General features: G+C 68.4%; 37 protein-coding genes, 1 tRNA gene and 1 pseudogene. 24 read left to right on the top strand and 15 right to left on the bottom strand.

Going from position 1 to position 42,791, the window contains the following annotated elements:
* Positions 1 to 306, bottom strand: a pseudogene (locus tag QHF83_RS43465) (alpha/beta hydrolase); the annotation flags it as partial.
* 355 nt (positions 307 to 661) lie between these two features.
* On the opposite strand from QHF83_RS43465, the gene QHF83_RS43460 reads away from it, so the two are divergent.
* Complete coding sequence (locus tag QHF83_RS43460) at positions 662 to 1,276, top strand: outer membrane beta-barrel protein (RefSeq protein WP_282423992.1); 615 nt, start codon at positions 662 to 664, stop codon at positions 1,274 to 1,276.
* Positions 1,277 to 1,486: 210 nt separating this feature from the next.
* Here QHF83_RS43460 and QHF83_RS43455 read toward each other — a convergent pair whose 3' ends face one another.
* Entirely contained in the window at positions 1,487 to 2,431 is a 945-nt protein-coding gene (locus QHF83_RS43455) for a DUF72 domain-containing protein (RefSeq protein WP_282423991.1), read from the bottom strand.
* Between the two features lie 429 nt (positions 2,432 to 2,860).
* Here QHF83_RS43455 and QHF83_RS43450 point away from each other — a divergent pair, with 429 nt between their 5' ends.
* From QHF83_RS43450 to QHF83_RS43415, 8 genes are all read left to right on the top strand, one after another.
* On the top strand, positions 2,861 to 3,343 hold the full coding sequence (locus QHF83_RS43450) for a hypothetical protein (RefSeq protein WP_282423990.1): 483 nt from the start codon (positions 2,861 to 2,863) through the stop codon (positions 3,341 to 3,343).
* Positions 3,344 to 3,402: 59 nt separating this feature from the next.
* Positions 3,403 to 4,575, top strand: coding sequence for a methyltransferase domain-containing protein (locus QHF83_RS43445; RefSeq protein WP_282423989.1), 1,173 nt, complete (start codon positions 3,403 to 3,405; stop codon positions 4,573 to 4,575).
* A 263-nt stretch (positions 4,576 to 4,838) separates the two neighbouring features.
* Positions 4,839 to 7,163: a SpoIIE family protein phosphatase gene (locus QHF83_RS43440; protein WP_282423988.1), complete on the top strand. Its 2,325-nt coding sequence runs from the start codon at positions 4,839 to 4,841 to the stop codon at positions 7,161 to 7,163.
* 22 nt (positions 7,164 to 7,185) lie between these two features.
* A complete protein-coding gene (locus QHF83_RS43435; RefSeq protein WP_136928627.1) occupies positions 7,186 to 8,103 on the top strand; it encodes a hypothetical protein in 918 nt (305 codons plus the stop codon).
* A 48-nt stretch (positions 8,104 to 8,151) separates the two neighbouring features.
* Positions 8,152 to 9,141: a SpoIIE family protein phosphatase gene (locus tag QHF83_RS43430; protein ID WP_282423987.1), complete on the top strand. Its 990-nt coding sequence runs from the start codon at positions 8,152 to 8,154 to the stop codon at positions 9,139 to 9,141.
* On the top strand, positions 9,138 to 9,644 hold the full coding sequence (locus tag QHF83_RS43425) for an ATP-binding protein (protein WP_272427080.1): 507 nt from the start codon (positions 9,138 to 9,140) through the stop codon (positions 9,642 to 9,644). Before QHF83_RS43430 ends, QHF83_RS43425 begins: the two co-directional genes overlap by 4 nt.
* Positions 9,641 to 10,048 (top strand): hypothetical protein, encoded by a 408-nt coding sequence (locus QHF83_RS43420; protein WP_136928624.1) that lies wholly within the window; start codon positions 9,641 to 9,643, stop codon positions 10,046 to 10,048. Before QHF83_RS43425 ends, QHF83_RS43420 begins: the two co-directional genes overlap by 4 nt.
* 176 nt (positions 10,049 to 10,224) lie before the next feature.
* Complete coding sequence (locus tag QHF83_RS43415; protein ID WP_348980516.1) at positions 10,225 to 11,787, top strand: ATP-binding protein; 1,563 nt, start codon at positions 10,225 to 10,227, stop codon at positions 11,785 to 11,787.
* 8 nt (positions 11,788 to 11,795) lie between these two features.
* On the opposite strand, the gene QHF83_RS43410 is transcribed toward QHF83_RS43415, so the two are convergent.
* Positions 11,796 to 11,869: transfer RNA gene (locus QHF83_RS43410), tRNA-Arg, on the bottom strand.
* A gap of 129 nt (positions 11,870 to 11,998) precedes the next feature.
* Between QHF83_RS43410 and QHF83_RS43405 the strand changes: the two genes are divergently transcribed.
* Complete coding sequence (locus QHF83_RS43405; RefSeq protein WP_282423985.1) at positions 11,999 to 13,573, top strand: L,D-transpeptidase; 1,575 nt, start codon at positions 11,999 to 12,001, stop codon at positions 13,571 to 13,573.
* 30 nt (positions 13,574 to 13,603) lie between these two features.
* Here the strand turns inward: QHF83_RS43405 and QHF83_RS43400 are convergent, their stop codons facing one another.
* Genes QHF83_RS43400 through QHF83_RS43385 form a run of 4 tightly spaced genes read right to left on the bottom strand, consistent with a single transcriptional unit; the run spans position 13,604 to position 16,231 of the window.
* On the bottom strand, positions 13,604 to 14,290 hold the full coding sequence (locus tag QHF83_RS43400) for a class I SAM-dependent methyltransferase (protein ID WP_282423984.1): 687 nt from the start codon (positions 14,288 to 14,290) through the stop codon (positions 13,604 to 13,606).
* Between the two features lie 37 nt (positions 14,291 to 14,327).
* On the bottom strand, positions 14,328 to 15,344 hold the full coding sequence (locus QHF83_RS43395) for a pyridoxal-phosphate dependent enzyme (protein WP_282423983.1): 1,017 nt from the start codon (positions 15,342 to 15,344) through the stop codon (positions 14,328 to 14,330).
* Positions 15,341 to 15,844, bottom strand: coding sequence for a biotin/lipoyl-containing protein (locus QHF83_RS43390; protein WP_282423982.1), 504 nt, complete (start codon positions 15,842 to 15,844; stop codon positions 15,341 to 15,343). Before QHF83_RS43390 ends, QHF83_RS43395 begins: the two co-directional genes overlap by 4 nt.
* A gap of 12 nt (positions 15,845 to 15,856) precedes the next feature.
* A complete protein-coding gene (locus QHF83_RS43385) occupies positions 15,857 to 16,231 on the bottom strand; it encodes a hypothetical protein (protein ID WP_282423981.1) in 375 nt (124 codons plus the stop codon).
* 112 nt (positions 16,232 to 16,343) lie between these two features.
* Here QHF83_RS43385 and hutH point away from each other — a divergent pair, with 112 nt between their 5' ends.
* The 3 genes from hutH to QHF83_RS43370 all read left to right on the top strand — a co-directional run bounded on the left by hutH (position 16,344) and on the right by QHF83_RS43370 (position 21,284).
* Positions 16,344 to 17,900: a histidine ammonia-lyase gene (gene hutH / locus QHF83_RS43380; RefSeq protein WP_282423980.1), complete on the top strand. Its 1,557-nt coding sequence runs from the start codon at positions 16,344 to 16,346 to the stop codon at positions 17,898 to 17,900.
* A gap of 94 nt (positions 17,901 to 17,994) precedes the next feature.
* Positions 17,995 to 18,303 carry a hypothetical protein gene (locus tag QHF83_RS43375; RefSeq protein ID WP_282423979.1) on the top strand — a complete coding sequence of 103 codons (309 nt, stop codon included), beginning with the start codon at positions 17,995 to 17,997 and terminating at the stop codon, positions 18,301 to 18,303.
* A 68-nt stretch (positions 18,304 to 18,371) separates the two neighbouring features.
* Positions 18,372 to 21,284 (top strand): protein kinase, encoded by a 2,913-nt coding sequence (locus tag QHF83_RS43370; protein ID WP_282423978.1) that lies wholly within the window; start codon positions 18,372 to 18,374, stop codon positions 21,282 to 21,284.
* Between the two features lie 156 nt (positions 21,285 to 21,440).
* Here the strand turns inward: QHF83_RS43370 and QHF83_RS43365 are convergent, their stop codons facing one another.
* Together QHF83_RS43365 and QHF83_RS43360 are read right to left on the bottom strand one after the other, a co-directional pair.
* Positions 21,441 to 21,971, bottom strand: a complete 531-nt coding sequence (locus QHF83_RS43365; RefSeq protein WP_282423977.1) for a hypothetical protein — start codon at positions 21,969 to 21,971, stop codon at positions 21,441 to 21,443.
* Positions 21,968 to 23,578: a hypothetical protein gene (locus QHF83_RS43360; protein WP_282423976.1), complete on the bottom strand. Its 1,611-nt coding sequence runs from the start codon at positions 23,576 to 23,578 to the stop codon at positions 21,968 to 21,970. Before QHF83_RS43360 ends, QHF83_RS43365 begins: the two co-directional genes overlap by 4 nt.
* A 121-nt stretch (positions 23,579 to 23,699) precedes the next feature.
* Between QHF83_RS43360 and QHF83_RS43355 the strand changes: the two genes are divergently transcribed.
* The 6 genes from QHF83_RS43355 (at position 23,700) to QHF83_RS43330 (ending at position 30,116) form a co-directional block, all read left to right on the top strand.
* Positions 23,700 to 24,317, top strand: a complete 618-nt coding sequence (locus QHF83_RS43355; protein WP_282423975.1) for a hypothetical protein — start codon at positions 23,700 to 23,702, stop codon at positions 24,315 to 24,317.
* Between the two features lie 61 nt (positions 24,318 to 24,378).
* Positions 24,379 to 25,788 (top strand): serine/threonine-protein kinase, encoded by a 1,410-nt coding sequence (locus QHF83_RS43350; protein ID WP_282423974.1) that lies wholly within the window; start codon positions 24,379 to 24,381, stop codon positions 25,786 to 25,788.
* 82 nt (positions 25,789 to 25,870) lie between these two features.
* Positions 25,871 to 28,051 (top strand): hypothetical protein, encoded by a 2,181-nt coding sequence (locus QHF83_RS43345; RefSeq protein WP_282423973.1) that lies wholly within the window; start codon positions 25,871 to 25,873, stop codon positions 28,049 to 28,051.
* Complete coding sequence (locus QHF83_RS43340; protein ID WP_282423972.1) at positions 28,048 to 28,680, top strand: hypothetical protein; 633 nt, start codon at positions 28,048 to 28,050, stop codon at positions 28,678 to 28,680. The genes QHF83_RS43345 and QHF83_RS43340 overlap by 4 nt, the downstream gene beginning before the upstream one ends.
* A gap of 404 nt (positions 28,681 to 29,084) precedes the next feature.
* A complete protein-coding gene (locus QHF83_RS43335) occupies positions 29,085 to 29,420 on the top strand; it encodes a helix-turn-helix transcriptional regulator (protein ID WP_272427055.1) in 336 nt (111 codons plus the stop codon).
* A 360-nt stretch (positions 29,421 to 29,780) separates the two neighbouring features.
* The gene (locus tag QHF83_RS43330) at positions 29,781 to 30,116 is read left to right on the top strand and encodes a helix-turn-helix transcriptional regulator (RefSeq protein WP_282423971.1); all 336 of its coding nucleotides are present in this window, start codon (positions 29,781 to 29,783) and stop codon (positions 30,114 to 30,116) included.
* Between the two features lie 106 nt (positions 30,117 to 30,222).
* On the opposite strand, the gene QHF83_RS43325 is transcribed toward QHF83_RS43330, so the two are convergent.
* Both QHF83_RS43325 and QHF83_RS43320 read right to left on the bottom strand, forming a co-directional pair.
* Positions 30,223 to 30,645: a hypothetical protein gene (locus tag QHF83_RS43325; RefSeq protein ID WP_282423970.1), complete on the bottom strand. Its 423-nt coding sequence runs from the start codon at positions 30,643 to 30,645 to the stop codon at positions 30,223 to 30,225.
* A 22-nt stretch (positions 30,646 to 30,667) separates the two neighbouring features.
* Positions 30,668 to 33,160, bottom strand: coding sequence for a U32 family peptidase (locus QHF83_RS43320; protein WP_282423969.1), 2,493 nt, complete (start codon positions 33,158 to 33,160; stop codon positions 30,668 to 30,670).
* 68 nt (positions 33,161 to 33,228) lie between these two features.
* Here QHF83_RS43320 and QHF83_RS43315 point away from each other — a divergent pair, with 68 nt between their 5' ends.
* The 5 genes from QHF83_RS43315 to QHF83_RS43295 all read left to right on the top strand — a co-directional run bounded on the left by QHF83_RS43315 (position 33,229) and on the right by QHF83_RS43295 (position 39,556).
* The gene (locus QHF83_RS43315; protein ID WP_282423968.1) at positions 33,229 to 33,492 is read left to right on the top strand and encodes a chorismate mutase; all 264 of its coding nucleotides are present in this window, start codon (positions 33,229 to 33,231) and stop codon (positions 33,490 to 33,492) included.
* A 46-nt stretch (positions 33,493 to 33,538) separates the two neighbouring features.
* Complete coding sequence (locus QHF83_RS43310; RefSeq protein ID WP_282423967.1) at positions 33,539 to 33,874, top strand: YciI family protein; 336 nt, start codon at positions 33,539 to 33,541, stop codon at positions 33,872 to 33,874.
* A 3-nt stretch (positions 33,875 to 33,877) separates the two neighbouring features.
* Complete coding sequence (locus QHF83_RS43305; protein ID WP_282423966.1) at positions 33,878 to 35,194, top strand: globin domain-containing protein; 1,317 nt, start codon at positions 33,878 to 33,880, stop codon at positions 35,192 to 35,194.
* 48 nt (positions 35,195 to 35,242) lie between these two features.
* Positions 35,243 to 38,200: a DEAD/DEAH box helicase gene (locus tag QHF83_RS43300; RefSeq protein ID WP_282423965.1), complete on the top strand. Its 2,958-nt coding sequence runs from the start codon at positions 35,243 to 35,245 to the stop codon at positions 38,198 to 38,200.
* A 120-nt stretch (positions 38,201 to 38,320) separates the two neighbouring features.
* Complete coding sequence (locus QHF83_RS43295; protein WP_282423964.1) at positions 38,321 to 39,556, top strand: hypothetical protein; 1,236 nt, start codon at positions 38,321 to 38,323, stop codon at positions 39,554 to 39,556.
* A gap of 36 nt (positions 39,557 to 39,592) precedes the next feature.
* On the opposite strand, the gene QHF83_RS43290 is transcribed toward QHF83_RS43295, so the two are convergent.
* The 4 genes from QHF83_RS43290 to QHF83_RS43275 form a co-directional block, all read right to left on the bottom strand.
* On the bottom strand, positions 39,593 to 40,339 hold the full coding sequence (locus QHF83_RS43290) for a hypothetical protein (protein ID WP_282423963.1): 747 nt from the start codon (positions 40,337 to 40,339) through the stop codon (positions 39,593 to 39,595).
* A gap of 12 nt (positions 40,340 to 40,351) precedes the next feature.
* A complete protein-coding gene (locus QHF83_RS43285; RefSeq protein ID WP_282423962.1) occupies positions 40,352 to 40,927 on the bottom strand; it encodes a hypothetical protein in 576 nt (191 codons plus the stop codon).
* A 122-nt stretch (positions 40,928 to 41,049) separates the two neighbouring features.
* On the bottom strand, positions 41,050 to 41,586 hold the full coding sequence (locus QHF83_RS43280) for a hypothetical protein (RefSeq protein ID WP_282423961.1): 537 nt from the start codon (positions 41,584 to 41,586) through the stop codon (positions 41,050 to 41,052).
* Positions 41,587 to 41,609: 23 nt separating this feature from the next.
* A partial coding sequence (locus QHF83_RS43275; protein ID WP_282423960.1) for a penicillin-insensitive murein endopeptidase occupies positions 41,610 to 42,791 on the bottom strand: 1,182 nt, incomplete at its 5' end.

Genomic DNA, 42,791 nt, shown 5'->3' with positions numbered 1-42,791 from the left:
GGGCTTCGGCGCGGCCTTCGCCGTCGTCGCCGGGGCCGGGGTCGCCGCCGGGGCGGGCGTCGCCGCGGGCGCGGGCGTCGCCGCTGCTGCCGGGGCTTCCGCGGGCGCGGCGGCTGCGTTCGTCGCGCCTGCCGCCTCCGTTCCCGCCGCCGACTCGGCCTTCTTCTCTTCCGGCGCGGCCTGCGCGGGCGCCTCGGCTTGCGGCTCCTCGGCGGCCTTCACGGGCTCCTGCGTCCCGGCACAACCTGCGATCATCGCGCTCGCGCCGAGCGCCGCGAGGGTTTCGTAGATGCTTTTTGCGTTCATCGTCTGCTCCTCGATGCTTGCACCGAAACCTACGGCTGCCACCCCCTCGCGGTTCCGCTGCCCTGGATCCGCGCCCCTCCCCGAGCCTTCGGCGTCGCTCCTCTACTCTCCGCCCGAAGGGCCCGCGGCGGCAACAAGAAAGGCTTGACAGCCCTCCGCGCTTGCCTTCGCCGGGTGACGCCGCGCTTCGCGTGGCTGCTGTCCGCTCTCACGGCATGCCTCGGGTCCGGACCGCCCGTCTGGACGTGCCGGGTCCGACCTGCACAGCCTTCATGGCCCGCAGCATGCACCGGGACACACGCAAGGCGAGACTCGTTCTCGGTAAGGACCTCGAGCATTTGCTGAGGAGGAAGCAATGACCACCGGACGAATCGTGGCGGCCCTCGTGGCTTTCGCCGCACTGGGAGCGCCGTCGTTGGCCCACGCGCAGAACACCCGGGCAGGCCTGCCTCCTGCCGATCAGCCCGCCATCCGCGGGATCCCGAGGCCGACGTCGTTCTCCGTGGAAGGCGGCGCCGGCATCGTCGGATTTCTGGGCGGCGTCGGCGCCCTCGGCCCAGGCTGGAACGTGCGCGTCACCGGCGCCATCAACGATCGCTGGGCGATCGAGGGCAACTACCTCGGCAGCACCAACACCCGCGCCGACACACGCACCCAGCTCGTGATGACGTCGCTCGACGCCGGCGTCCGTTACAACCTCGCCGACGCGGACCGCCTCCCGCTGCAGCCCTTCATCGTCGGCGGCATCGGCTACGCCGGTTTCGCGGGCGACTACGGCGACAATTTCACGCTCGTCGTCCCCGTCGGCGTGGGCGCGGACCGTATGCTCACCGAGAACATCAAGGTCGGCGCGCGCTTCAACTACCGCCCGGCCTTCTTCGACAACATGGGCTCGCCCATCACGCCGGTGAACGACGAGCCCGGCGCCGACACCTGGTCCCTGCTCGCCCAGATCGGCGGCGGCTTCTGAGAGGGTGCTGCCACAGCGTAGCGCCGGGGTTTCACCCCGGACCCGACCAGGGGCTCTTCGCCCCTGGACCCGAACCAGGGCACAGCCCTGGACCTCTGGTGCATCGACCGCGGTGCGGTCGATGCAAGAACACCCTCTGAGCAGTCCTGATCATTAAGGAGGAGAGGCGGACCCGCGGGGGGCCGCCTTCTTCCGATCGGGACGTACGACTCAGCGGCCTGCCACGAGCCGTCGTCCGAGCGCGCGCACCGTGAGCGGCGCTGATCCTTCCACCTTGTTGTTCACCAGCACCATGAGGCTCCGCCCCTCGCGGGCGCATCGGGCCGCGACTTGCGCGACGTCGGCGCGGGTCTCCTCGTCCGTGGCCACGATCTTGTCGAACGGCGCGCAGATCCGCCGCCGCTCCTCGTACCTCTCGCCGGGCCGTATGGACAACCGGCACACGACGAGCGGCGCCGTCAGGATCTTCGGCACCGCGAGTTGCCGGCCGATCGTGGGCATTCGTTCCCACAGCCCGAGCACGTGCGTCACCCCGTGCCGCGCGAGCACGTCGAGGTACGCCCTCGAAAGCAGCTCTGGGTTCCGGAGCTCCACGGCGTAACGAAACGACCGCGGCGCGGCTTCGAAGAACCGATCGAGCTGCTCGGCGAGCTCCTCGGCATCCATCCGATCCTCGGCGCGCATCGGCGACAGCACGAACAAGAACACGCCTACGTTCCGGGAAAAACTCTTCTCGATCGGCGCGAGCACGCGCTCCTCGAACGCGCGCGGATCGAGGAACCAGGGGGAGCGTTGGTTCGTGCTCGGATCTCTTCGCGCCACGATTCCGCTCCACACCTTCATCGCGCAGCCGTAGCCGTCGGGCAGATCGTCGCGGTACCGCGCGAGCTCTTCGACGCGGAGCGGCGTGTAGTAGCTCCGATCGATCCCTACGGTGCGAAACAGTGGGTTACGCGTGTAGAGCCGTAGCCCGTGCGTGGTGATTTCCCGCTCGGGGATATCCTTGGGGTAGAAAATTCCTCGCCATCCCGGGAACGTCCATGTGGACGTCCCGAGGAGAACGGTTGGGTCGAGCTTCGCGGCGATCGCGCGGTCCGCTTCGATCTCGGGGAGCTCGGGCTCCGGCCGGCCCGAGAACAACACGAGCTGCTTCATGTAAACACCTTCGGCCGGGCGAGCCGCGACGAACCTAGCATGCGAGGCTCGTTTCGTCTCGCCGCGGACAAACCTTGGGGTTTGGCGCCGGCTTTCGGGTGAACTGCGCTACAAGAGCTTTCTGCTTCTACCGTTCTCCGCCGTCCAACGTGGGCTTCGTGCTTTACTCACAGCCACGATCTGGAATGTGATAGGGGTGGCATGGTAGCTGCTACCCGCGCGTGCGCGAACGGCCGCTTGCGAAGCATGTTGAGACACGTCGCGAGTAACCACGGTTGGACAGACGGCACTCGACGTCGACGTCGGGACCGGCTAGCCTTTCTAGGCCGACGGTCGGCCGCCTTCGAGGTCCCGATGTCGATTGTCAAGACCATCACACCGGCTCCACCCATGGAAGCCGAGTTCGCCTCGAGCCGATACAGGATGATCATGGCGGCTCGCTTTACGGTGGGCGGCTTTGCTCGGGAGTGGGGGCACTGTCATCTGCTCGCGAACTACCTCGCGCGTTACGTGAGCGCGAACGAGGGGGACCCCGAGCGGCATGCGACGCTGCTTTCGACGTTCATAAACGAGCTGCTCGAGGTCATCTTTCGCAACCACGCGGTAGAGGGGCAGATCGAGCTCATCTTCCGCAGGCGGGGCCGACACGTGATCCTGCAGATCACGCTTCCGGTCACCGAGCAGAATCGAGTATTTTATCGTATGGCCGTGCAGATCGTGAACCAGCCCGATCTGAAGAGCTGGTATCGCGCCCGGCTGGAGGATCCGGCGGATGGCGAGGATACCATGCTTGGTTTGCTGGAGCTCGCTGCGGTATACGCCTGCTCCCTCACGATATCCGAGCCGCCTGGTCAAGACAGGCTGAGCCTCTTCCTGGAGCTGCCAGAGGTCGACGATATGGGGGAGGTATGAGCAACTCCATCGCTCCTGCGTCTTCGGGTACGCCCTCGTCCGGTGTCCCTCCTTCATGCATGCCCGTGGCCCTCAACATGCGGCTGACGGGCAACGAGGAGCAGGAGGTCACGCTCACGGGGACGCTGCGGCCGTTCGTCGCCGACGAGATGGCCTCGGTGCGCAGCTCGCTCGAGCAAGCGGCGCGCACGACGCGCGGCACGTTGTGCGTGAACTTGAAGCGCCTCAAGTACATGAACAACGTGGCGTTCCTCGAGCTCAACCGCTTCGTGCGGTGGGTGGCGCACACGCGCCCCGGGCTCCGGGTGAAGTTCGTCATCTCCAGCGTCATTCCCTGGGCGGTGCGCAAGTTCCAGGTGATCGCGGAGCTTTACCCGTTCGTCACGATCGAGGTCTACGACAAGGCCTTCTATCCCATCCAGCAGGTGATCGAGGACGACGACTTCATGAACGTCCTCCGCACCCAGCAGAAGATCATCTGGGAGCACGAGCGGGAGAAGCTCGCCTGGCATGGCCTTCGTCCTGGGCTGCGTATCGCCGACATCTGCTGCGGCCTCGGGGATTTCGCGATCCTCTTGCAGAGTGATTTCCGGCCGGAGTACCTCATCGGCGTCGACCACTCGAAGCCGTTCCTCCGGTATGCTTGGCAACTCGTCTCGGACTTCGGCCTCGAGAACATCGAGTATCAATACGGCGACGCGGCGGCGCTGCTCTTGCCGGACAACTCGTTCGACTTCGTCTCTTGCCGGCTATCGCTGCAGGTGTTCCACGAGCCCGATCACATCGTGAACGAGCTCTATCGCATCTGCCGTCCCGGGGGTCGGATCTACCTGACGAACGAGATGATGTCCGGCGTGACGGGTTATCCGAACGAGGAGGTCATACGCCACGGGTACATTCGCTTCCTGGAGCTCTGCCGGCGGGTCGGTATGGATCTGGATATCGGGTTGAAGACCCGGACCATCCTGCACGAGGTGGGGCTCGAGGACATCAAGATATGCCTCCTCGGTATCACGAACATGAACACCGCGCCGCATGACTTCGCCCGCGTGGTGGAGAGCTGGCTCCGCACCGCGAAGCAGATGGCCGCGACGGCGAACGCCGAGCCCGAGCTCTACGAGGACGTATCGGCCGGCCTCACGGCGCATATCGAGGCCATTACCCGTGACAACGGTTTTGCCATGTGGCCCATCTTTGCGGGCTCCGGGCGTAAACCTTTCCGTATTTCATAGCGAGTGGTAATACAATTCACGCGTCGGGTGTAAACCGTCGATTCTTTGGCGGAGGCATCACGAGGCGGGGGCAGGAGAGGAAGCGAAGAGCGTAGAGGCGTCTCCCTTCCGCCTCGATGTTTGGTGTGGCGGTCGGAGCGTAGACGGTTTAGCGTCGCAGGCTGTCTGGGCCACACGAGGCCGTTGCGAGGAGATGCGTGGACGTGTCGTCGGATGCGCGTGGAACAAACGGGGGGGTGCGGCCGACTGGCCTGCTCGCACGGATGAGCAAGTTCAACACCAAGTTCATCCTGGTGACGGGCGTCAGCGTGCTGCTCGGCGCGATCCTCAACGTCCTCGTGGCGCGGCAGGGCATCCACAAGCTCAGCCGGGAGGCCACGGACGAGATCGAGCAAGGCCTCGACCAAGCGACGCGCGAGTATCTGACGAACCACCTGCGCGACACCGCGCAGCACACGAACAGCTCCCTCGCCCACGCCTACACCGACCTCGAGATCCTGGCCGACATCGTGCAGACGATGGTCGACCACGACGAGGACCTGACGCCGCTCTACGACCACGCAAAGACGCTGCCTTTCCTCCAGGACAAGCTCGTCTTCCACGAGAAGGGCGGCTGGTACGAGAACCAGAACGACGAGCCGACGGCCGTCGCGGCGTGGGGGTACCTCGGCGACAAGGAAAAGCGCGCCCTTTTGCCCGAGGCGCAGCGCGACATCGATCGCACGATCCTGCTCGACGTCGTGATGCCGTCGTTCAAGAAGCGCGGCGCCGACAAGCTCCAGCTCTATTTCGTTGGTCCTCCAAAACATCCGTACGTGCGCCTCGCGCCCTGGGCCGACATGGCCGCGGAGTTCGACCGGACCTCGCCGGGCCACAACGAGAAGAACTTCTACGACTTCTTCTACACGGGCCTGAGGCAGGGCTGGGAAGAGTGGCTCCGGGAGCCTGGGGGCCTCGAGCAGCGCAAGTCCCAGGTCACGTTCTGGCCCCCCTACGACGACGCGAGCGGCGGCGGGAAGATCATGACGATCTTCCACCCCGTGTGGAGCAAGGACCGCAAGGCGCTCTCGGGGGCGCTCGGCCTCGATCTCACGCTCACGCAGATCGTCAAGTACATCCAGGATGTGAAGCTGAAGGAGACGGGCTTCGCGTTCCTCACGCAGGGCGACGGCAACGTCCTCGCCGTGAGCGAGGACGGCGCGAAGCGGCTCGGCCTCCAGGTGAAGGCGGAGCGCCAGGGGCTCGAGTACCTGAAGCGGGTCCTCAAGGACAGCAAAGAGACGCAGATCGCCTCGATCGAGCTGCCCAAGGACGAGAAGGTCCAGTACCGCGACAACGTGCAGATCGCGGGCGCCCCGCACTTCCTCGTCCTGCAGCGCCTCGCGCCCTTCTCCATGGGCGGCGGCGGCGACAAGATCGTGGAAGACACCTGGACGATCGGGTTCGTCGTCCCGAAGGGCGAGATCTACGCCTCGTTGACCAAGGCGCAGGCGGCGATCGACGCGAGCCGTACGAGCATCCAGACGAGCCAGGCGTTCATCGCGATCGGCTCGATCCTGGTGCTCATGGCGGGCGTCTTCCTCGTCTCCCGCAAGATGACGGGCGCGCTCGTGGCCCTGTCCGAGGGCGCGACGCGCATGCGCCAGGGCGACTACGCGGTGCGCGTGGCCGTGACGAGCGAGGACGAGATCGGGCAGCTCACGGGGGCCTTCAACGAGATGGCCGCCGAGATCCAGGCCCATACGACCAACCTCGAGGAGCTCGTCAAGGCCCGCACGGGTGAGCTCGAGGACGCGAACAAGGAGATCATGAGCCTCAACGCCCAGCTCGCGCAGGAGAACCTGCGGCTCGGCGCGGAGCTCAACGTGGCGCGGCAGCTCCAGCTCATGGTGCTCCCGCCCGCGCAGGAGCTGCAGGAGATCAAGGACCTCGACATCGCGGGGTACATGTCGCCCGCGGACGAGGTCGGCGGTGATTATTACGACGTGCTCCGCGGCAACGGCGTCATCAAGATCGGCATCGGCGACGTGACCGGGCACGGCCTCGAGAGCGGCGTGCTCATGCTGATGGTGCAAACCGCGGTTCGGACGCTGCTCGCCAGCAACGAGACCGATCCGACGCGGTTCCTCGGCATCGTCAACAAGGTCATTTACCAGAACATTCAACGCATCAGCTCGGACAAGAACCTCACGCTGTCGCTGATGGACTACAGCGATGGCAAGCTCCGGCTCACCGGGCAACACGAGGAGGTCATCGTCGTGAAGGCCTCGGGCGAGCTCGAGCGTGTGGACACGACCGGGCTCGGACTCCCGGTGGGCATGGACGAGGACATCACGGATTTCCTGTCCAACACCGAGATCGATTTGGAGTCGGGGGACGTCGTCGTTCTCTTCACGGACGGGGTGACAGAGGCGGAGCGCACCGACACGGCGCAGTACGGGGTCGAGCGGCTATGCGAGATCGTCTCTCAGAACCACAAGAAGACGTCGCAGGAGATCAAGGACGCGATCATCGAAGACCTGATGAACCACATCGGAACCAACAAGGTCTACGATGACATCACCGTGTTGGTCATCAAGAGGCTATGACGCGTAGGAGACCGGCAACACTATGAGTGAGATCATTGGCGTCTATTCGCTGGACGACTCGTTCAGCGAGCACATGTCGTTGACCCTGTACCCGGATTCGTTCGCGGTGCGGTGGAGCCTCTGCAACCTCACGGCGAACTTCATGGCGGAGTACTTCGCCGAGCTCTTTCCGGACGCGGACAACGACGGGAAGCTCATCAGCCGGGCGGAGGTCAGCGGCGCGGTGAGCTACGTGCTCAACGAGCTCGTGGAGAACGCCGTCAAGTTCAACCGCAGCGGTGATATCAACGTCACGGTTGGGATTGGCAAGGAAGATCTGGTGTGCCTGGTGAGCAACCACATCGCCAATGGCGAGGTGCCTCCGTTGCGGGAGAAGCTGCTCGAGCTCTCGCGCGAGGACCCGGGGGAGCTCTTGCGCCGCCAGGCCGAGGCCAACGCGGAGGACGTCGAGGCGACGGGCTCCGGGCTCGGGTATCTCATCATCATGAGCGATTATGGCGTGAGCCTGGGGTGGAAGCTCGATCCGGTCTCAGCGCAGAACACTTGCATCAGGACGATGGCGCGGCTGCCCATCTTGAAGGAAAGGGCCAGAATGGAAATCAAAGGTGGAAACTATCGAGTCTGGTACGACCCCGCGGAGGTCACGGTCTACTTCGAGGGTATCTTGCGCCTCGGCGGGCCGCAGGAATACCAGCCGATCGAGGATCTCCTCGAGAAGGTTCTCCTGGGCAATGCGAAGTCGATCACGATCGACATGCGCACGCTGAACTTCCTGAACAGCTCTGGCATCAACGTGCTCTACAAGTTCGCGATCGCCATGCGGAAGAAGGGTGACGTGCAGCTCGTCGTCCGGGGCTCGAAGGCGATTCCGTGGCAGGGCAAGTCGCTCCCGAACCTCAAGAAGTTCAACCAGAACTTCGAGATGATCTTCTGTGACTGATAGGAGAGGGGAACGTAGGGCGCCCGCGGCGGAGGATTTCTTCGAACGATGACCGCATCGAAGGACAGCTCGTCGGATCCGGTGGCCGAAGCTCGGTCGGAGCAGACGGATCTCGAAGCCGTCAAGGCGCTCCTATCGGACGACGCTGCTTGCAAGGCTTTGCTCGCACGCGAGGGTGGGGCTCTCGAGCTCCTTGCCCGCTGTCGGGGCCTGGTCGAGCAATGCGAGCGTCTCCGGGCCGACATCGACGAGATGTCCGTTGTGCACGAGCTCACGCTCGAGCACGCGACGCGCATCGAGAACGAGCTCGAGCTTCAGAACCGGATCGTGAGCGAGGACCTCGAGGTCGCCCGAGGGATCCAGCAGGCGCTCTTGCCAGACCCGTCGATGCTCTCCGCGGAGCTGGAAATCGCCATCTACCACAAGCAGCTCGCGGAGGTTGGAGGAGATTACTACGACTTTTCCCAGCTACCCGGGGAACGCTTTGCGGTCAGCGTGTTCGACATCTCCGGTCACGGGGTATCGTCGGCGCTCATCATGTCCTTCTTGAAGGCACAGATCGAGAATGCGACGCGGCGTTCCGACAGCCCGAGCGCGATCGTGGATTGGGTCAACCGTGCATCGTATGCCTTCCTCCGCGGAGTGAGGCGGTATGCCACGGTGAACTTCGTGGTGTTCAGCGATCGGTTCATCCGGTACGTTTCTGGTGGCGGATATGGGCTCCTGGTCCGGCACGGGATGCAGCGAACGTTCAACAGGGTGGGCAATTACATCGGTTTGAGGACCAAGCCGTTCCGTGAGTTCGAGCTGCCGTTCGAGCAGGGAGACGTTCTGGCGCTGTACACGGACGGTATGGTCGAGGCTTTAGATGCAGAGGGAAAGGGTTATACCGTGCAACGTCTCAACGACATCATCGCGCGGCATAGCGAGGAACCCGTCCAGGATATCCTGAAGAGATGTGTAGACGACTATACGTCCTTCAGGGCCGAGGACATCGACGACATCACGCTCCTCATCATGCGAAGGTGCGCTAAATGAGCGCCGGGGGCAACCGGACGCAGACGGCCGTCGGAGCGTCGATTTCCATCGCGCCGCTCGATCACGTGGCCGGAGACGTGGCAGGCCTGCTCGGGAACTTTCTCTTCGACCTTTTGGGGATGTTTTACCCGCGGCAGATCTGCTCGAAGGCGAACGTGGTCGTCATCGAGCTGGTCACCAACGTGATGGAGCACTGCTCGATCCGTGACGGCGCATTGCGCGTCGACCTCAAGATCGACGGCGATGAGCTCATGATCACCGTGGCGAATCCGGCCACGGAAGACGAGTTCAAAGCCGTGAGCGATCGCTTCACCATCATCGCCAACGCCGAGGACCCGAGGAAGCTCCTCGCGGATACGGTCTATCGCCGGCGTATCGACAAGGCGAAGGGAGGCCTCGGCCTCATGCGGCTCACTGCGGAGAGCAAGTTCAAGCTCACGGCCGAGTACGAGCAGGGGTTCCTCGTTGTCAAAGCGCTATTCCCGATGAGAGGTTTCGCATGAAGGTCCTCACCTACGGTGAAATCATGGACGGCGGCCTGAGCGTGTTCCACTCGGTCGCGAAGCTCGATGATCATCACCTGATCCTGACGTTCGAGGGCGTCATCCGGGTGGACAACCCCTACCGCTACCTCCACACGTACCTCGAGGAGCTCGCGAAGGTCCTCCCCCGGCAGTCCGTCACCGAGACGACGATGGACTTCGTCAAGATGCGCTTCTGCAACTCGAACGGGTTCTACGTCATCATGGATATCGTCGACGCGGTCTACAACCTCGTCCCCGGCCGCGTCACCGTGCGTCGTATCGCCGACGACGACTGGCAATGCGAGACCCTGCCCATCCTGCTCAACCTGAGCGAGGAGCACATTGCCGCGAGGACGAACTTCGAGGACGTCAAAGCGCCCTGACCGTCCGACCGCTCGATACGCAGCGTCCCATCCGCCTCCCCGCCATCCGTTTCTGTTCAAACGGAATTCCATTCCATCCAGCTCACGCCGAATCCCTGCTCGTGCCGGGCCGCCGTTCCTCCAGAATCGCGCGGACGCGAGATTCGTAGTACGTTCTTTCCGACCGCCTGATCATCGTGGAGCTCAGAGGTACGGCATTGAACCGCTCGGACGCGCCGTTGACACGTACGGTGTGGAAACGTTACGCGGTGGCGCTGCTATCAGCCGGGCTCGGGCTAGGTTCGCGCATATTGCTGACGCCGGTCGTCGGCAACGAGGTCCCATTCATCACGATGTTCCCCGCCGTGGTGTTGAGCGGCTGGTATGGAGGATTCCGTGCCGGAATGCTCACCACGCTCGTCGGCGGCTCCAGCGTTGCCTGGTTTTTCCTTCGATACGATTACCCGTCCGCTGGTGGTTCGGTCGAAGAGGTCACGAGCCTCGTCGTTTTTCTCCTGATGGGCGTGCTCATCAGCTGGCTCACGAACGAGCGCAACGTCGCGATTGCGCACCTGCGCGAGGCCCACGAGAGCGAGCGCATCGCGCGTCGACGCGCCGAAGAATCGAGCGCGCGCGAGGAGGCGCTGCGTAGCCAGGCCGAGACCGCCAACCAGGCGAAGGACGGATTTCTGGCGATGCTCGGGCACGAGCTCCGCAATCCGCTCGCCCCGATGGTCACGGCCCTCGAGCTCATCCGCATGCGCAGCGGCGGAGCGCTCGGCCGTCCGGAGCAAGTGATCGAGCGGCAAGTGCATCACCTCGGCCGGATGGTCGACGATCTGCTCGACGTCTCGCGCGTCGCGCGTGGGCTCATTTCGCTGTCGAAGCGACCCACCGAGCTCGAACCGGTCATCACGCGCGCGCTCGAGATGGCGAGCCCGCTGCTCGAAAAACGTCGCCACCACGTGACCGTGAACGTGCCGAGGACCGGGCTCGCGGTGTACGCAGATCCCGACAGGCTCGCGCAGGTCTTCACGAACCTCTTCACGAACGCGGCGAAGTACACCGAGCTCGGCGGGATCGTCGAAGTCTCGGCCGAGCGGCGAGGCGGCACGGTCGTGGCCACGGTGCGCGACACGGGCGTGGGCATGAGCCCGGAGCTGCTCGCGCGGGTGTTCGAGCCGTTCGTGCAAGGCGCGCAGAGCATGGAGCGCAGCGTGGGCGGGCTCGGCATCGGGCTCACGCTCGTCAAGAGCCTGGTGTCGCTGCACGGCGGCGAGGTGTCGGCGCACAGCGACGGCGCAGGTCACGGGAGCACGATCGAGGTGCGATTGCCCTGGCTCGATCGCGCGTCGCTGCCCGCGATCGAGGTGGCGCCCGCGCCTGCGGCGATGCTCCCCTCGCATCGCGTGCTCGTCGTCGACGACAACGAGGACGCGGCGACGCTGCTCGCGGACGTGATCCGCGCGCAGGGCTGGCCCGTGGCCGTGGCCTTCGACGGGCCGCAAGCGCTCTCGATGCTCGAGTCGTTCGCGCCGGACATCGCGGTGCTCGACATCGGTCTGCCCGTGATGGACGGCTACGAGCTCGCCACGCGGATCCGCGAGCGGCTCGGGGCGCGGGCGCCGCGGCTGCTCGCGGTGACGGGGTACGGGCAGGAGGAGGACCGCAAGCACGCGAGCGAGGCGGGCTTCGCGCACCACCTCGTCAAGCCTGTGAGTACCGACGCGCTCCTCGCGGCGATGAACGAAATGCAGTGATAACGCTGCGCGCCACAGTGGATTCGAACCACTGGCCTTCGGCTCCGGAGGCCGACGCTCTATCCAGCTGAGCTAGTGGCGCACGCCGCGTTTTCGGACGCGGGGGCCAGCAACCTAGCGGGAAGTTTGCCCCTGCGCAAGTCCTTCGAGCGTCGTTCGGGTGCGGTCTCAAAACTTGGCCCTCTCGGCCGACATCCGGCATCCGGGGCTCATGGACGCACGCAAGCGGCTCTCCCTCCTGGCCCTCGGTGTGCTTGCGCTCGCCGGGTGCAAGGGCAAGGGCTCCCCCGAGGGCATCGTCAGCTTGTCCGCGCCTGCGGAGCAGGTCGCGGCCGATCCGGCGACGGTCCCCAAGGAAGGCGGCCCCCGCATCGGCGCCGTGGAGATGGCGGCGCCCATCTATCTGAAGCCTGATCGAAGGTCGCCGAAGATCGGCTACCTGCGCGCGGGCGCCACCGCGGTGCGCGGGGAGAAACCCGCCGCGTTCGACGACTGCCAGGGCGGGTATTACCGCGTCCTGCCGGCCGGCTACATCTGCGCCGAGGGCAGCGCGTCGATCGACATGAAGCACCCGATCTTGCGGGCGCTCACGAAGCGGCCGGACCTCTCGAAGCCGATGCCGTACCCCTACGCGTTCGTACGAGCGATCGCGCCGAACTACTACCGGCCCGCGACGAAGGCCGAGCAGTTCCAGTACGAGATGCGGCTCAAGGAGCACCTCCGGAGCTACAAGCGCCTCCAGAAGAAGTGGGACGCGATCGAGGTCGGCGCGAACGACGTGCCGCTCGACGCCGAGGGCAACGCGATCGGCGAGCCGCCGAGCGAGCCGCCGGACCTCTCGGATCAGGAGCTCTACGGCGGCGACGGGAACGACGCGATCCCCTGGTTTTTCCAGGGCGGCCGCAAGATCCCGAACATCTCGTCGTTCAAGGTCCCCGACTACGCGATCATCACGAACCGCGTCGCGCGGCACGCGGGGCTCGCGCTCATCGGCACGTTCGTCGGCGACAACGATCGGCGCTTCGCGATGACCACGGACGCGCGCCTCGTGCCGACGTCGAAGATCAAGCCCGCGCGGGGATCGACGTTCCACGGCGTCGACATGCGCAAGGGCTGGGAGCTTCCGCTCGCGTTCGTGCGCGTGCCGGACGCGTACAAGTACGACACGAGCAAGCGCTCGCTCGAGAAGGCGGGCAAGCTCGCGTTCCACACGCCCATCCAGCTCACGGGCAAGAGCATGCGCATCGGCGAGACGCGCCTCGTCGAGGCCAAGGACGGCACGTGGATCAAGGACAGCGACGTGGCGATCGCGGTCAAACCGTCGGAGCTCCCGAGCTTCGCGGCGAAGACGAAGAAGTGGATCGACATCTCGATCCTGAGCCAGATCCTCATCCTGTACGAGGGGACGAAGCCGGTCTACGCGACGGCGGTGGCGACGGGCCGCGACGGGCTCGGCGACCCCAAGAAGACGTACTCGACCGTGCGCGGCACCTTCAAGATCCGCGAGAAGCACGTCACGACCACGATGGACTCGCACGAGGTCGGCAACAAGTTCGAGCTGCGTGACGTGCCGTGGGTGCAGTACTTCGAGGCGGGCTACGCGCTCCACGCGGCGCCGTGGCACGACGAGTACGGCAAGCCGAGGAGCCACGGCTGCATCAACCTCTCGCCGATCGACGCGCGCCGCGTCTTCATGTGGACCGATCCGCCGCTGCCCACGGACTGGCACGGCGTGCAGGCGAGCGAACCCACGGGCGAAGGCACCGTGGTGAACATCCACCCCTGAAAAGCCGAGCGCGCGGGGCGCTCTTCGTCGTCAGCGTTTGACGGCGGAGAGCGTCCAGTGCCGATCGCTCGTCATCCGCACGGCCGACGCGGGGATCCCGAGCGGCGCCACGAACGCGGCGATCTCGGTGGCGGTGAGCGCCGCGGCGAGCGAGGCGCGGAAGAGCGATCGTTGGTGATCAAAGGAGATCGCGGCCGCGGGATCGGCCGGACGCTCGCCGCTGTAGAGCGCGACGAGGCGATCGATTTCGCCTTCGGTCTCGGGCCGGTGGAGATCACGCACGAAGAGCAGGCCGCCCCGGGAGGTCACGCGCCACATCTCGGCGAGGACCTGCGCGGGCTCGGGGATGTGGTGCACGATCGAGTTCGACAGGACGGCGCCGAAGGAGCCGTCGGGGTAGGGCAGGGCCTTCGCGTCGATCTTCGCGACGGTCACGCGGGAGGCGAGTCCCGCGCGCTCGATGTTCTCTCGGGCGAGCGCGAGCATGTGCTCGGCGAGATCGATGGCCACGACCTCGGCGCTCGGCGAGAGCGCGCAGAGCTCGATCGGGATCCGCGCCGTGCCCGTGCCGACGTCGAGCACGCGTCCCGGGGTCGACAGGACCGCGAGCATGTCCTCGCAGAACGCGCGGTTCACCGCGGCGTGATCCATGGCGTCGTAGTCACGGGCCTCCTCGGGGGTGTCCATGACCTCGGGTTCGAGGACACGCGGTAGCATCGATCGGCTTCTCTTCGTTGGAGGTGAAACGGGTCGCTCAGTCCAGACCGAGCGCGTCCTGGAACGTCGCTCCTTGCGCGAGGAGCCCCGGCAGCCCGCCCGTGTGCACGAACAGGATCCGCTTGCCGGCGAGCGGCCCGCCCGCCCCCGCGAGATCCATCAGCGCCGAGAACGCCTTGCCCGTGTAGACCGGGTCGAGCACCATCCCGGACAAACCCGCCACGCTCGCGATGAGCCGGCGCTGCTCGGGCGTGCTCACCGCGTAGGCCGGGCCCTTGTGAGCGTCATCCACCGTCACGCGCGCGGGCTCGGGCAGGCGCGGGTCGAGCGTGCGTGCCTCTCGCACGATGCCCTCGATCCGCGCCTGGAACGTGGGCGCGTCGTCGCACACCGCCACGGCCACCACCTCGCTCGCCACGCCGTGGAACGCCGCGCCGAGCGCCGCGCCCGCCGCCGTGCCGCCCGATCCACACGCGACCACGACCGCGTCGAACGGCTTGCCCCCGCCGAGCCCGAGATCGAGCTGACGCCGCACCTCGCCCATGGCCTCGACGTACCCGAGCGCGCCGAGCCCGTTCGAGCCTCCCTCGGGGATCACGTACGGCTTCTGCCCCTCGGACCGCAGCTCCTCGGCGGCCTCGTCCAGGATGCGATCCCGATCCCGGTACTGCTCGGGCGTGATGAGCCGGATCTCCGCGCCGGCGAGGCGATCGATCAGCACGTTGCCTTCGAGCGGCGCGCGGGACGGATCGAGCGAGGGATCGTTCGTCCTCAAAAAGAGCACGGCGCGCAGGCCGAGCGAGGCGGCTGCGAGCGCGGTCGCGCGGGCGTGGTTCGATTGCAGCCCGCCGCAGGTGATGACCGTGTCGCACTCGAGCGAGAGGGCCTCGCCGAGCAGGAACTCGAGCTTGCGGATCTTGTTGCCCGCCTCGGCGCCCCCGGTCATGTCGTCGCGCTTGACCCAGAGGTCGATGCCCGTCGCGACGACGAGCCTTCGCGGGCGCTGGAGTGGGGTTGGCAGGTGAGCGAGCGGAAGGCGCTTTCGAAGACTCATTCGATCTCGACGAGCTTGGCACCCCCTTCGACGGTCGCGCCAGCGGTCACGTAGACCTTCTTCACCCGACCGTCGCGCGTGGACGCGAGCTCGTTCTCCATCTTCATCGCTTCGACCACGACGAGCGGCCGTCCCGCGTGGATCTCGTCGCCCTCGGCCACGAGCACCTTGAGCACGCGGCCGGGCATCGGCGACGTGACGAGCCCCTCGCCGCCGCCGCTCTTGCCGCCTTGCACGGTCGAGAGCGCGCGCAGCCGTTCGTTCTCGACGCGCGCGTAAAACCGCCGCGACGACGTGACGACGCCGACCTCGGGCGGCGTGCCCTCCATCCAGAGCTCGACCGAGCGTCCGCCGATGTCGAGGTGCACCGCCCCCTGGTGGTCGTAGGCGTCGATCGCGAACGATCGACCCTCGACCTCGGCGCGGATCTCGCCCGAGGGCAGCACGGTCAGATCGACGGGGACCTCGCGACCGGAAGGGAATTTGACGAAGTACCGCATGGCAATCGTGGATCAGTTGGGCTTCGGCACGAGGGCGCAGCGGCCCTGGTGACACACGCAAGGGTTCGCGTCGACGCTCTTGCAATCGAGCATCGTGGAGCAGACCGTGTCGGGCGTGCGCGGCTTCGCGTGGGCGACGGCGACACAGGCGTGCGCATGGCAAGGCTCCGCGGGCGCACACTCGGCGTCCTTCGTACACGGGTCTTCGCTCACCACGGGCGCGGGCAGGCCGCAGGTGATCGGGCCTTCCGCGGCAGGAGGCGGCGGCTCGTTCGGAGCGGACTGGATCGCGCCGGGCTCGGTCGACCCCGGCCCCTCGGCTGCGGAGCCGGCACACGCGACCAACCCGAGCAAGAGCGCAGCGAAAGACCATCGGAGGGTTTGCATGGGGCCGGAGCTTAGGCGATCGCCCCCGACCGTCAAAGCCGCTTTCGCCCGTCCCTCCGTGAGGTGCGCCCGCGCGGAGGCACGCGGCGCGGGATGTACTAACGTGGCGCCCGTGCACACCCTTTCGCCTCTTCTCGTTGGGCGTCCGATCACCCTCGCCGATCTCGAGGACGTCAGCCGTCACGGCCGCCCCGTCGCCCTTTGCCCCGAGGCTCGCGCCCGCATCGTCGCCTCGCGCCGCGCCGTCGACGCCATCGCCGAGGCCGGCGACGCCGCGCCTGCCGTCTACGGCATCAACACCGGCTTCGGCGCGCTCGCCGAGACGCGTATCGCCGAGCGCGACGTCATCGCCTTGCAGAAGAACCTCGTTCGCAGCCACGCGACCGGCGTCGGCCCGGATCTCGGCGAGCCCGAGGTCCGCGCCATGATGGTCCTTCGCGCGCAGGTCGTCGCGCTCGGCTACTCGGGCGTCCGCGCCGAGGTCGTCGATCTGCTCCTCGCCATGCTCAACGCCGGCGTCGCGCCGCGCATCCCCTCGCAAGGCTCGGTCGGCGCCTCGGGCGACCTCGCGCCGCTCGCGCACCTCGCCCTCACGCTCATGGGCGAAGGCGAGGCCTCCTTCCGCGGCCAGCGCATGACGAGCGCGGAAGCTCTCGCGCGCGCCGAGCTCCGCCCCGTGGTCCTCGCGGCGAAGGAGGGCCTCGCGCTCATCAACGGCACGCAGTACATGGCCGCCCTCGGCGCGCTCGCCGTGCGCGACGCGCTCGCCCTCTGCACGATCGCCGACGTCGCCGGCGCGATGAGCCTCGAGGCGAACAAGGGCTCGAAGCGCCCCTTCGACGAGCGCCTCATGGCCGTCCGCCCGCACCCGGGCCAGGCCGCGTGCGCCGAAAACCTCCGCGCGATGCTCGACGACAGCGAGATCATGCAGAGCCATGCCGACTGCCCGCGCGTGCAGGACGCCTACTCGCTCCGCTGCATGCCCCAGGTCCACGGCGCCTCGCGTGACGCCCTCGGCTGGGCTGCCGACGTCCTCACCCGCGAGATCAACAGCGTCACCGACAACCCCACCGTCTTCCTCCGCGACGACGGCGGCGCCGACCTCCTCTCGGGCGGCAACTTCCACGGCCAGCCGCTCGCGCTCGCGCTCGACCTCGCGGCCATGGCCGCGGCCGAGCTCGCGAACATCAGCGAGCGCCGCGTCGAGCAGCTCGTCAACCCCGCGCTCTCGAGCGGCCTCACCCCCTTCCTCGCGCCGCAGAGCGGCCTGCACTCCGGCTTCATGATCGCGCAGGTCGCGAGCGCCTCGCTCGTCAGCGAGAACAAGGTCCTCTGCCATCCGGCCAGCATCGACTCGATCCCTTCGAGCGCCGGCCGCGAGGATCACGTCAGCATGGGCAGCGTCAGCGCCCGCAAGCTCGCCCAGGTCATCGAGAACGTCCGCACCTCGCTCGCGATCGAGATCCTCACGGCCGCCCAGGGCATCGATCAGCGCCGCCCCCTCCGCTCCTCGGCCGCCGTCGAGCGAGCGCACGCGACCGTCCGCGCCGTCTCCCCCACGCTCGACGAGGACCGCCCCCTCTATCGCGACATTGCCGCCGTCCGCGACATCGTCCTTTCGGGCGCCCTCCGCCGCGCCGTGGAAGAGGCCACCGGCTCTCTCCGGTGACCCCTGAAAACACGCCGGCTCGCCATTTCGAGACGAATCCGATACATTCGTTCAGGTGATCTCCGGGCGTGAAGACCCCTTTCCTGCGGCGGCCGTGCGCGACCTCATCGGCATCGTGCGGGCAATGTATGCGGCCGCCAAACTCTCGGGGGCGGGCCGCGCCGAGCTCCAGCGCATCGAACGTGTCGGCCGGGACCTCGCGTCGGCGCTCGAGCTCGCGCAGCGGAGCGGTCCGAACACGATCGGCGCGTCGGCCGCGTGGAAGCGGGCCGAGGAGGCGGCGCTCCGCGCGGGCGACCTCGTCGATGCGTTGACGCCTGCCGAGCCGCTCGTGCACGCGGCCCGCGCGCGCATCGCGGGCAAGGCCGTGGGCGAGGGGAAAAAGAAGGCGAGCGCGCGGTGAGATCGCCGGGGCGCGAGCTCTGATATCCTCGCAGCTTCCCCGAGGTACCCCTGGACCAAGATCAAGCGATGCCCCGTTCGCGGCTCCGGCGCGCCGTGTTCGCCGCCGGAACGCTCGCCCTCGCGATGCTCTCGGCTTCGCCGATCACGCGCGCGGACGTCCCTGCCCCCGTCCCCACCGAGGCGCATGCCCACGCGTATCCGGGCGCGTGGGAGTACCGCTGGGGCGACTCGCCGCGGGACCCCACGGGCGCGTTCGTCTGGGCCACGCCCGCCGTGAACGACGGCTGGCGCGCCTTGCCGCCGAAGACCGCGCCCGAGGGCCGCGGCGGCGAGCGCTTCCTCTGGATGCGCACGCGCCTCGTCGGCGCTATCGAGCGCGAGCCCGTCCTCTACCTCGGCGGCGTCGATCAGCTCGTCGAGGCGTACGTCGACGGCGCGCTCGTCTACCGGTTCGGCTCGTTCGAGGGCGACGGCGCGCTCCGCTTCCAGGGCTACGAGCCCCACTTCATCCCGCTCGGATCGAACTTCACGGGCAAGACCCTCGCGCTCCGCGTCTACTCCGATCACGTCAACATCGGCCCTTACGGCGATGTACTGCTCGGCCCGCGCGCCGACCTCGCGCTCGAAGCCGTCCGCGCCGACCTGCCCACGCTCGCGATGGGCATCCTCCTCGTGTCCGTGGGCCTCTTCGTCCTCGGCCTCTACCTCTCCGAGCGTCGCGACAAATCGAACCTCGCCTACGGCCTGCTCGCGCTCTCGCTCGGGATCTACCTCCCCGCGGCCGCGCCCATCCGGGGCCTGCTCCTCGACGCGCCGCTCTTCTGGATCCACGTCGAGCTCGCGAGCCTCTACCTCACGCCGCTCTTCTTCGCCTCGTACTTCGAGCACGTCTTCGGCCCGGGCCGCTTCCGCTTGCTCCGCGGCTTGCAGTGGGTCCACGGCGCGTACTTCGTCGGCTCCGCGCTCGTCGTCGCGCTCGGGCTCGTCCCCGTCCTCCGCACGCTGCTGCCGTTCCAGATCCTCCTGCTCGTCACCGTCGTGCTGATGACCGCCCGCGCGGTCCTCAACGCGACGCGCGGCAACCTCGACGCGCGCATCTTCACCGGCGGGTTCATCCTGGCCGCTGCTGCGGCCTCGCACGACGTGCTCAAGGCGATCGGCCTCGTCCCGCGCGCCAACGTCTCGCTCGGGCACGTCGGCACCTTCGCCTTCACCCTCGCGCTCGGCATCATCCTCGCGCGCCGCTTCGTCGAGGTGCACGAGCGCATGGGCCGCTACTCGCGCGTCCTCGAGCTCAGCCTCGCCTCGGCGCAGGTCCTCGATCGTGGCGGCCAGGCTCGCGTCGCGCTCGACGAGATCATCCGCCTCCTCGGCGCGCGCGCGGCGCTCCTCTTCGTCACGCCCGAGGGAGGCGCGATCGAGGGCGCCGATCTCGAAGTCGCCGCGGGTCGCGAGGCCGGCGGCGTGGAGATCCCGCTCGCCTCCGTCATCGCCGGCTTCGCCTCGAACCTCGACGACCTCGTCGAGCAGGTCCGCCTGCGCCGCGAGGCGCGCGTGTGGAAGCAGATCGAAGGCACGCGCCGCAGCGCCATGGCTGCGCCGCTCCTCGTCCGCGACGAGCTCCTCGGCGTCCTCTACCTGGAGACCGACGAATCGCGCCGCCACTTCGACGCCGCCGACCTCTCGCTCCTCAACGCCCTCGGCGAGAAGCTCTCCATCAACATCGTCTCCACGCGCGCCGTCCGCGCCGAGCTCGAGAGCTCGCTCCACCAGAAGCGCATCGCCGAGCAGGCCGCGCTCCTCGAAGCTGCCGCGCGCCTCGCCTCCGGCGACATCAAGACCCCGATCCCCGTCGACGAGAAGAGCGAGTTCGCGGACCTCGCGCGTGGCCTCGACCAGATGCGCCGCGACGTGCAGCAGAAGATCCGCACCATCGAGGCCAAGAAGACCGAAGTCGAGGTCCTGAACGAGGAGCTCCGCCGCAAGATCCAGCAGCACACCTCGAGCTTGCTCTCCTCGCTCCGCACCGACGTCGAGGTCGACGAGGACGAGCTCGTCACGGCCACGCCGAGCTTCGAGATCGGCGCCCTCATCGCCGATCGCTACCGCGTCATCGAGGAGCTCGGCCAGGGCGCGATGGGCGTCGTCTACGAGGTCGAGCGCGTCCGCGACACGCGTCGCTTCGCCATGAAGGTCCTCACGAGCCGCAGCGACAAGCTCGCGATGGCTCGCTTCGTGCGCGAGGCGCAGATCCTCTCTCGCCTCGACCACCCGAACCTCGCCTCGATCGCCGACGTCGACGTCACGCCCGAGGGCTTGCTCTACCTCGTCATGGAGCTCTGCAAGGGCAAGCCGCTCCATCGCTGCAAAGAGCGCTACCGCGACGTCGACTGGTGCTGCTCGGTGCTCGGTCAGATGGCCGCGGGCCTCGCGGCCGTGCACGCGCAGGGCGTCATCCACCGCGACCTCAAGCCGGGCAACGTCATGGTCGCCGAGGACGCCGAGGGCCATGCGCAGGTCAAGCTCGTCGACTTCGGCATCTCCACGCTCACGGGCGAAGTCCAGGAGCGCTCACCCGCCTCTGAACGGCCCCGCGAGCTCGACACGCCGCCGTCCACGCGCCGCAGCATCGCGCCGCCGCCGCAGGAGGTCACGCGCACGGGCATCCTCGTCGGCACCCCGACCTACATGGGCCCGGAGCTCGCGCAGGGCTCACGCCACTGGAAGGCGCACTCCGACGTCTTCAGCCTCGGCGTCATCGCCTACGAGATCCTCACGGGCAAGCGCCCCTTCAACGTCCCGCCGATCTTCGTCGGCATGCAGGGACAAACGCTCCCGCGCCCGGCGGGCCTGCGCCGCGTCGAGGGCCTCCAGGGCGGGCTCGCGCTCCTCTTCGAGCGCTGCATGGACCCGGACCCGGCGGCGCGACCGACCGCGCAAGAGGTCGCGGACATGGTCGGCAAGTACGGGTATCGCTGACGTTCTCCCGACGAACCCGCCCGCGCCCCCCCTCGACCCCCGTCGAAGCCGGAGCGCCTGTACCCGCGCCTACCTCGACCCCCGTCGAAGCCGGTCCCCCTGTACCCGCGCCCCCCCTCGACCCCCGTCGAAGCCGGACCGCCCCTGCCTGCGCCGTTACTCCTGCCTCATCACCCGCACGGGCCTTCCATCCGGCCCCGTACGCACCTCCCCCGGCGGCTGCGTCAGGCTTGGCGCTCCCGCGTTCACCGTGAACGACTGCACCCGCTCCCGCACCCGCCCCGCGAACGTCCCGCGCACCCGCACCGCGAGATCCGCCCGCGTCGCCGGCGCCGTGAACGACACCTCCACCGACACCTTCTCGTCCTTGCCGAACTGCCGGTTCTGCACCGGCTCCTTCGCGCTCGTCACGACGAGCCCGTCCACGCCCCACACCTCCACGGTCACGTCGCTCGCGGCCTCCTCGAAGTCGACCGTCAGCACCGCGCTCGACGTGGCGAGCCTCCCCTCCACCTTCACGGGCGCGCCTGGCTTCTGCGTACCCACCTCGCCCCCCTCGTCGGCGCTCGCCTCGGCGCTCGGCGTATCGGGCCCGACGTGATCGGGCTCCTTCCGCTCCACCGTCCCGCACGCGGCCACGACACAAGCGAGCATCCAGAGAGCGCGCATCTCGTTCCCTCTCTTCATGGCAGGACCTCGATCTTCACTTCGTACGGCCCCGAAATTTCTCCGTAGCCTTGCACGTTGACCACGTAGTCCTCGCCCGCGGCCGTCGAAAACGACACCGTCTCGTCGCCGCTCTCCGACGCCGCGCTGTCGAGCTCCTTGCCGCGCAGGTACACGTAGAGATCCACGTCGCTCGTCGCGCTCGAGCTCACCTTCAGCGTCCCGCCCGTACCCTTCACGCGCAGAAACCGGTTCTGCCCGAGCAGCGCCGGATCGAGCCCGCCGACCAGCGTCAGCGTCACCGACTCGTTCGCCGCGACCGGCACGAACACCGGCAGCGCCCCCGGATCCTCGGCCGCGTGCGTCTCGCCCGTGCCCCACGCGTCCACCACCGGATCGACCCCGAACGAGCTGCCCGATCCGTGATGCCCGACCAGCGCGTCGATCGCCGTCGCCGCCTCCGGATGCGCGCTCTTCAGCCCCGTGACGAACGGAAACAGCGTCACCATCGCCGGCGTCGCCTTCAGATCGCCGACCAGCACCGTGTAGACGCCTTGCAGCCCGAGCTCGACGCCGTCGAACGCCTCGGCGTACCCGTCGTACGCGTCGAACACCACGTTCTGCACCGTCGTCTCCGAGTACCAGCCGGGCTTCGCTCCCTGGCTCGTGTCGTTCTGCTCGATGTCCTCCGAGAACCCGTCCTTCTGCCCGGGCCCCATCGAGTCCGTGTAGACCGTGTCCGGATCGAGGATCATCGCCGACAGTGCGTTGCAGAACCCCTCGCTGTACGCGAGCCGCGGATCGAGCACGTCGCCGTAGCCGTGCGACCCGCCCCAGCTATCCGAGCGCGTGATGTGCTCCTCGAACGAGTGCCCCCACTCGTGCACCAGCACGTGCGTATCGAACTCGTCCGTGTCCACGTTCTCCTTGCCGAGCACGTAGATCTGATCGCCGTCCCAGTGCGACGTCCCGATCTGGCCGAACACGACGAGCCCGTCCTCGGGCCGATTGTCCACGCTCCAGTTGATCTCGAGCTTCGGGAACACGGGCGGCGGCGTCGTCTCGTCGAGGAACCGCCGCGCCGCCGTGTAGGCCGCGTCGAGCACCGAAAACGGCGCAGCGAGCCGCGGTTTGCCGTAGGAGACCCCCGTCCACCCCGTCGTCGCCACCACGTCGAGTGACGTCGGCTCCTCGACCACCACCTCCGCGCTCTCCAGCACGTACGTCGCGTCGCTCGACGTGTTGTCCACGACGAGGATGGAGGGCTCCATCGTCTCGGCGTAGACCCACACCTTCACCTGCGCCGTGCCCTTCCAGTCGAAGCCGTACCGGCCCATCGCGTCGGACGTCGTCTCGGCGAGGACCGTCTCGTTCGCCGCGTCGAGCAGCGCCACGCGCGCGCCCCGGATCGGCTTCTGGTCCACCTTCGAATAGTCGAGCCCGTCCGCCGCGCGATCGTACGCGACGGTCTCGTACAGAAGCGTCCCCGAGAGCCTGGGATTCTCGGGCGGCGGCTCGCCCGTCCCCCCGGGCTTCACCGCGGGTTCGTCGCTGCCGCAGCCTGCCAAGGGCAGCGCGCCCAGCACGAACAGCGCTGCCAGCCGAATTCCCGAACGTGCGGATCCCACGCCGAACATCCTCCGAAAGTATCGAAGGCGCATCCGCCCCGTCAACGCCCGGCGTCGCGCGACATACACGTCTGTCCCCGTCGTTTTTCGGGCATCTCGATTGCAGAGACCGGAGGACACCATGCAATCGACGACGCTTCGGCCGTTCATGTTGTCCCAGGTTGCGCTTTTGCTGCTCCTCGCCGCCGCGGGTTGTCAGGAACGAGGAGATCGCGACGACGGCATGCGAGGCGAGGGGCCCTCGCTCGGCGCGTCGGGTGACTTCGATCGCCGCGACGGTGGATCCGACGCGGGCGCATGCGACGACCGTCCGATCCTCGAATCGGGCGCCGCCGTCGACCCGAACGATCCGTGCGGCACGCTCCTCGGCGACGGCGAGCCGCTCGCGCGCGCCGCGTGGGTGAGCGCGCCGGACCCGAACTTCCAGATCTCCCAGGCCGTCGGCGTCACGTGGTTCGCCGAGTATGCGTCCCGCGTGCCCCTCGAGCCGCGCGGCGCGTATGCGCTCGAGCTCGAGCGCTGCGACACCCCGGCGCACAAGGCGACCACCTGCACGACCTCGCCGCTCGCGCTCCCCGCGAACGAGTGCGGCACGGGCATCCTCCGCTTCGGCGTCGATCCCACGCAGTATCGGCGCGGGACGAACCTCTACACGTTCGCCGTTCGCCTGCGCCGTGGTTGTGTCGTCGACAGCGTCGACACGTTTTCCCTGACGGTCGATTACAACCCGGCGCCTTAGGGGCGGAAAAAAGCGCGGATTCCTCGTGCTGCACCCCTGACCTCGGCTAGCATCGCGGCCGATGGACTTCGTCCCGGGGGCGATGATTGGGGGCAAGTACCGTCTCGAGCGCAAGATCGCCGAGGGCGGTATGGGCGAGGTGTGGATCGGCGCGCAGGTCTCGGGCGCGCTCGTCGCGATCAAGCGCCTCCTGCCCGACGCCGCGCGGGATCCTCACCTCGTCACGCGCTTTCGCCGCGAGGCGCTGCTCCTCGGCAAGATCGAGAGCGACCACGTCTCGCGCGTCATCGAACAGACGACCGATCCCGAGTTCGGCCTCCTGCTCGTCATGGAGTACGTCGAGGGCATGTCCCTCGCGGATCTGCTCGAAAAGCAGGGCACGCTCTCCGTCGAGGAGGTCCTCGACATCGGCGAGGGCGTCGCGCGGGCCATCGCGGACCTGCACCGCGCCAGCATCATCCATCGCGACGTCAAACCCGAGAACGTCATCCTGCGGCGCTTGCCGAGCGGCGAACGGCGCGCCGTGCTCATCGATTTCGGCCTCGCCCGCCTCCTCGATCCGGCCGAGGACCAGCGCGGCAAGGAGGAGACGCTCACGGGCATCACCCGCGCGGACATGGCCGTCGGCACCATCCCGTACATGGCGCCCGAGCAATTCCTGAACTCGCGCGAAGTCAGCGGCACGGCCGACGTCTACGCGCTCGGCACGATCCTCTACCGCGCCGCCTCGGGCCGAAACGTCTTCGGCGAGCAGGACGACCTCGCTTATGCGCGCCAGAAGCTCAGCGACGAGGCCCCGCCCATCGCGCTCACCCGCAAGGACCTCGCGGCCGAGCGCCTCTCCGCGATCGTCATGCGCGCCGTCAAGCGCAGGCCCGCCGAGCGGTACGAGGGTATCGAGCCCATGCTGAAGGACCTCGCCGAGGCCCGCGTGCTCGCGCGCCCGCAGAGCTCCGATACCGACGCTCCCACGCAGGCGGCGCCCGTCTCCTCGCTCCTCGGCACGGCCCCCACGCAACTCCCCTACGCCACGTCCGCCGCGGCTCCGCCTCCTGCCTCCTCGCGCCTCGGCCCTTCGGCCCCCATTCACCGCCCGTCCCCTGCGCTCACCGTGCCGATGCCGGCCGTCTCCGACATTCCCGACCCGGGCCCTCCGGCGGCCCTCCGCCGCCCGTCGCCCGCGTTCGGCGTGCCCGCGGTCGCGCCGCCTGCGGCCACGCCGCAAGTGATCTTCACGCCGCCCGTCGCCGCGCCGCCCGTCGCTGCGCCGCCCGTCGCCCCGCCGCTCGGCCGTCCTCCCGGCGTCGGCTTCGGCGAAATGCCGCACGCCCCGAGGCCCGCGCCTGCCGTCGTCATCCCGGCCGACGCCGTCCCGCGCCGCGCCGCCTTTGCGTTCGGGCTCGTCGCGCTCGGCGTCGGATTCGTCCTCGGATTCGTCGCGCACGCCATCCTCGTGGGCGGAGCTCCCTGACAAACCCGTTTTCCGTGCGCGGCCGGCCGTAGCCCTCGGCTGGAATGTCGCGGTATCCTGGAGCGTAGCCCGGGTCCCGCCGATGCGAACCACCGCGTCCACCTTCTTCCTCGCTGGCCTCACCTCGCTCGCGGCCCTCGCCGCCTGCAAATCCGGCGAGCAAACCTCGCCGACCGACGCCACCCCACAGCCCGCCGCCTCGAACGGGGCCCCGGGCGCGCAGCAGCAGCCTACCCGTGCGCGCAAGCCGCCACTCGTGCGCGAAGGCGGCGCGCTCGTCCGATCGCCTTCCGAGCCTGCGCTCTGGCTCGCCGACGAGGACCAGCAGGTCGTCCGGCGCATCGCGCTCCCCGCCGACGCCCAGAACCCGCCCGTCGCCGTCAAGATGCCCGGGCCTCCGGCGGCCGTCCTCGCCCTCGACGACCGTGTCCTCGTCACGGTCCGTGGCATTCGCAAGACCGACGATCTCGCGTCGCCCTATGAAGGACCGGGCCTCTTGCTCGTCATGCGCCCCGACCCCGCGGCGGGCCTCGTCGAGATGGGCCGCGTCGAGCTCCCGGCCGACGCCTGGGGCCTCGCGATCACCCCCGACGCATCCACCGCGCTCGTCACGTCCCCGTGGACCCACGCGGTCTCGGCCGTCGACCTCCAGACCCTCACGAAACGCTGGACCCTCGACGTCCCGCGCGAGCCGCGCGCCGTCGTCGCCCTGCCGGACGGGAAAACCGCGTACGTCACGCACCTCGCCCGCGCCACGCTCTCGCGCATCGACGCCGTCGAGGGACAGGCCCGCGTCAAGGACGTCCCCTTTCCGGCGGCCCCCTTGCGCACCCCGCCCGATCCGGCGCGGCGCGAGGCCGCGACACTCGCGTATTCGGCCGTCCTCTCGCCTGACGGCGCGCGCCTCTTCGTCCCGCGCCAGGCGCTCGGGGCCATGGGCGAGAGCGCGTGGAATGGGCAAAACACCGTCGACATCCTCTCGATTGCCGACGAGAGCCCGCTCGCCGTGCGCGCGCCTCGCTGGTTCGTCATGCAATCGAAGCCGTTCCAGAAGCTCCTCGGCGAGTTCGGGTTCGAGGAAGCCGACCCGCACCTCACGGGCCCGGCGCCTTCGCAGATCGGCGAGGTTTTCGTCCAGCCTCGCGCCGTCGTGTATCGCAAGAAGACCCGCACCTTGCTCGTGGCGAGCGAAGGCACCGACATGCTCGTCGAGCTCGACGCGCTCTCGGTCGACCCCTCGCTCGGCGCCCTCCGCAAGTACGACCTCGGCGGAGGCAATCCCGAGGACGACAAGCCCGGCGCCACCCGCTGCGGCGCGCCCACCGGAATCGCGCTCTCCGAGGACGAGGGCACCGCCTTCGTGTTCTGCCGATCGAGCCACGACCTCGCGATCGTCCGGCTCGACGCCTTCGACAAGCGCGCTCCCTACGAATCCTCGCCCCCCGCGATCTTCTCCCTCGGCCCGGATCCCTTGCCCGAGCAGGCCGCCATCGGCCGCCGGCTTTATTACAATGCGCGCGACTGGCTCATGAGCGGCTCGTATGCCTGCGCCGGCTGCCATCCCGAGGGGCGCGACGACGGGCACGTGTGGCACGAGGACATCCGGGAGAGCTACGAGGAAAAGGGCAAGTACGAGCCCAACGTGATGCATGCCTTCGAGGACAAGCAGGCGTTCGAGGGCTTCGTGAAGGGCGTCCCGCGCCAGACGCCGATGCTCGCGGGCCGCGCCGCCGCGTTCGGACCTTATGGCTGGAAGGGCGAGAGCCCGAACCTGAAGCACCGCGTGATCATCGGCTTCGGCCTTCACCGCTGGCTCGGCGGCGAGCCATTGAGTTATTCCGCGGACAAGACGATCCCGCGCGCCGATGCCATCGTCGCCTTCGCGCGCCACGGTCTCGTCCCGCCTCCGCGCGACAATCACGAGAAGACGGCCGAGGAGAAGCGCGGCGAGGAGGTCTTCAACGACCCCAACGTCGGCTGCGCGACCTGCCATGTGCCGAAGACCGACTACACGAACCGCGCTCTCGTGGGGCTCGGGCCGTGGGCGTTCGACAAGGCGCGCTTCGACACGGAGATGGAGGACGACTGGAAATTCAAGACGCCCTCGCTGCTCTACCTCGCCGGCAGCGCGCCTTATTACCACGACGGCAGCGCGGCCACGCTCGAGGAGCTCGTCGAGCGGAATGGCAAGCGCATGGGCCATACGGATCATCTTTCCAAGGAGGATCGGGCGGCGCTCGTCGCCTTCCTGAAGACGTTATGAACACCTCGAACCTGCGCCGCGCCGTGGCCTTTGCGCCGCCGTTCCTGCTCCTCTTCGCGTTCTTCTCGCTCGCCGTGGCCGAGGAGGCCCCCGCGCCCCCGGCCGCGCCCGCGCCCGCGTCCGCTGCTGCGCCCGCGCCCGCCTCCGCGTCCGCCGCTGCGCCTGCGGAGCCGAGCGCGCCTTCGCTCGGGGAATGGTCTCCGCCCGAGACCCCATCCGACAAACCCACGGCCGAGGAATGGGGGAAGGCGACGCCGCTCGAGCTCCTCCGGCCCCACGACCATTGCACGGCGTCCGCGGTCCGCGAATGGCTCCGTGTCTCCTGTCGGGATCCGCTCGCCCTATTCAAGGGGGTCCGGGTCGTCGGCGGCTCCGAGAAGGACGTCTCGATCGTCGACTTCAAGGTCAAGGGCAAGGACAAGGACCCCGAGACCGGCAAGGAGAGCGAACGGATGTTCGACGGTCTGCACATCGTTTTCCCCGTGCGCAAAGACGACCGGCGCGTGATCAGCCTCGTGAGCTGGGCCTCCTGCGGCTGGAAGTGCTGGTACATGCGGGAGGACACGTTCGTGACGATCTCCGAGCTCTGGCTGCCCGGCGAAGAGCGCCCCACGATCGTCCTCCATTGAAACTTCCATCCCAGCGTGAACGAGGTCGGCGGCTGCAGCAGCCGTGCTGTCAACCTCGAACTTCCCCCGGGTGGGGCTTCCTCGCGCTCGGCGCAATCGTCCGTCGTCGCCGCAAATGAACGCGAGCTAGGACAAAACCCGTCCTATCGCCGCCGCGTTTTCCCTCCTCTCACTGCCGCGTCCGTGCTTGGTAGGACAATTGTTGTCCTACCCGGATCACGTTTTTCGGTGCGGGTTCGTCCAATGCGGTGCATATTCGCTCCTGGTCGTACCGAGCGGAGAGCGCGGTGAGCGCGGAGAGGCCGGACGATCGAGAGCTTCACCAGCGATAAAGACCCTTGGAATTCCGGCGAGAAGGAGGCCGGTCGGCGCGTCCGCGAGGGCGAACCGAGAACCACATCCACATGCCCCGACGTTCCACTCCCGATGCGTTTGCACTCCAGGTTGGCGCCCGTATCCGCGAGCTCCGTTACGAGATGAACATGTCGCTCGCGGCGCTCGCCGACGCGAGCGAACTCTCGAAGGGCCACCTCTCGAGCGTCGAGCATGGCCTCGCCGCGATCACGATCGGCACGATCGCCCGGCTCGCGCAGGGCTTCGGCGTGCCTCCGATGTACCTCCTCACGTTCGCGGCGGAGGACGAGCGCGCCCACGCGGCCGAGCTCCTCCGCTACCTGCCCCAGAGCGAGGTGAGGAAGCTGCGCCGCCAGATCCAGGCGCAGGTCGCCGCTCGCAAGTAATCGCATCCCACAGAAAAACTACCTGGAGAGCGCTGATCGGCGGGTCCGATCGGCGCTCTCGCTTTTTTGTCCGTCACGAAAGAAGCTAGGACAGACAATGTCCATTGCGCCCGTCGTTTTCCCTGGCCCCGATGCAGGGGCCATGCTGGGTAGGACATTGACGGTCCGCTCCACTTTCGGTTTTTCGTGCAGGTTCGTCTGAATGGGTGCATATTCGTTTTCGTGGTCGCCGCGGTGGTCGCGACAGAGCGCGACGCGGGGCGACGAGAGCTTCCGAAAACGATAGACGAAACCGTTTTTCCCCGGCGCGAAGGAGGCCGGTCGGATCGCCCGCGAGGGCGAACCGAGAACCATATCGAAATGCCGCGACGTTCCACCCCCGAGCCGTTTGCCCTCCAGGTCGGTACCCGTATTCGCGCGCTTCGCAAGGAGCGCAACATGTCCCTCGGCGCCCTCGCCGACGCGAGCGCGCTCTCGAAGGGCCATCTCTCCAGCGTCGAGCACGGCCTCGCCGCGATCACGATCCAGACGATCGCGCGCCTCGCGGAGGGCTTCGGCGTGCCTCCGATGTACCTCCTCACGTTCGCCGAGGAGGACGAGCGCGCCAAGACCGCCGAATTGCTCCGCTACCTCCCGCAGACCGAGGTGCGGAAGCTGCGCCGCCAGATCCAGGCGCAGGTCGCCGCGCGTAAGTAATCGATACCTGCGCCCTGGGACGTCCCTCCCGCTCCCGGGGTGTTCCAGGGCCGCACCACTTCCTTGGGCTTTCGACCGGAGGTGCACGGAGACGTGCGCCTCCGGTCTACTTTTTGTCCACGGCGAGGTGCTTTTCTCGGCACTCGATCAGCCACGCTTTGGCCGAATCGTGGTCATCGAAGAAGCCCGAGACGTTCTTTTGACCCTGCAAGAAATTCGCCGCGCGCATGAACAGCGAGACGACCACGCGCATCTTGAAGGTCGCGCCCACGTAGGCCGAGTAATACGTGCCCGCCGGCCTCGGCCGCTCGGCGCCCATCTTGCGCGCGGTGGCGTCGAGCCCGCCGAACTCCTGCATGTGAAAGAGCGCGAGCTGAAATTTGCCCCCGTGCTCATCCATGTCGGGGAGATCGACGAGGATACGCATGTCCTCCACGGTGATCGGTCCCCGGTAGATGTGCACGGCGATCCCGGGTTCTTCGAAATAGAGGGTGTGCTTTCCGAAGTGAAGCGGCTCTCGCTTTTTCATCGCCCCTCGTTCTCGGCCTCCCTCACGCCGGGAGCACCCGGAGTGATCCCTTCACCACGCCGTATCCCCCCTCGGTCCTGAGTGCCCGGAAGACCTCCGGCGCGTGCAGCTTACCTTCGAGCAGCCGCCGGTACGTGCTGACGATCTTCGCCACGTCCTCCGCCGTCTCGCGCACGAGCTCGATCCGGAACCGCCGCACGCCGCCTCGCGTCGCCGCAGGCGCGAGGCTCGCCGCGCTCTGCGCCGCCGCGTGGAACACCGTGTTCCGGCAGCCCACGTCCGCCTCCACCGGGTGCTCCATCCCGGCGCGATCCCGCAAAGACACCTTGTGTTTTTCGCAGGGCCTGCCGCAATCCCGAAAATCCTTCCCCGTGGAGAGCAGCGCCGCGATAACGCAATGCTCCATGTGGAAGAGCGGCATCGGGTGGTGCAGGACCACCTCGGCGAACGGACCGAACGGCGAATCGAGCAGGCGCTCGAGCTGCGCCGCGTCGAGGTCGAACGAGGGTGTGAACGCCGAGAGCCCGTGCGAGAGCACCTCCGCCGCCGTCAATCGGTTCGTCACGTTCAGCGAAAAGTCGCCGATCCGCGGGATCGACAGCGCCGCGTCCTCCCGCAGCGCGCCGAGCCCCCGCACGAGCAAGAGATCGGGCGCGAGCGAGAGCAGGTACCGGTCGATCTTCTCCTCGCCCGGCTTGCGAATGCGCGGCGGCGCGACGCCGATCGTCACGCTCGGCCGCGACGCGCGCAGCGCGCGCAAGGCCGCGCCCGTGCCCACGAGCTCCAGGAAATCGAGGTAGACCCCGTCCGCGCCTGCGTCGAGCGCCGCCGCGGCTTGCGCCTCCGTCCGGCAGAGCACGAAAAGACCGGCCGGCGGCGGGCTCCGATCGGGCGGGTTCGCCGCGCGCACGAGGTCCTGGAAATGCACCGACGTCGTCTCCAGTTTCCGCGCGGCCGACGCCAAGAGGCCCTCGACGAGCGCGCGACGCGCGCGGTTCAGCGACGACGGCGGGATCATCACGCCCGCGGGCAGATTCGCCTCGAGCTCCACGATCTCGAACGGCGTATCGCCGAGCCGCCCGAGTTTGTCCTTCAGAACGGCAGCGACATCCGCGCCGCCCCGCGCCTCGCCGATCGGCGCGTCGCCCGTCACCGCGGAGCGGAGCCCCGACGTCGTCCACGCCTCGAACCGCGGCATCTCCCCGATCGCGCCCGACACGCGGATCGAGAGCGGCACCTTCCGCGGCGATCGCTCGATCTCCGCGAGGATCGCCTTTTCCGTCGCTGGATCGTCCGTCTTCCACACGCGCCGGCCCGGCTTCGCCACGTCGACCCGACAATCAGGCCCGAGCCAGACGGACACCTCCTCGCCCGCCTCGGCGCGCGGCGTGTCCGCGCCGTTCTTCGCGATCGTCCAGACGCGCCCGCCTATCTCGCCCGTGCCCGCGTAACCTCCTTCCACGAGCACGCCGTCGCCGCGCGAGAGCGCCTCCGTGAGCCGGAGCCGCAGGACCGTTTTTCCTCGCGCGCGCGTGGTGCCGAGGAGCTCGCCCACCGGCAAACCTCGATGATCACAAGCGCGCCCGTCCACGAGCCGCTGATGATCGACGCCGGCGAGAAAGCCTGGGCCCGAACCTCGCGAATACGTTTGCAGCGCGGTTTTTCGGATCGAACCGAGCGCCTCGCTCGGGCCCGCGCTGCTCGCCTCGAGCGCCGCGCGGTAGAGCCGCGTCGTCGCGGCCACGTAGTCGGGGCCCTTCAGCCGCCCCTCGATCTTGAGCGACGAGACGCCGAGCTCGGCGAGCTTCGGCACGAGCGCGCTCGCCTCCAGATCCTCGGGCGACAGGAGATACGCGTGATCCCCGAGCTCCCGCTTTTCCCCGTCGACGACGAGCTCGTACGGCAGCCGGCATGCTTGCGCGCACGCCCCGCGGTTCGCGCTGCGACCTCCGATGGCCTCGCTCGTCAGGCACTGCCCCGAATACGCGATGCAGAGCGCGCCGTGCACGAAGACCTCGATCTCCACGTCCGTCGCGCGCCGGATCGCCGCGATGTCGTCGACCGACAGCTCGCGCGCCAGGATGACGCGGCTCGCGCCGAGCTCTCGCGCGAGCTCCACGGCCCCCGCGTCGGTGCACGTCATCTGCGTCGAGGCGTGGATCGGGAGCGCCGGCGCGATCGCCCCGACGAGCCGCGCGACCCCGAGATCCTGCACGATCACCGCGTCCACGCCCGCCTCCGCGCAGGCGCGCACGGCGTTCTCGACGTTCTCGAGCTCCTCGTCGAAGACCAGCGTGTTCAGCGTGACGTACCCGCGCACGCCGTGCTCGTGCAGGAACGCCATCGTCCGCGCGAGCCCTTCGGCGTCGAAGTTTTTCGCGCGCGCCCGGGCGTTGAAACCTTGGAGTCCAAAATAAACGGCGTCCGCGCCGGCCAGCACCGCGGCCCGGAGCGCGGCTTCGTCGCCGGCGGGGGCGAGGATCTCGGGGCGCCTCGGCTGCGCAGGGGTGCTCATGGTCGGACCCTATAACGCAACCCGAAAGCGGTGGCACGCGTCGTACATGGTTGTACGCTTGGCTCGCCATGCCTCCGGCTGAAGTCAGCGAGACCCGCAGAGCTCTCGACGAGCTCGACCATGCGCTGCTCGATCTCGTGGCGCGGCGGAGAGCGCTCGTCGGCGCGCTCTTCGCGAAAAAGCGGGCGCTCGGCCTGCCTCGCGTGGATCCGGCGCGCGAGACGGAGCTCCTCGCGGATCGTCGCGTCTACGCCGAGCGCCTCGGTGTCCCGGCGGGGCTCGCCGAGGTGATCTTCCGGGCCATCCTCGAGGACGGGCATACACGGACGTAGGTTCGAGTGGATTTATCGCGCGGCGATGGACCATGATGCGAAGCCCATGAGTGAACAACCTGCTTCTCAGCCCACGAACAAGTGGATATACGTCGTCCGGGCCGTGCGGCCGGACCTCCTGCAAACTGGCCCCACGGAGACTGAGATGGCCACGCTCGGCCGGCACGGCGCGTACCTCGAGGAATTGAAGGCGCGGGGCGTGCTCGTCTTCGTCGGCCGCACGCTCACGACCGGCCCGGAGACGTTCGGCTTGGCCGTCGTCGAGGCCGCGGACGAGGCTCGTGCGCGCGCGCTCGTCGACGCCGACCCGGTCGTGTCCGAGGGCCTGATGCGGGCCGAGCTTCATCCCTTTTTCATCGCCGGCATGCGCGCTCTGGGTTGAGACATGAGCAGGAAGACCCTCTCGGCCGAGACTGTCGCGATCGTGAAGGCGACGGCCCCGGTGCTCGCCGAGCATGGCGCGACGATCATCCGCCATTTCTACCGCAACCTGCTCCACGATCACCCCGCGCTCGAACTGCTCTTCAACCCGGCCAACCAGGGCACGGGCGAGGAGAAGACACGCGGGTCGCAGCAGGAGGCATTCCGGGGGGATTTCTTCGGCCAAGAGGGCGCCCGAGGCGCCGCGCTGACGAACGTGCTCAATGGCTCCATGACGAGCCTCGATGACCTGCCCGCGGTCAAGGCCACGGTGATGCGCATCGCACACCGGCACGCCTCGCTCGACATCCGGCCCGAGCATTACCCGATCATCGGGCAATACTTCCTCGCCTCGGTGAAGGCCATCCTCGGCGACGTCGCGACGGACGAGATCATGGCCGCGTGGCGGGAGGCGTATGACGTCCTGGCGAATCTCTTCATCGAGGTCGAGCGGGATCTCATGCAGAAAAACGCCCGCACGCCGGGCGGATGGGAGGGATTCCGGCCGTTCGTGGTCCGGCGGAAGGTCCAGGAATCGGAGGACGCCGCCTCGTTTTACCTCTCGCCCAGGGATGGCGGGCCCGTGCCGCATTACGAGGCGGGCCAGTACGTCACGTTCCGCGTCGAGGTGCCCGGATTTTCGCGCCGCGGCGGCAATACCGTGTATCGTAATTACTCGCTCTCCACGGCGCCGGGGAAGGGGTATTTCCGGGTCACGATCAAGCGCGAGCTCGGCGCGAAGGGGAACCCCGACGGCGTCTGCTCCCGGTTTTTCCACGAGCATGTGCAGGAGGGGGACGTGCTCGACGTCTCCTCGCCGTTCGGCGAGTTCACCCTCGTCGATTCGCCGCGCCCGCTCGTCTTCATCGGCGCGGGGATCGGCATCACCGCGGTGTTCAGCCTCTTCCAGAGCGCGCTCGATCGCGGCATCGACCAGCCCATTCACTTCTTCCAGATGATGCGCGACGGGCGCCACCACCCGCTCCGGCGCGAGATCGAGGCGCTCGCGCAGCGCCACCCGAACGTGACGCTCCACCGCTGCTATTCGCAGCCCTCGGCCGAGGACGAGCTCGGGCGGGATTACGAGACCCGCGGCCGGCTCGGCCTCGGCACGCTCGGGCGGAACCTCCCCGGAACCGATTGCGAGTTCTATTTCACGGGCCCCATTCCCTTCATGCGCGGGATCCGCGGGGCGCTGCACCTCCTCGGGGTGGCGGCCGATCGCGTCCACTACGAATGCTACGGCCCTCACGGACCGGAGATCGAGGCCGACGTGGGCTAGCCCGAGGGGGCGACACGCGCGTCGTCCCGTGCTACCGCTCCCGTCGTCATGGACTCGCTCCTCCAGGCGGTTCGTAAAGCCTGCCCGCCCGGTCTCTGGTCGAAGGGCGTCAACCTGGCCCGCGACGGCGCCGTGATCCTCGACAGGAGGACCGCCACCGAGCTCACCTATCGCATCCGCGTCCCCGGCGTCGCCATCGCGCCCACGGTCACGCTGTATGTCGCGGACGAGGAATGGACCTGCGATTGCGGCGGTAAATTCGATCCCTGCCAGCACGTCGCCGCCGCCGTGATCGTCGCCGCCCAATCCCCCGAGGGCCAGGCCCCCGCGACCGGGACGGACGTCGGCTCACGCGCCGCGCCCGCGCCGAAGCCCGCGCTCGGCAAGTTCGAATACGAGTTCAGCCGCGACGCGGGCACGTTGTTCCTGGAGCGCGCGGTGGTCTTTCCGGACGGCCGCCGCGAGCCTTTCCAGGGATCGATCACGAATCGCGTCTCGCGCGGCGATCTGCCGGTCTTGCCCACGCACGAGGACATCACGATCGACCGGATGTTCTCGACCTGGAAGGGCGGCGTCGTCCCGCTCTCGCGCGTGCGGGAGCTCTTTTCGCTCCTCGAGAATGCGCCGAGCGTCCTTTTCGACGGTTTTCCCGTCCGCACGAGCAAGCAGGCCGTGCGTCCCTCGGCCGCCGTGATCGACGGCAAGAATGGCGGCGTCCTCGTGCGTGTCGAGAAAGACCCCTCCGTCGACGAGGTCATTGCCCGCGGCGCCGCGCGCACGGGCGACGTCCTGCGGCCCCTCGGGGATACCTCGATCACGGGCGACGCGTGGGAAAAACTCCCCATGGAGCGGCTCGTCGCGAAAGAGGAGCTCGGCACGTTCGTCACGAAGATCCTCCCCGACCTCGACAAACACACGCGCCTCGTGGTGCGCACGCGCAGGCTGCCGGGCGTCGCGCGGAAGAGCCGCCCGCGCATTTCGATCGAGCTCTCGCAGGCCGGGCATACCCTCTCCGTGCTGCCGCTGCTCGTGTACGGGGATCCGCCGGAGGCGCGCGTCGATCAGAATGTGCTCGTGCACCTCGGCGGGACCGTGCCCGTGCGTGACGAGGCCGAGGAGCGAAGGCTCATCGAGCGGCTCCGCGACGAGCTCAATCTGATCCCCGGCCGGCGCGTCGATCTCGACGGCGAGGCCGCATTACGATTCGCGCAGAAGCTCAAGGGGTTCCGCGGCGGCGAGCAGGGCGAGACGCTCGGCGAGCTCTTCGGCAAGCGCCCGCTCGTGCCGCGGTTCGACGTCCAGGGCGACAGCTTCGACGTCGTCTTCGAATCCTTCGCCGAGGACGGCGAGGAGGGCGGGACCACGAAACACGCGAGCGGCGCGGCCGTCATTCGCGCGTGGAAAGACGGGCTCGACATCGTCCCGCTCGAAGGCGGCGGGTTCGCGCCGCTGCCGTCCGATTGGCTCTCGCGGTTCGGCGATCGCGTCGCCGATCTGCTCGCCGCGCGGGCGGAGACCGAGGACCAGACCATTCCGCCCGCGCTCCTGCCTGCGCTCGCGCGCCTCTGCGAGGAGATCGAGGCTCCGCGCCCGCCGGGTTTTTCCCGGCTCGCCCCCTTGCTCGAAGGTTTTTCCGGGATCCCCGAGTCGCCCTTGCCCGCGGGCCTCGCCGCCACGCTCCGTTCGTATCAGCGCCGCGGCGTCGATTGGCTCTCGTTCTTGCGGGACACGGGGCTCGGCGGGATCCTCGCGGACGACATGGGCCTCGGAAAAACCTTGCAGGCGCTCGCGGCCACGCGCGGCCGCGCGCTCGTGGTTTGTCCGAAGAGCGTACTCTTCAACTGGGAGGCCGAGATCCGGAAGTTCCGGCCAAACCTCTCCGCGGCCCTCTACCACGGGCCCAAGCGCGTGCTCGATCCGAAGGCCGACGTCACGCTCACCACGTATTCGATGCTGCGCATCGACATCGACGCGCTCTCCGCCATCGAATGGGATACGGTCATCCTCGACGAGGCCCAGGCCATCAAGAATCCCGACAGCCAGGTCGCGCGGGCCGCGTATGCGCTGCGCGGAAAGTTCAAGGTGGCGCTCAGCGGTACGCCCGTGGAGAACCGGCTGGAGGAGCTCTGGAGCCAGATGCATTTCGCGAACCGCGGCCTGCTCGGCGGGCGGAGCGATTTCAAGGAGCGTTATGCCGGGCCGATCGAGATCGGCCACGCCGGCGCGGCCGAGCGGCTGCGCGAGCGCATTCGCCCGTTCGTCCTGCGTCGATTGAAGCGTGAGGTCGCGCCCGAATTGCCGCCGCGCACGGACCGCGTGCTCAGCGTGGAGCTCGACGACAAGGAGCGCGCCGTGTACGACGCCGTGCGCGCGGCGACGCTCAGTGACGTGGTCAAGCGCCTCGCCGAGGGCGGCAGCGTGCTCGCCGCGCTCGAAGCCCTGCTCCGGCTGCGCCAGGCCGCCTGTCACGCGGCGCTCGTGCCCGGGCAGGTGGCTTTGGGCTCGTCCAAGGTCGAGGCCCTCGTCGAGGCGCTCTCCGACGCGGCGGCGGATGGCCACAAGGCGCTCGTTTTCTCGCAATGGACGTCGCTGCTCGACCTCGTGGAGCCGCACCTCGCCGAGGCGGGGATTTCCTTCAATCGGCTCGACGGCTCGACCGTGGATCGCGCGGGCGTGGTGAACGAATTCCAGGCCGATGGAGGCCCGCCGGTGATGCTGCTCTCGCTCAAGGCGGGCGGGACGGGCCTCAACTTGACGGCGGCCGATCACGTGTTCTTGCTGGATCCGTGGTGGAACCCGGCCGTCGAGGACCAGGCCGCGGACCGCGCGCACCGCATCGGCCAGGACAAACCCGTCTTCGTGTACCGGCTCGTGGCGAAGGACACGGTGGAGGAGCGGATCCTCGCGCTGCAGGAGAAAAAGCGGCTCGTGGCGGACGCGGCCCTCGGCGAGGCGGCGCAGGCGGCGGCGATCACGCGCGACGATTTGATGGCGCTCCTCAGTTGATGATTGGACTGCCAACGAGGTAGGCTCTTCCTGTGCCTCCGCGTTGACATTGATGTATTACAAATCGGTAGAGGCGTAGGCATTCGCGCACGGGCACGCCATTTGCCGGATGCGACCGGCATGAAGTGGGGATCGAAGCTCTTTCTCATCGTTTCAGCGGGGCTCGTGGCGGCGGCGTGTCAGGAGACGGGGGCCGTGCCGCTCACGCCGAGTACGGCGGCGCCCTTTACGTTGGAAGGGCGTTACGGCAAGGGGGAGCCGAACGTGTACGTGCTCGTCGTCGACGACGCGGACACCCCGGAGGCGGCTGCGCTTCGGGCGCGCGCGGCGCAGACATTGCGCGCGGGCCTGCTCGCCGTCGTGCAGAACCGAGGCGAGAGCTGCGCGGGGACGCGGGATCCCGCGGAATGGCGCCCGGGCGACGTTCGCGTGGTCATCGTGCGCCCGAGCGCGCCGACGGAGCTCGCCCTCGTCACGCCCATCGATCGACCGGCGCTCGCGTGGAAGACGATCACATCCAAAGAGGAGGAGGTCGAAGCTATTGTGGCCGCCGCGGCCGAGGCCATGGAGCAGCGGCTCGCGATGCCTGGAGAGGTATACCGGCCGCTCCGCGCGGCGAGCCGCGCGCTGGATCTCATGAAGGGATTGCAGGCGCCCGCGACCGACGCGGAGACGGCGTTCGTCGCGTCGCTCGCCAAAGGCACGTTCCATACGCTGTTCGTCGCGAGCACGCGGGACGACGAGGACGTCGTGCCCCCGGGGGAGCTTTTGCCGAACGAGCTCTCGCAACCGTCGAGGCGCGTCGTCATGGTGATCCCGTCGAACGAGGGGGAACCCTTCTGTCAGCTCTGGGAGAAAGGCGATACGCGCCTCGAAGCGTGGGGGGATCTCGTCAGCTCGACGGACTACGCATGGCCGTGCGACAACGAGAGTGCCTGGGACGGCGTCCTTCACCCGGGGTTCATCCATTGCCAGGTGATCTGCACCGAACGACCGATCCGGGTCGACACGAGCGGCGTGGCCGCGTGCAAGATCCACGTCGAGCAGCCGGATCTCGAGCAATGCGATCCGGCGAATGGATGGCGGGATCCGGGCGGGAAGGAGGCGCTCGTCGAGCGCAATGGCGAGACGCTCCGGCGCTGCGAGGTCGTGCAGCACGAGGGCGCAGCGCTCGAAGATTGCCGGACCTCGCCCGATTGTCCCGGCTGTCCGAGCGGGTTTTGCGTGACAGACCGCTCTTTCGAGGACGTGAGCTGCAAGGAAGGGACGCACGAATGGCCCTTCCGTTTCACCGGCGGAGCGAGGTCGTTGCCGTATGGATGGATGGAGGTGACTTGCGACACGGTGGACGATTGATCCGCCTTCGTGCGCCGTGACAACGGCCGGCGCCCTTCACGTGCAGGATTGGTTTTTCCTGGGGACCGCGTCGACGAGCTGGGAAGTGCCTTTCTCGCGAAGACCGGCGAGCGCGGCCGTGCCGGCCATCCAGGCGACGAGCGCGAGCGCGGCGAGCTTTTGCAGCGCGGGAAGCAGCGCCGAGGTGATTTCCACGCCCGAGGCGACGTGCGCCGCATAAAGCGCGCCGTCGAGCGCCGCGAGGCCCGCCGTCAATCCCGCGAGGCGCGCGGGCATGCGCGACCCGTGTTTCGTCGCGAGCAGCCCGAACGTGGCGAGGCCGCCCGCGAGGAGACCGGGCACAGCCGCGATGAAGATGAGCAGCGGGTGGAGCGAGCCATACCGCTGCGACGGAGCGAGCGGCACCGCAATCGCGGCGAGCGCCGAGGCGAGCCCGAACCCACGCACGGCGAGCGCGAGCCGGGCTCGCTCCGGAAAGAGCCGCGTGACGAGGAACCAGAAAGGCAGCGTGCCCGCGGACAGGAGGATCATCCCGGCCTTGCCGAACGAAGCGCCGGGGTTCGTCTGCCCATTGAGGGCGCGATCGGCCGTCAGATCGCAGAAGAAATTGCGGAAGAAGTCGTGCCCGGGGGAAGCACGATCGAGCCACGTGCCGCCGGGATAGAGCGCCATCGCGGCGGCCATCAGCGAAAGAGACAGGACGAGCGAGCCGATCACGAAGAGCGCCGCGGCGCGCGCGGCGGGCGGCGGAGCGGGGCTGTCTTCCGCGACGGGGCGCGCCATTGCCGCCCGAGTTTACTTCGATCCTTCCGACTTGGGGCGCCGTATGAGGACGTGGTGGAACGTGGCGCCGAGGTGGCGAATCTCGGAGGCGGTGATCGTGGCGGCGTCGGCGCGCTCGCCCAGCTCGAATCGGCTCAGCATGAGCAGCCCCGCCTGGTGCGCCATGAGCAGCCGGTTCTTGAACTCCGCGAGCCCGAGCCCGGACGTCTCGCCACGCTCTTCGAGCGAGCGGAACAGCGCGGCGATGAACACCTTGCCGTCGTCTCGGCCGAGGAGCAGCTCGTTCGCCAAAAGCATCACGCGGACGGCGAAATCACGCGGGGAGAGAACGATCAGCGGCGGGGCCGCGCCGCGGCGCCGCTCGTCGTCGCGCAGCTTGCGCGCATGCGCGAGGAGCGCGGCCACGCCGTGCGGCGAGAGCTCGGCGAGCAGGGCCAAGAGCTCGCTCGCCGGATCCAGCATCGGGGGGGGAACACTCGCGCGCGGCGGCACGCTCGCGCGCGGCGGCGCGATCGAGCCCGACCTTTGGGCCCGCATCTTCGTGCTGCTCTTGCGCTTGGGAAATGGGCTGAGTCGACCCGGCGACATGACCGGTCAACCTACCAGCGACCGCCCGCTCGGCGCAACAGGGCTTCTTGCAAAGTTGGGCGAAACGTGGGTGCGTAAACGATGTAGCGCTCTTTGTTGCTCCGCGCGCAGAGGCGCCGCGCTCAGCCGCACATGGGTATGCTGGTGCAGATCGAGACGTCCATCTGGCCTGCATGACTCGCGCCGTTTGGCGTGACGAACGAGTATTTCACCTGCGCCGTATCGCTCCCGACCGAGAGGACCTCGACCGAGGCGCTCTTCGGCACGTCGGAGTTCCCGCCGACGCCATTCGCATACCACCACGCCTGCACCTCGTTCGTCGGCATGGCGGCGTCGAACGTCCACGATTGTCCGGCCGCGAGCATGGACGTGTTGCCGGGGTAGATCGCGAAGTGGATCTGCGGCTCGGGGCCCGCCGCCTCCCCGCACGTCGACGCGGTCCCGAGGGTGAACACGAGCCAGGGGCCGTCGTTCGGCGCGCAATCGTTGCTCACGAGGCCATCGGCGAGCAGGCTCATGGCCGGCCCGCCGCCGCCCTGACCGCCGCTGCCGCCGTGACCACCGTTGCCGCCGCCGCCCTGCTGCACGTCGGTGCTCGAACACGCGGCCCCGAGGCCGAACGCGCACACCGTCGCGGCCAGGAACATTCCTTGTCGCATGGGAAAAACTCCTCGGCGCGAGATCACCGCGTGATGCGCGGCGCGCCTTCCTCGTCGACGGCGTCCTTCACGTCGGCCGCGTCGGAGGCGGCCTCGTCACGCCCGTCGTCCTTTTTCGCCTCTTCGGTCCGCGCCGCGTTGTCGCGGCCGATCGAGGCGCCCGCGAGCGCCCACAAGGAGACCGGGACGTCCGGGCCCGTCGTCGCTTTCGTGGCCCGCGAGAGATAAATGCCGCCCGAACGCTCGCCATTGTCGCGGTGGACCTCGGCCGTGCGGCGCGGGGCCGGCGCTGCGGGCGGGGGCGCCGCGCGGCGCTCCGGGGTCTTCACGCCGCGCTTGCCCTTCTTCGCGATCTTTTGCCGCGCCTTGCTCGGCGCGTTCTTCGCGATCTCGACGCAGCTCTTCGTCATCGAGGGCGGGCACGAGATACGCACGTGGAAATGGTCGTCGTGAGGCAAACCCCCGGTCGGCTGCATCATGACCTGCGCGGCCCGCACGTAGACGGCCCGCGAGACGCCGCGCGCGCGGGCGTGCGCGAGCAGGGCGTGCTTGATCGGCTCGGCCACGAAGATGTGGCTCACGCGCGCCTGCCGATCGAGCAGGAGGTTCTGCAAGAAGAGCCAGTTCCGCGGGACGTCGAAGCGCGCGCCCGGCACGCCCTTCGCCGTGAGCTTCTCGTCGACCTTCACGAACGAGGGGCGCTGCACGGGTTCTCCTTTTTCATTCACCAGGTAAAACCCGAGATCCGCGTCGCGCCCGCTCTCGTGGGAGTGGTGATGCGCGAGCTCGCCGCCGTTCTTGCGCGAGAGATCCCCGACGCCGAGGACGGCGCCCGGGTACTTCTTGTGCACGGCCTTCGCCGCGCGATCGAGCGCGTGGACGAGCGCGGGCAGGCCCCAGCGGGTGTCCACGTCCTTGTAGTTGTAGGCCGGGACGACGCGCAGGTAGGGTTTGTCCTTCGTGTCGAGCCGAATGCCGCCTTCGAGGCGTCCGTCGTTCGGCGGGCCGACGGAATCGGCGCGCGGCGGCGGCTCGGGCTTCTTCTCGGGCGCCGCGACCTCGGTCTTCGTCGTCTTCCCGTTCCCGACCCGTCCGGGGCGTCCCGTGGCCGCGGGCTCGGTGCGGGCGCGGCGCGAGGGCCCCTGGGGCTTGGGCGCGGCGGCGCGTGCGGCCTGGGGGGCGGCGGGCGCGGGCGGCGCGGCTTC

This window comes from Polyangium sp. 15x6, from assembly GCF_029960785.1.
Lineage (GTDB): Bacteria > Myxococcota_A > Polyangia > Polyangiales > Polyangiaceae > Polyangium.
This window is presented reverse-complemented; position numbering and strand designations above follow the sequence as displayed.

Excerpts from the sequence above, each read along its gene's own strand:
- QHF83_RS43460 (WP_282423992.1), top strand. The coding sequence starts at position 662 with ATGACCACCGGACGAATCGTGGCGGCCCTCGTGGCTTTCGCCGCACTG.
- QHF83_RS43455 (WP_282423991.1), bottom strand. The coding sequence starts at position 2,431 with ATGAAGCAGCTCGTGTTGTTCTCGGGCCGGCCGGAGCCCGAGCTCCCC.
- QHF83_RS43450 (WP_282423990.1), top strand. The coding sequence starts at position 2,861 with ATGGCGGCTCGCTTTACGGTGGGCGGCTTTGCTCGGGAGTGGGGGCAC.
- QHF83_RS43445 (WP_282423989.1), top strand. The coding sequence starts at position 3,403 with ATGCCCGTGGCCCTCAACATGCGGCTGACGGGCAACGAGGAGCAGGAG.
- QHF83_RS43440 (WP_282423988.1), top strand. The coding sequence starts at position 4,839 with ATGAGCAAGTTCAACACCAAGTTCATCCTGGTGACGGGCGTCAGCGTG.
- QHF83_RS43435 (WP_136928627.1), top strand. The coding sequence starts at position 7,186 with ATGAGTGAGATCATTGGCGTCTATTCGCTGGACGACTCGTTCAGCGAG.
- QHF83_RS43430 (WP_282423987.1), top strand. The coding sequence starts at position 8,152 with ATGACCGCATCGAAGGACAGCTCGTCGGATCCGGTGGCCGAAGCTCGG.
- QHF83_RS43425 (WP_272427080.1), top strand. The coding sequence starts at position 9,138 with ATGAGCGCCGGGGGCAACCGGACGCAGACGGCCGTCGGAGCGTCGATT.
- QHF83_RS43420 (WP_136928624.1), top strand. The coding sequence starts at position 9,641 with ATGAAGGTCCTCACCTACGGTGAAATCATGGACGGCGGCCTGAGCGTG.
- QHF83_RS43405 (WP_282423985.1), top strand. The coding sequence starts at position 11,999 with ATGGACGCACGCAAGCGGCTCTCCCTCCTGGCCCTCGGTGTGCTTGCG.
- QHF83_RS43400 (WP_282423984.1), bottom strand. The coding sequence starts at position 14,290 with ATGCTACCGCGTGTCCTCGAACCCGAGGTCATGGACACCCCCGAGGAG.
- QHF83_RS43395 (WP_282423983.1), bottom strand. The coding sequence starts at position 15,344 with ATGAGTCTTCGAAAGCGCCTTCCGCTCGCTCACCTGCCAACCCCACTC.
- QHF83_RS43390 (WP_282423982.1), bottom strand. The coding sequence starts at position 15,844 with ATGCGGTACTTCGTCAAATTCCCTTCCGGTCGCGAGGTCCCCGTCGAT.
- QHF83_RS43385 (WP_282423981.1), bottom strand. The coding sequence starts at position 16,231 with ATGCAAACCCTCCGATGGTCTTTCGCTGCGCTCTTGCTCGGGTTGGTC.
- QHF83_RS43370 (WP_282423978.1), top strand. The coding sequence starts at position 18,372 with ATGCCCCGTTCGCGGCTCCGGCGCGCCGTGTTCGCCGCCGGAACGCTC.
- QHF83_RS43365 (WP_282423977.1), bottom strand. The coding sequence starts at position 21,971 with ATGAAGAGAGGGAACGAGATGCGCGCTCTCTGGATGCTCGCTTGTGTC.
- QHF83_RS43355 (WP_282423975.1), top strand. The coding sequence starts at position 23,700 with ATGCAATCGACGACGCTTCGGCCGTTCATGTTGTCCCAGGTTGCGCTT.
- QHF83_RS43350 (WP_282423974.1), top strand. The coding sequence starts at position 24,379 with ATGGACTTCGTCCCGGGGGCGATGATTGGGGGCAAGTACCGTCTCGAG.
- QHF83_RS43345 (WP_282423973.1), top strand. The coding sequence starts at position 25,871 with ATGCGAACCACCGCGTCCACCTTCTTCCTCGCTGGCCTCACCTCGCTC.
- QHF83_RS43340 (WP_282423972.1), top strand. The coding sequence starts at position 28,048 with ATGAACACCTCGAACCTGCGCCGCGCCGTGGCCTTTGCGCCGCCGTTC.
- QHF83_RS43335 (WP_272427055.1), top strand. The coding sequence starts at position 29,085 with ATGCCCCGACGTTCCACTCCCGATGCGTTTGCACTCCAGGTTGGCGCC.
- QHF83_RS43330 (WP_282423971.1), top strand. The coding sequence starts at position 29,781 with ATGCCGCGACGTTCCACCCCCGAGCCGTTTGCCCTCCAGGTCGGTACC.
- QHF83_RS43325 (WP_282423970.1), bottom strand. The coding sequence starts at position 30,645 with ATGAAAAAGCGAGAGCCGCTTCACTTCGGAAAGCACACCCTCTATTTC.
- QHF83_RS43320 (WP_282423969.1), bottom strand. The coding sequence starts at position 33,160 with ATGAGCACCCCTGCGCAGCCGAGGCGCCCCGAGATCCTCGCCCCCGCC.
- QHF83_RS43315 (WP_282423968.1), top strand. The coding sequence starts at position 33,229 with ATGCCTCCGGCTGAAGTCAGCGAGACCCGCAGAGCTCTCGACGAGCTC.
- QHF83_RS43310 (WP_282423967.1), top strand. The coding sequence starts at position 33,539 with ATGAGTGAACAACCTGCTTCTCAGCCCACGAACAAGTGGATATACGTC.
- QHF83_RS43305 (WP_282423966.1), top strand. The coding sequence starts at position 33,878 with ATGAGCAGGAAGACCCTCTCGGCCGAGACTGTCGCGATCGTGAAGGCG.
- QHF83_RS43300 (WP_282423965.1), top strand. The coding sequence starts at position 35,243 with ATGGACTCGCTCCTCCAGGCGGTTCGTAAAGCCTGCCCGCCCGGTCTC.
- QHF83_RS43295 (WP_282423964.1), top strand. The coding sequence starts at position 38,321 with ATGAAGTGGGGATCGAAGCTCTTTCTCATCGTTTCAGCGGGGCTCGTG.
- QHF83_RS43290 (WP_282423963.1), bottom strand. The coding sequence starts at position 40,339 with ATGGCGCGCCCCGTCGCGGAAGACAGCCCCGCTCCGCCGCCCGCCGCG.
- QHF83_RS43285 (WP_282423962.1), bottom strand. The coding sequence starts at position 40,927 with ATGTCGCCGGGTCGACTCAGCCCATTTCCCAAGCGCAAGAGCAGCACG.
- QHF83_RS43280 (WP_282423961.1), bottom strand. The coding sequence starts at position 41,586 with ATGCGACAAGGAATGTTCCTGGCCGCGACGGTGTGCGCGTTCGGCCTC.